General features: G+C 72.9%; 56 protein-coding genes, 2 tRNA genes and 1 riboswitch (2 of these 59 cut by a window edge). Of the genes, 41 read left to right on the top strand and 17 right to left on the bottom strand.

Features of this window, described 5'->3' with window-relative positions:
• Positions 1-1136, top strand: the 3' portion of a protein-coding gene (locus BMW67_RS04845) for a ComEC/Rec2 family competence protein (protein WP_083581052.1). It extends 955 nt beyond the left edge of the window; the window shows 1136 of its 2091 coding nt (coding positions 956-2091); its start codon lies beyond the left edge, outside the window; its stop codon occupies positions 1134-1136.
• 208 nt (positions 1137-1344) lie between these two features.
• On the opposite strand, the gene lexA is transcribed toward BMW67_RS04845, so the two are convergent.
• Both lexA and BMW67_RS04835 read right to left on the bottom strand, forming a co-directional pair.
• Positions 1345-2052: a transcriptional repressor LexA gene (lexA, locus tag BMW67_RS04840; protein WP_072745697.1), complete on the bottom strand. Its 708-nt coding sequence runs from the start codon at positions 2050-2052 to the stop codon at positions 1345-1347.
• An 83-nt stretch (positions 2053-2135) separates the two neighbouring features.
• Entirely contained in the window at positions 2136-3326 is a 1191-nt protein-coding gene (locus BMW67_RS04835) for a molybdopterin molybdotransferase MoeA (RefSeq protein ID WP_072745698.1), read from the bottom strand.
• A 479-nt stretch (positions 3327-3805) separates the two neighbouring features.
• Positions 3806-3908, top strand: a riboswitch (TPP riboswitch).
• A 63-nt stretch (positions 3909-3971) separates the two neighbouring features.
• Here BMW67_RS04835 and thiD point away from each other — a divergent pair.
• Genes thiD through BMW67_RS04795 form a run of 8 tightly spaced genes read left to right on the top strand, consistent with a single transcriptional unit; the run spans position 3972 to position 9976 of the window.
• Positions 3972-4838 (top strand): bifunctional hydroxymethylpyrimidine kinase/phosphomethylpyrimidine kinase, encoded by an 867-nt coding sequence (thiD, locus tag BMW67_RS04830; protein WP_072745699.1) that lies wholly within the window; start codon positions 3972-3974, stop codon positions 4836-4838.
• A complete protein-coding gene (locus tag BMW67_RS04825; protein ID WP_072745700.1) occupies positions 4835-5827 on the top strand; it encodes an FAD-dependent oxidoreductase in 993 nt (330 codons plus the stop codon). Before thiD ends, BMW67_RS04825 begins: the two co-directional genes overlap by 4 nt.
• Positions 5811-6008, top strand: coding sequence for a sulfur carrier protein ThiS (gene thiS, locus BMW67_RS04820; protein WP_072745701.1), 198 nt, complete (start codon positions 5811-5813; stop codon positions 6006-6008). The genes BMW67_RS04825 and thiS overlap by 17 nt, the downstream gene beginning before the upstream one ends.
• A gap of 3 nt (positions 6009-6011) precedes the next feature.
• A complete protein-coding gene (locus BMW67_RS04815; protein WP_083581053.1) occupies positions 6012-6842 on the top strand; it encodes a thiazole synthase in 831 nt (276 codons plus the stop codon).
• Complete coding sequence (locus BMW67_RS04810) at positions 6839-7498, top strand: thiamine phosphate synthase (RefSeq protein WP_072745702.1); 660 nt, start codon at positions 6839-6841, stop codon at positions 7496-7498. Before BMW67_RS04815 ends, BMW67_RS04810 begins: the two co-directional genes overlap by 4 nt.
• Complete coding sequence (locus BMW67_RS04805; RefSeq protein WP_083581054.1) at positions 7495-8493, top strand: ABC transporter substrate-binding protein; 999 nt, start codon at positions 7495-7497, stop codon at positions 8491-8493. The genes BMW67_RS04810 and BMW67_RS04805 overlap by 4 nt, the downstream gene beginning before the upstream one ends.
• Entirely contained in the window at positions 8490-9215 is a 726-nt protein-coding gene (locus BMW67_RS04800; protein WP_072745703.1) for an ABC transporter ATP-binding protein, read from the top strand. Before BMW67_RS04805 ends, BMW67_RS04800 begins: the two co-directional genes overlap by 4 nt.
• Complete coding sequence (locus BMW67_RS04795; protein ID WP_072745704.1) at positions 9212-9976, top strand: ABC transporter permease; 765 nt, start codon at positions 9212-9214, stop codon at positions 9974-9976. Before BMW67_RS04800 ends, BMW67_RS04795 begins: the two co-directional genes overlap by 4 nt.
• Before the next feature lie 19 nt (positions 9977-9995).
• Here the strand turns inward: BMW67_RS04795 and BMW67_RS04790 are convergent, their stop codons facing one another.
• From BMW67_RS04790 to ilvC, 4 genes are all read right to left on the bottom strand, one after another.
• On the bottom strand, positions 9996-10673 hold the full coding sequence (locus tag BMW67_RS04790; RefSeq protein WP_125458967.1) for a hypothetical protein: 678 nt from the start codon (positions 10671-10673) through the stop codon (positions 9996-9998).
• An 81-nt stretch (positions 10674-10754) separates the two neighbouring features.
• A complete protein-coding gene (locus BMW67_RS04785) occupies positions 10755-11195 on the bottom strand; it encodes a DUF6691 family protein (RefSeq protein WP_072745706.1) in 441 nt (146 codons plus the stop codon).
• Positions 11196-11205: 10 nt separating this feature from the next.
• Complete coding sequence (locus tag BMW67_RS04780; RefSeq protein WP_072745707.1) at positions 11206-11619, bottom strand: YeeE/YedE family protein; 414 nt, start codon at positions 11617-11619, stop codon at positions 11206-11208.
• Positions 11620-11921: 302 nt separating this feature from the next.
• Positions 11922-13076, bottom strand: coding sequence for a ketol-acid reductoisomerase (ilvC, locus tag BMW67_RS04775; protein WP_083581055.1), 1155 nt, complete (start codon positions 13074-13076; stop codon positions 11922-11924).
• Between ilvC and BMW67_RS04770 the strand changes: the two genes are divergently transcribed.
• The 4 genes from BMW67_RS04770 to BMW67_RS04755 all read left to right on the top strand — a co-directional run bounded on the left by BMW67_RS04770 (position 13075) and on the right by BMW67_RS04755 (position 14833).
• A complete protein-coding gene (locus tag BMW67_RS04770; RefSeq protein WP_072745708.1) occupies positions 13075-13536 on the top strand; it encodes an Lrp/AsnC family transcriptional regulator in 462 nt (153 codons plus the stop codon). The genes ilvC and BMW67_RS04770 overlap by 2 nt on opposite strands.
• The gene (locus BMW67_RS04765; protein ID WP_072745709.1) at positions 13533-14000 is read left to right on the top strand and encodes an Lrp/AsnC family transcriptional regulator; all 468 of its coding nucleotides are present in this window, start codon (positions 13533-13535) and stop codon (positions 13998-14000) included. The genes BMW67_RS04770 and BMW67_RS04765 overlap by 4 nt, the downstream gene beginning before the upstream one ends.
• Positions 14001-14159: 159 nt before the next feature.
• Positions 14160-14564, top strand: coding sequence for a methylmalonyl-CoA epimerase (gene mce / locus BMW67_RS04760; protein WP_072745710.1), 405 nt, complete (start codon positions 14160-14162; stop codon positions 14562-14564).
• Positions 14561-14833, top strand: coding sequence for a DUF1467 family protein (locus BMW67_RS04755; RefSeq protein WP_072745711.1), 273 nt, complete (start codon positions 14561-14563; stop codon positions 14831-14833). The genes mce and BMW67_RS04755 overlap by 4 nt, the downstream gene beginning before the upstream one ends.
• Positions 14834-14887: 54 nt before the next feature.
• Here the strand turns inward: BMW67_RS04755 and BMW67_RS04750 are convergent, their stop codons facing one another.
• From BMW67_RS04750 to BMW67_RS04735, 4 genes are all read right to left on the bottom strand, one after another.
• The gene (locus BMW67_RS04750) at positions 14888-15601 is read right to left on the bottom strand and encodes an EI24 domain-containing protein (RefSeq protein ID WP_072745712.1); all 714 of its coding nucleotides are present in this window, start codon (positions 15599-15601) and stop codon (positions 14888-14890) included.
• Complete coding sequence (locus BMW67_RS04745) at positions 15598-16176, bottom strand: nitroreductase family protein (RefSeq protein WP_072745713.1); 579 nt, start codon at positions 16174-16176, stop codon at positions 15598-15600. The genes BMW67_RS04750 and BMW67_RS04745 overlap by 4 nt, the downstream gene beginning before the upstream one ends.
• Before the next feature lie 342 nt (positions 16177-16518).
• Positions 16519-17715 (bottom strand): DUF1501 domain-containing protein, encoded by a 1197-nt coding sequence (locus BMW67_RS04740; RefSeq protein WP_072745714.1) that lies wholly within the window; start codon positions 17713-17715, stop codon positions 16519-16521.
• A 19-nt stretch (positions 17716-17734) separates the two neighbouring features.
• Positions 17735-19105: a DUF1800 domain-containing protein gene (locus BMW67_RS04735; protein WP_072745715.1), complete on the bottom strand. Its 1371-nt coding sequence runs from the start codon at positions 19103-19105 to the stop codon at positions 17735-17737.
• A 355-nt stretch (positions 19106-19460) separates the two neighbouring features.
• On the opposite strand from BMW67_RS04735, the gene BMW67_RS04730 reads away from it, so the two are divergent.
• The 6 genes from BMW67_RS04730 to rnd all read left to right on the top strand — a co-directional run bounded on the left by BMW67_RS04730 (position 19461) and on the right by rnd (position 25494).
• Positions 19461-20105: a YiaD family glycine zipper/OmpA-like lipoprotein gene (locus BMW67_RS04730; RefSeq protein WP_072745716.1), complete on the top strand. Its 645-nt coding sequence runs from the start codon at positions 19461-19463 to the stop codon at positions 20103-20105.
• Positions 20106-20206: 101 nt separating this feature from the next.
• The gene (locus BMW67_RS04725) at positions 20207-20944 is read left to right on the top strand and encodes a CPBP family glutamic-type intramembrane protease (protein WP_245728451.1); all 738 of its coding nucleotides are present in this window, start codon (positions 20207-20209) and stop codon (positions 20942-20944) included.
• 72 nt (positions 20945-21016) lie between these two features.
• Positions 21017-21352, top strand: coding sequence for a hypothetical protein (locus BMW67_RS04720; protein WP_072745717.1), 336 nt, complete (start codon positions 21017-21019; stop codon positions 21350-21352).
• A gap of 275 nt (positions 21353-21627) precedes the next feature.
• Positions 21628-23409, top strand: coding sequence for an aspartate--tRNA ligase (gene aspS, locus BMW67_RS04715; RefSeq protein WP_072745718.1), 1782 nt, complete (start codon positions 21628-21630; stop codon positions 23407-23409).
• A 7-nt stretch (positions 23410-23416) separates the two neighbouring features.
• Positions 23417-24250: a sulfotransferase family 2 domain-containing protein gene (locus BMW67_RS04710; RefSeq protein WP_072745719.1), complete on the top strand. Its 834-nt coding sequence runs from the start codon at positions 23417-23419 to the stop codon at positions 24248-24250.
• 77 nt (positions 24251-24327) lie between these two features.
• On the top strand, positions 24328-25494 hold the full coding sequence (gene rnd / locus BMW67_RS04705) for a ribonuclease D (RefSeq protein ID WP_072745720.1): 1167 nt from the start codon (positions 24328-24330) through the stop codon (positions 25492-25494).
• Positions 25495-25513: 19 nt separating this feature from the next.
• Here rnd and BMW67_RS04700 read toward each other — a convergent pair whose 3' ends face one another.
• Complete coding sequence (locus tag BMW67_RS04700; protein ID WP_072745721.1) at positions 25514-26011, bottom strand: hypothetical protein; 498 nt, start codon at positions 26009-26011, stop codon at positions 25514-25516.
• Positions 26012-26238: 227 nt separating this feature from the next.
• Between BMW67_RS04700 and BMW67_RS04695 the strand changes: the two genes are divergently transcribed.
• From BMW67_RS04695 to BMW67_RS04675, 5 genes are all read left to right on the top strand, one after another.
• Positions 26239-26979, top strand: a complete 741-nt coding sequence (locus BMW67_RS04695) for a PEP-CTERM sorting domain-containing protein (protein ID WP_072745722.1) — start codon at positions 26239-26241, stop codon at positions 26977-26979.
• A 56-nt stretch (positions 26980-27035) separates the two neighbouring features.
• Positions 27036-27689 (top strand): precorrin-6A/cobalt-precorrin-6A reductase, encoded by a 654-nt coding sequence (locus tag BMW67_RS04690; RefSeq protein ID WP_072745723.1) that lies wholly within the window; start codon positions 27036-27038, stop codon positions 27687-27689.
• 82 nt (positions 27690-27771) lie between these two features.
• The gene (locus BMW67_RS04685) at positions 27772-28200 is read left to right on the top strand and encodes a SufE family protein (protein WP_072745724.1); all 429 of its coding nucleotides are present in this window, start codon (positions 27772-27774) and stop codon (positions 28198-28200) included.
• A gap of 168 nt (positions 28201-28368) precedes the next feature.
• Positions 28369-29073, top strand: a complete 705-nt coding sequence (locus BMW67_RS04680) for a corrinoid protein (RefSeq protein WP_072745725.1) — start codon at positions 28369-28371, stop codon at positions 29071-29073.
• Positions 29074-29099: 26 nt separating this feature from the next.
• The gene (locus tag BMW67_RS04675; RefSeq protein ID WP_072745726.1) at positions 29100-29735 is read left to right on the top strand and encodes a DUF1638 domain-containing protein; all 636 of its coding nucleotides are present in this window, start codon (positions 29100-29102) and stop codon (positions 29733-29735) included.
• On the opposite strand, the gene BMW67_RS04670 is transcribed toward BMW67_RS04675, so the two are convergent.
• Positions 29725-30432, bottom strand: a complete 708-nt coding sequence (locus tag BMW67_RS04670; protein ID WP_177174480.1) for a PAS domain-containing protein — start codon at positions 30430-30432, stop codon at positions 29725-29727. The two genes, BMW67_RS04675 and BMW67_RS04670, sit on opposite strands and share 11 nt — an antisense overlap.
• 307 nt (positions 30433-30739) lie before the next feature.
• On the opposite strand from BMW67_RS04670, the gene BMW67_RS04665 reads away from it, so the two are divergent.
• Genes BMW67_RS04665 through BMW67_RS04655 form a run of 3 tightly spaced genes read left to right on the top strand, consistent with a single transcriptional unit; the run spans position 30740 to position 32912 of the window.
• Positions 30740-31654, top strand: a complete 915-nt coding sequence (locus tag BMW67_RS04665) for a YicC/YloC family endoribonuclease (protein WP_072745728.1) — start codon at positions 30740-30742, stop codon at positions 31652-31654.
• Between the two features lie 2 nt (positions 31655-31656).
• Positions 31657-32382: a guanylate kinase gene (gene gmk / locus BMW67_RS04660; protein ID WP_083581058.1), complete on the top strand. Its 726-nt coding sequence runs from the start codon at positions 31657-31659 to the stop codon at positions 32380-32382.
• Positions 32379-32912, top strand: coding sequence for a gamma carbonic anhydrase family protein (locus BMW67_RS04655; RefSeq protein ID WP_072745729.1), 534 nt, complete (start codon positions 32379-32381; stop codon positions 32910-32912). The genes gmk and BMW67_RS04655 overlap by 4 nt, the downstream gene beginning before the upstream one ends.
• A 5-nt stretch (positions 32913-32917) precedes the next feature.
• Here the strand turns inward: BMW67_RS04655 and BMW67_RS04650 are convergent, their stop codons facing one another.
• Entirely contained in the window at positions 32918-33640 is a 723-nt protein-coding gene (locus BMW67_RS04650; RefSeq protein ID WP_072745730.1) for a histidine phosphotransferase family protein, read from the bottom strand.
• Between the two features lie 47 nt (positions 33641-33687).
• On the opposite strand from BMW67_RS04650, the gene BMW67_RS04645 reads away from it, so the two are divergent.
• The 3 genes from BMW67_RS04645 to BMW67_RS04635 all read left to right on the top strand — a co-directional run bounded on the left by BMW67_RS04645 (position 33688) and on the right by BMW67_RS04635 (position 35738).
• Entirely contained in the window at positions 33688-33876 is a 189-nt protein-coding gene (locus BMW67_RS04645) for a DUF3553 domain-containing protein (protein WP_072745731.1), read from the top strand.
• A 207-nt stretch (positions 33877-34083) separates the two neighbouring features.
• Positions 34084-34872, top strand: coding sequence for an L-ornithine N(alpha)-acyltransferase (gene olsB, locus BMW67_RS04640; protein WP_072746074.1), 789 nt, complete (start codon positions 34084-34086; stop codon positions 34870-34872).
• A complete protein-coding gene (locus BMW67_RS04635; RefSeq protein ID WP_072745732.1) occupies positions 34869-35738 on the top strand; it encodes a lysophospholipid acyltransferase family protein in 870 nt (289 codons plus the stop codon). The genes olsB and BMW67_RS04635 overlap by 4 nt, the downstream gene beginning before the upstream one ends.
• 99 nt (positions 35739-35837) lie before the next feature.
• On the opposite strand, the gene BMW67_RS04630 is transcribed toward BMW67_RS04635, so the two are convergent.
• The gene (locus tag BMW67_RS04630) at positions 35838-36500 is read right to left on the bottom strand and encodes a thiamine phosphate synthase (RefSeq protein WP_072745733.1); all 663 of its coding nucleotides are present in this window, start codon (positions 36498-36500) and stop codon (positions 35838-35840) included.
• 130 nt (positions 36501-36630) lie between these two features.
• Between BMW67_RS04630 and BMW67_RS04625 the strand changes: the two genes are divergently transcribed.
• Positions 36631-37023 carry a DUF3775 domain-containing protein gene (locus tag BMW67_RS04625; RefSeq protein ID WP_072745734.1) on the top strand — a complete coding sequence of 131 codons (393 nt, stop codon included), beginning with the start codon at positions 36631-36633 and terminating at the stop codon, positions 37021-37023.
• A 201-nt stretch (positions 37024-37224) separates the two neighbouring features.
• On the opposite strand, the gene glnA is transcribed toward BMW67_RS04625, so the two are convergent.
• Both glnA and BMW67_RS04615 read right to left on the bottom strand, forming a co-directional pair.
• Complete coding sequence (gene glnA, locus BMW67_RS04620; RefSeq protein WP_072745735.1) at positions 37225-38634, bottom strand: type I glutamate--ammonia ligase; 1410 nt, start codon at positions 38632-38634, stop codon at positions 37225-37227.
• A 112-nt stretch (positions 38635-38746) separates the two neighbouring features.
• Entirely contained in the window at positions 38747-39085 is a 339-nt protein-coding gene (locus BMW67_RS04615; RefSeq protein ID WP_072745736.1) for a P-II family nitrogen regulator, read from the bottom strand.
• A gap of 226 nt (positions 39086-39311) precedes the next feature.
• Here BMW67_RS04615 and BMW67_RS04610 point away from each other — a divergent pair, with 226 nt between their 5' ends.
• The 9 genes from BMW67_RS04610 to BMW67_RS04570 all read left to right on the top strand — a co-directional run bounded on the left by BMW67_RS04610 (position 39312) and on the right by BMW67_RS04570 (position 50496).
• Positions 39312-40952 (top strand): NAD(P)H-hydrate dehydratase, encoded by a 1641-nt coding sequence (locus BMW67_RS04610; RefSeq protein ID WP_342707594.1) that lies wholly within the window; start codon positions 39312-39314, stop codon positions 40950-40952.
• A gap of 96 nt (positions 40953-41048) precedes the next feature.
• A tRNA-Leu gene (locus BMW67_RS04605) sits at positions 41049-41133 on the top strand.
• Between the two features lie 42 nt (positions 41134-41175).
• Positions 41176-42507, top strand: coding sequence for a trigger factor (gene tig / locus BMW67_RS04600; protein WP_072745737.1), 1332 nt, complete (start codon positions 41176-41178; stop codon positions 42505-42507).
• Positions 42508-42701: 194 nt separating this feature from the next.
• On the top strand, positions 42702-43328 hold the full coding sequence (locus tag BMW67_RS04595; protein ID WP_072746076.1) for an ATP-dependent Clp protease proteolytic subunit: 627 nt from the start codon (positions 42702-42704) through the stop codon (positions 43326-43328).
• Between the two features lie 177 nt (positions 43329-43505).
• Complete coding sequence (gene clpX, locus BMW67_RS04590; protein WP_072745738.1) at positions 43506-44774, top strand: ATP-dependent Clp protease ATP-binding subunit ClpX; 1269 nt, start codon at positions 43506-43508, stop codon at positions 44772-44774.
• A 284-nt stretch (positions 44775-45058) separates the two neighbouring features.
• Complete coding sequence (lon, locus tag BMW67_RS04585; RefSeq protein ID WP_072745739.1) at positions 45059-47470, top strand: endopeptidase La; 2412 nt, start codon at positions 45059-45061, stop codon at positions 47468-47470.
• Between the two features lie 206 nt (positions 47471-47676).
• Positions 47677-48564 (top strand): hypothetical protein, encoded by an 888-nt coding sequence (locus BMW67_RS04580; RefSeq protein ID WP_072745740.1) that lies wholly within the window; start codon positions 47677-47679, stop codon positions 48562-48564.
• Positions 48565-48598: 34 nt separating this feature from the next.
• Positions 48599-48674: transfer RNA gene (locus BMW67_RS04575), tRNA-Val, on the top strand.
• Between the two features lie 178 nt (positions 48675-48852).
• Positions 48853-50496, top strand: coding sequence for a CTP synthase (locus tag BMW67_RS04570; protein ID WP_072745741.1), 1644 nt, complete (start codon positions 48853-48855; stop codon positions 50494-50496).
• A gap of 324 nt (positions 50497-50820) precedes the next feature.
• On the opposite strand, the gene BMW67_RS04565 is transcribed toward BMW67_RS04570, so the two are convergent.
• Entirely contained in the window at positions 50821-52620 is a 1800-nt protein-coding gene (locus tag BMW67_RS04565; RefSeq protein WP_072745742.1) for a tetratricopeptide repeat protein, read from the bottom strand.
• 189 nt (positions 52621-52809) lie between these two features.
• On the opposite strand from BMW67_RS04565, the gene xrtD reads away from it, so the two are divergent.
• Positions 52810-54111, top strand: partial view of a VPLPA-CTERM-specific exosortase XrtD gene (gene xrtD, locus BMW67_RS04560; protein ID WP_072745743.1) — the 5' portion only. Its footprint extends 324 nt past the window's final position; the window shows 1302 of its 1626 coding nt (coding positions 1-1302); its start codon is at positions 52810-52812; its stop codon lies off the right edge, out of view.

The following is a 54111-nucleotide window of genomic DNA, read 5'->3' as shown; positions in this document are numbered from 1 at the left end:
TGTCGGGCGCGTCGGTGGCCACGCAGCGCGCCTTCCTGATGGCGGCGGTCGCGCTGACGGCGCTGATGATCGACCGCGCGGCCATCTCGTTGCGGGCGCTGGCGGCGGCGGCGCTGGTCATCCTGCTGCTCAGGCCCGAAAGCCTGTTCGATGCGGGCTTTCAGATGTCGTTCGCCGCCACCGGGGCGCTGATCGCCTTCTACGAGTGGGTGCGCGAGCGCGGCCTGACCCAGTCGCCCGAGCAGCGCCCGGGCCTGCCTTGGCGCATCGGCCGGATCGCGGCCGGGGTGGCGCTGACCTCGCTCATCGCCGGGATGGCGACGGCGCCCTTCGCCGCGGCCGCCTTCAACCGGCTGCCCCTTTACGGGCTGCCGGCGAACATGATCGCGGTGCCGGTGATGTCGTTCTGGGTGATGCCGGCGGCGGTGCTGGCGGCGGCGCTGGCGCCGTTGGGCGCGGCCGGGCCGGCGCTGTGGGCCATGGGCGAGGGGATCGGCGTCATCCTGCATGTCGCGCGTCTGGCGGCGCAGATGCCCGACGCGGTGCGCCCGGTGGTCGCCCCGCCCGAGGGCGCGCTGGCGCTGATCGCGCTTGGCGGCCTGTGGCTGTGCCTGTGGCGCACGCGCATGCGGCTGGGCGGGGCGGCGGCGCTGGCGGCGGGGCTGGCGATGTGGGCGCAGGGCGGCGACCGGCCCGAGCTCTTGATCGCGCCCGAGGGGCAGGCGATCGGGCTGATGGGGCCCGAGGGGAGGGCGGTGGATCGCGCGCGCGGCGCGGGCTATGCGATCGAGACCTGGCTTGCGCGCGACGGCGACGGCGCCGACCAGAAGACGGCCGCCGCGCGCCCGGGGCTCGAGCGCGACAAGACCGGCGCCCGGGGCGAGATGTCGAATGGCTGGCGCGTGGCGCTGGCCGGTCGGCGCGCGCCCGATCCGGCGGCGCTGTGCGCGCCGCGCACGCTGCTCATCCTGCCGCGGCGGCCCGGCCCCGCGCCCGAGGGCGGGTGCCTGGCGCTGACCGACGCCGAGCTGGCGCGGCTGGGCGCGGCGGCGGTGCGGCCCGACGGCGACGCGCTGCGGATCGAGGGCGCGTTGCCGGCGGCGCGGGGGCGGCTGTGGGGCGGGGGCGGCGGCTGAGACCGCCCGCCCGGGGCAATGAAGTCGGCGGGAGGGCCTGGGGCGGGAGGGCCTGGGGCGCCCCGGCGGCGGACCGGCCTTGGAACGTGCGGGAACCGGACCGGCGCTCGGCGCGGTCGGATCGCGCCCGCGCGCTCGCCCCCGGCCGCCGGGCGCCGTCAGGGCGCGCGCCCCCGAAGGCGGGGCGCAGGCGGGGGCGGGCGGCGGCTCAGTAAGAGCGGATCAGCCCCACCAGCTTGCCCTGGATGCGGACCTTGTCGGCCGGATAGACGCGGGTCTCGTAAGCCGGGTTCGCGGCCTCGAGCGCGATCGTGTCGCCGCGCCGGCGCAGCCGCTTGAGCGTGGCTTCCTCCTCCTCGACCAGGGCGACGACGATGTCGCCGTTCTGCGCCACCTCCTGCCGCTGGATGACGACGATGTCGCCGTCATGGATGCCGGCCTCGATCATCGAGTCGCCCCGCACCTCGAGCGCGTAATGCTCGGCCCCGGGGCGCAGCATGGTGCTGGGCGCCTGCACGCGGCCGTGCTCGGTCTGGATGGCCTCGATCGGCACGCCCGCGGCGATGCGGCCCATGATGGGGATCGAGGTCGCCCCCTCGGGCATGGCGGCGGCGAAGGCGCCGGTCGGGCGCGGGTCGGGCTCGGCCGCGCCGCCCTCGATCACGCGGGGCGCGAAGCCGCCGCGCCGCTCGGCGCTCAGCGCCTCGGGCAGGCGCAGGATCTCGATGGCGCGCGCGCGATGGGGCAGGCGGCGGATGAAGCCGCGCTCCTCGAGCGCGGTGATCAGCCGGTGGATGCCCGATTTCGAGCGCAGCTTGAGCGCGTCCTTCATCTCGTCGAATGAGGGCGAGACGCCTTCGGCCTCGATCCTCTCGTGCAGGAAGGCGAGCAGCTCGCGTTGTTTCTTGGTCAGCATGGCGTCCCCGGCTCCGTCGTTCCCATTGTCACGTTCTACTTAGGTTCCTGTTTTGTGTCAACGCATTGACAATTGAGATCAACTTAGAGGGGAATATATTTCAAATTCGTTCCCGTCTCCATCGCCGGCGCGTTCGCGGGGATTTCGGCCAGGCAGTCGGCCGCGGCCAGGAGCGACAGAACGGCGCTGTCCTGATTGGCGAAAATCTCGAGCGCGGGGCCGTCGGGGCCGTCGATCAGCCGCGCGCGCGCGTAATGGGCGCGCGGGCCGTTGGCCGGCAGCGGATGCGCCAGGCGCGCCGTCAGCCGCCGCGGGGCGGGGGCCGGGTCGCCGGCCAGGGCGCGCGCGGCCGGCACGGCGAAGAGCGCGCCGCACACCATGGCCGAGACCGGATTGCCCGGCAGCCCCAGCGCCGTCGCGCGTCCAAGCCGCCCGGCCATGAGCGGCTTGCCCGGGCGCATGGCGATCTTGTGGAACGACAGCTCGGCCCCCGCCGCGAGCAGGGCCGCGCGCACAAGGTCGTGCTCGCCCACCGAGGCGCCCCCCAGCGTGACGATCATGTCGGCCTCGGCCGCCGCCTCGAGCGCGGCGCGCAGGCTGGCCGGATCGTCGCGCGCGATGGGTGTCAGGAACGGGTCGGCGCCCGCCTCGCGCAGCATGGCGTGCAGCCCGTAGCCGTTCGAGCTGACGATCTGGTCGGGGCCGGGGGTCTGGCCGGGCTCGACCAGCTCGTCGCCCGTGGGGATCAGCGCCACGCGCGGGCGCGCGCGGACGGGCGCGCGCTCGACGTTCATGGCCGCCAGCAGCGCCACGTCGCGCGCGCTCAGCCGGCGAGGCGCGAAGACGTCGCCCTCGGCGAAGTCGGCGCCGGCGGGGCGCACATGGCGCGCCGCGTCGGGATTCTCGCGCACGCGGATGAAGGCGCCGTCGTCTTCGGTCGCGGCGTCCTCCTGGATCAGCACGCGGTCGGCGCCTTCGGGCATGGGCGCGCCGGTGAAGATGCGCACCGCCTCGCCCGGCCCCACGCGCCCGTCAAAGCGCTGGCCCGCGCGCGCCGCGCCGATCACGCGGAACCGCGCGCCGGGGCGCAGCTCGTCGCCGCGCAGGGCGTAGCCGTCCATGGCCGAGGCGGCGAAGGGCGGCTGGGTGCGGCGCGCGCGCAGGGGGCGGGCCAGCACGCGGCCGGCGGCCTCGGTCAGCGGAACCTCTTCGATCCGGGGCAGGGGGGCGGCCAGGGCGAGCACGCGGCTCAGGGCGTCTTCGACGGTGATCATGCGCGGGCGGTCTCCGTTCTGTCGTTCGCGCCCCCGTGCGGGGCGATTGATTCGCCGCCGCGGCGCGGCGACGCCTCGGTTCTAGCACGGGCCGGGCGGGCGGCGCGCCGGGCGCCGCGTCGCGGTGGGCGAGCGGCCGATTGCGCGGGCCGGCGGGCGTGGCCGATGGCGCGGGAGGGCGGGCGCGGGCGGGCTGCGAATCGAGGGGCGCGGCGGCCTTGCGGCGCGGCGCCGGATGCAGCGCGCCATGCATGACGTTCGGCGCGCCTGACGCGGCGCGAAGGCGCGCCGCCGCGACGACCTGCGACGCAGGCGGCGCAAGGCGGCGTCGGGCGAGGCGGCGTCGGGCGAGGCGGCGTTGGGCGAGGCGGCGTCTGGCGAGGCGGCGTCGGGCGAGGCGGCGTCGGGCCAGGCGGGGCGCGCGCGCAGCGGCCGCGCGCGGGCCCTTGCGCGCGGCGCGGCGCGGCGCTAGCCTCGGGCGCAATCCGTTGGGGCGCCCCGCAAGGGGGCTGAGAGGTCTTGGACCGACCCATCGAACCTGATCCGGGTCATGCCGGCGTAGGGAACGGAGCGAAGCGCGGCCTGTCAGGGGCTTGGCGCGTCCTTTCGTCCTCCTTGCGCGCGGCGCAAGGTGGAGGACGACAGATGACCCCCGTCGCATTGACCATCGCCGGCTCCGACAGCGGAGGCGGCGCCGGCGTCCAGGCCGACCTCAAGACCTTCGCGGCCCTTGGCGTGCACGGCGCCTGCGCGCTGACGGCGGTGACGGCGCAGAACACCTGCGCGGTGACCGCGGCGCAGGCGCTGGAGCCGGCGCTGGTGCGCGCGCAGATCGCGGCGGTGGCGGCCGACATGCCCCCCGCCGCCGTCAAGATCGGGATGCTGGCCAATGCCGAGATCGTCGAGGCGGTCGCCGAGTCGCTCGACCTTCTGGCCGCGCCGGCGGTGCTTGACCCGGTGATGACGGCCAAGTCGGGCGACGCCCTGCTCGGCCCCGATGCCGAGGACGCCCTGCGCGCGCGCCTGCTGCCCCGCGCGACGCTGGTGACGCCGAACCTGCCCGAGGCGGCGCGGCTCCTGGGCCGGCCGCCGGCGCGCGACGCGGCCGAGGCGCTCTCGCAGGCGCGCGCGCTGGTGGCGCTGGGCGCACGCGCGGCGCTGGTCAAGGGCGGGCATGCCGAGGGCGAGATCTGCCGCGACGTGCTGGTCTGGCCCGGCGGCGAGGTCGCCTTCGCCGCGCCGCGCATCGACACGCGGCGCACGCATGGCACGGGCTGCACCCTGTCGGCGGCGATCGCGGCGCTGCTGGCGCGCGGCTGGGCGCTGCCGGACGCCGTCGGGCGCGCGCATGCCTGGCTGCACGCGGCCATCCGCGCGGCCGATGAGCTGGCGGTGGGGCGCGGGCGCGGCCCGGTGCACCACTTCCACGCGCTCTGGCCCCCCGCCATTCCCGAACCCACGCCCATGGGCCCGGCGGCCGAACCCGGCGCCGGGGCGGAAGCGGAAGCATGACGCGGTTCCTCGTCCTTGGCGCGGGCGTGGCGGGGCTGTGCGCGGCGGCCGAGCTGGCCGCGCGCGGCGCGCCGGTGCGAATCGTCGATCCCGCCGGCGGGCCGGGGCCGCAGGGCTGCTCGTGGTGGGCGGGCGGCATGCTGGCCCCCGACTGCGAGGCCGAGAGCGCCGACCCCCTGATCGCCCGCCTCGGCCGCGAGGCCGCCGACTGGTGGGCGGCGCGCGGCGCGCAGGTGACGCGGGCGGGCTCGCTGGTGGTGGCGCTGCCCGGCGACGGCGCGGCGCTTGACGCCTTCGCCGCGCGCAGCTCGGGCTGGCGGATGCTGGACGCCGAGGCGCTGGCGGCGCTCGAGCCCGACCTTGGCGGGCGCTTCTCGCGCGCGCTGTTCTTTCCCGACGAGGCGCATCTGGACCCGCGCGCCGCGCTGGCCGCGCTGCGCGACGGGCTGGCTGCGCGCGGCGTCGAGGTGGCGCGCGCCCTCGACCCGGCGGCGCCGCGCCCGGCGGCCACGCTCGACTGCCGCGGGCTTGGCGCGCGCGACCTCTTGCCCGATTTGCGCGGCGTGCGCGGCGAGATGATGATCCTGCGCGGCGCCGAGCTTCGCCTCGGCCGGCCGGTGCGCGTGCTGCATCCGCGCCACCCGATCTACGTCACCCCCCGCGCGGGCGGCGCGCTGATGCTGGGGGCCACGCAGATCGAAAGCGACTGGCGCGGCCCGGCGCGCGCGCGCTCGGCGCACGAGCTGCTGAGCGTCGCGCTGGCCCTTCACCCGGCCCTGGCCGAGGCCGAGATCCTCGAGCTGGGCGCCGATGCGCGCCCCGCCTTTCCCGACAACATCCCGCGCCTGCGCCGACAGGGCGACAGGATTCACCTCAACGGCCTGTTCCGGCACGGCTTTCTCATGGCGCCCGTTCTGGCGCGCATGGCCGCCGAACACCTGCTGGACGGGCGCATGCCGGAGCTGATGGACCATGCTGCTGAGAATTAACGGAGAGCCCGCGCGCGCCGGCGCGCGCAACCTGGCCGAGCTCATCGAGGCGCTGGGGCACGATCCGCGCGCCGTCGCCACCGCCCGGAACGGGCGCTTCGTGCCCGCCTCGGCGCGCGCGCAAGAGCCGCTGGCCGAGGGCGACGAGATCGAGATCGTCTCGCCCCGGCAGGGGGGCTGAGCCATGACCCGCGCGCCCCATGCCGGACCCGAACCCGCGCCCGAGCCGCAGGACGACGCCGGCGGACCCGTCTTCTACGGGCGGCGCATGCGCTCGGCCCTCATGCTGGGAACGGCGGGCTACCCGTCGCCGGCGGCGCTGGCCGAGGCGGCGCGCGCGGCCCGGCCCGCGGCGGTGACGGTTTCCTTGCGCCGCGAGGACGCCGGCGCGCGCGCCGGCGCCGCCTTCTGGGAGCTGGTGCGCGGCCTGGGCGCGCCGTTGCTGCCCAACACCGCCGGGTGCTTCACCGCGCGCGAGGCCGTGACCACCGCCCAGATGGCGCGCGAGCTGTTCGGCACGGACTGGATCAAGCTCGAGGTCATCGGCCGGGCCGACACGCTGGCGCCCGACCCCTTCGGCCTGGTCGAGGCGGCGCGCATCCTGTGCGCCGAGGGCTTTCGCGTCTTTCCCTACGCCACCGAGGACGCGGTCCTGGCCGAGCGCCTGCTCGAGGCCGGCTGCCAGGTGCTGATGCCCTGGGGCGCGCCGATCGGGGCCGGGCTGGGGCTGGCCAACCCGCATGGGCTGCGCGCCCTGCGCCGCTGCTTTCCCGATGTGCCCATGGTCATCGACGCCGGGCTCGGGCTGCCCAGCCACGCGGCGGCGGCGCTCGAGATGGGCTTCGACGCGGTGCTGGTCAACACCGCCGTCGCGCGCGCGGCCGATCCGGCGCGCATGGCCCGCGCCTTCGCCCGCGCGGTCGAGGCCGGCGCGCTTGGCCGCGCGGCCGGGCCCATTCCGGCGCGCGAGACGGCGACCCCCTCGACGCCCCTGGCCGGGAGGCCCTTCTCATGACCCTGCCGGCGCGCTTCTACCCGATCTTCGATCACCCCGAATGGTTCGCCCGCATGCTGCCGCTGGGCGTGCGCATGGCGCAGCTGCGCGTGAAGGGCGCCAGCACGCGGACGCTGCGCGCCATGATCGCCGAGGCGCGCGATCTGTGCGCCCGCCACGGCGCGCTGCTGGTGGTCAACGATCACTGGCGCCTGGCGCTGGACGAGGGCTGCGCTGCCGTCCATCTGGGGCAGGAGGACCTTGACGGCGCCGATCTGGGCGCCATCCGCGCCGCCGGCCTGCGCCTTGGGCTGAGCACGCATGACGAGGCCGAGCTGGCCCGCGCGCTGGCGGCGCGGCCCGATCACGTGGCGCTGGGGCCGATCCACGCCACCACGCTCAAGCCCATGAAGCACCGCCCCCAGGGGCTGGCGCGGCTGCGGCGCTGGCGGGCGCTGTGCGGCCCGCTGCCGCTGGTGGCCATCGGCGGCATGACGCCCGCGCGCGGCGCGGCGGCGCTGGCCGCCGGGGCCGACTGCGTCGCCGCCGTCACCGACGTGACCATGGCGCGCGACCCCGAGGCGCGCGTGCGCGAATGGCTGGCGGCGCTGGAGGACGTTCCGCGCTCCGCCGCGGATCCCGCCCCCTCGGGGGCAATGGAAAGGAGAACGACATGACCCGCCCGACCTTCCTGCGCCGCGCCTGCGCGCGCGCCGCGCGCCCCCTGGCCGCCGCCGCCCTGGCCCTTGGCCTGAGCGCGGCGCCCGCCGCCGCCGCGGCCCAGCGGCTGACCCTGGCGCTCGACTGGTTCGTCAACCCCGACCACGCCCCGATCATCGTCGCGCAGCAGCGCGGCATCTTCGCGCGCCACGGGCTCGAGCTGCGCATCGTCGCTCCCGCCGACCCGTCCGATCCGCCGCGCATGGCCGCGGCGGGGGCGGCCGACATCGCGGTCTCCTACCAGCCGCAGCTGCACCTTCAGCGCGCCCAGGACATGCCGCTGCGCCGGCTCGGCACGCTGGTGGCCACGCCGCTCAACTGCCTGCTCGTGCGCGCCGACGGGCCGGTGCGCGCCATCGCGGACCTGCGCGGGCGGCGCATCGGCTACTCGGTGGCGGGGATGGAGCGCGCGGTGCTGGGCGCGATGCTGCGCTCGGCGGGGCTGAGCGAGGCGGATGTCGAGCTGGTCAACGTCAACTGGTCGCTCTCGCCCTCGGTCATGTCGGGGCAGGTGGATGCGGTCATCGGCGCCTTCCGCAATTTCGAGCTGGCGCAGATGCGCCTCGAGGGCGTCGAGGGGCGCTGCTTCCACCCCGAAGAGCATGGCGTTCCCGTCTATGACGAGCTGATCTACGTCGCCAACCCCGCGCGGCTCGACCCCGAGGCCGGGCGCCGCTTCCTGGCCGCGGTCGAGGAAGCGACGCTGTTCATCCTCAACCACCCCGAAGAGGCGTGGCGCGATTTCGTCTCCTACGCGCCCGAGCTGGACGACGCGCTCAACCGCCAGGCCTGGGCGGCGACCCTGCCGCGCCTGGCGCTGCGTCCGGCCGCGCGCGACGAGGGGCGCTACGCCCGCTTCGAGGCCTTCCTGCACGCCGCCGGGCTGATCGCGCAGCCGCGCCCGGCCGACGAGCTGCTGATGGCGCCGCCGGCCGCGCCGCCCGCGCGATGAGCGCGCCGCCCGGGCTGACGCTGCGCGGGGCGTTGCGCGCGGGCGGGCGGGCGTTGACGCCGCCGCTCGAGATCGCCTTTCCCGCCGGCGCCTGGAGCTGCCTCCTCGGCCCTTCGGGAGTGGGGAAGTCGACCCTGCTGCGCGTGATCGCGGGGCTGGACGACCAGCCGGGGCAGGCGCGGATCGCGGCGTCGGACGGCGCGCCGGCGGCGCCGCGCGCGGCGCTGATGGCGCAGGAGGCGGCGCTTCTGCCCTGGCTCGACCTGCGCGGCAATGTCGAGCTGGGGCCGCGCCTGCGCGGCGTTCCGCCGCCGCCCGGGCGGGCCGATTCGCTGCTGGCGGCGGTGGGCATGGCGGGCATGGCGCGCCGCCGCCCCCGGGGGCTGTCGGGCGGGCAGCGCCAGCGCGTGGCGCTGGCGCGGCTGCTGATGGAGGAACGCCCCATCGCGCTGCTGGACGAGCCCTTCTCGGCGCTGGACGCGGGTCTGCGCGCGCGCATGCAGGAGCTGGCGGCGCGGCTTCTGGCAGGTCGCACGGTGATCATGGTGACCCATGACGCGGCCGAGGCGGCGCGCATGGCCGACCGGATCATCCTGCTGGGCGCCGAAGGCGCGCGCACGCTCGCGCCGCCGCCCGGCCGGCCGCCGCGGCCGCTGGACGATCCGGGCGCGCTGCGGGCGCAGGCGGCGCTGCTGCACGCGATGCGGGCCATGGCGGCATGAGGGCGGGTCTGGCGCGCGCGCTGCCCGCCTGCGCGGGGCTTGGCCTGTGGGAGGCGGCCGCGCGCCTGGGCGCGGCGCCGCCCTACATCCTGCCCGCGCCCTCGCGCGTGGTGCAGACGGCGTGGCGCGCGCGCGCGCTGCTGGCCGAACACGCCGCCGCGACGGCGGCCGAGATCCTGGCCGGCCTGGCGATCGGCGCGGCGCTGGGGATCGGGGCGGCGCTGGCCATGGCCGCGAGCCGCCCGCTCGAGCGCGCGCTGCGGCCCGCGCTGACGGTCAGCCAGGCGCTGCCCGTCTTTGCGCTGGCGCCCATGCTGACGCTGTGGATGGGCTACGGCATGGCGCCCAAGATCGCGATGGCGGTGCTGATCATCTTCTTCCCCGTCGCCTCGGCCTTTCACGACGGGCTGCGCGGCGCCGATCCCGCATGGATCGAGCTGGCGCGCAACCTGGGCGCGCGGCCCGGCGCGATCCTGCTGCGCATCCGCGCGCCGGCGGCGGCGCCGCATCTGGCGGCGGGGCTGCGAATCGCGGCGACGACGGCGCCCATCGGCGCGGTGGTGGGCGAGTGGGTCGGCTCGGGGCGCGGCCTGGGCTATCTGATGCTGCTGGCCAACGGGCGCGCGCAGACCGACCTGATGTTCGCCGCCCTCGCCGTTCTGGCGGCGCTGGCGCTGGCGCTGCGGGCCGGAGTGGAGGCGGCCTGCGCCGCGGCGCTGGCGCGGCTTGGCTTCGCGCCGGGCGAGACGACCGGGGACTGAACCGCGCCGGGAGGCCGGCTCAGAACCTGCGCCAGATGCCGATGCGCAGATGCGCGCCGCCGGGGCCGCCGGCGCTCCAGTCCTCGGCGCCCATGGTGAAGGAGAGGCTGGCGCGCGGAGAAATCTCGCGCACGAGGCTGGCTTCGGCGTTGAGGCGGCGCGAGTCGCCGGTCTCGATCGCGCCGCGCGCCATGGCCAGCCAGCCCGCCGCCGGGCGCGCGCCCAGCGTCGCGCCCATCTGCGCGCGCCCGTCGCCGCCGCCAAGGGCCGAGACGTAGCCGAGCTCGGCCTCGGCGAAGCCGCCGCCCGAACCCAGCGCGAAGCCGCGCCCGAGGCGCAGGCGCATGGCGCTTTCAAGACCCGATCCGGCGTCGCCGGCGGCCTCGAACTCGACCGAGGCGACCTCGCCCGACGCGCCCTGCCAGACGCGCTGGCGCACGAAGGCCGCCGCGCGCGTCACCTCGGCGCCGCCGACGCCCTCGCGCCGGGACATGCCGCCGCCGACGGTCACGCCCTCGCGCCAGCCATGCTCGAGATAGCTGTCGAGGCGCGCGCGCGGCTCGCCCCATGTGTCGAAGCTGCGGGACTGGCTGAAGAAGGTCGCGCCGGGCTCGGCCGTCCAGGCGCCGGCCTGCGCGGAAAGGGGAAGCGCCGCGGCCAGCGCGGCCGCGAGGGGAAGGGGAGTGGGAACGCGCATCTTGGCCTCCATTTCCGGCGGCCGGGGGGCGCCGCCGCAGAAGGCAGGATGCGCGTTCTTGGTAAACCGGCGGTTAAGCGGTCAGGCCGCGGCCCGCCGCGCAAGCGCCGCGTCGAACAGGCGGTAGACGATCATTCCCGCGATCATGGCGGCGACGAACAGCATCGAGGGCGCGCCGCCCACGGCCATGCCGACGATGGCCGGCCCGGGGCAGATCCCCACCAGCCCCCAGCCGACGCCGAAGATGGCCGACCCGGTCAGAAGCCGCCAGTCGATGCCCTGGCGCGGCGCGGGAATCGGCCCGCCTAGCGCCGCCTCGCGCCGGCGCGCGGCCACGGCCCAGGCGGCGGCGCTGACGATCATAGCGCCGCCCATGACGAAGATCAGCGTCGGATCCCAGGCCCCCGCCGGGATCGCGGCCAGGTCCAGAAAGGCCAGCACCCGCGCGGGGTTGACCATGTCCGAGATCATCAGCCCGAGGCCGAAGATCAGGCCCGACAGAAAGGAGACCAGCTTGCGCATGTTTCGCTCCTCAGAAATGACGGACCAGCCAGACCGTGATCACGGCCGTGGTCATGAAGGTGCACAGCGCCGCGATCGAGCGCGCCGAAAGCCGCGCCGCGCCGCACACGCCGTGCCCCGAGGTGCAGCCCGAGCCCAGCCGCGAGCCGAAGCCCACCAGCAGCCCGCCCGCCGCCAGCAGCGCCGGATCGCGCGCGATCTCGATGCTCTTGGGGCCGAACAGGGTCATGTAGACCAGCGGCGCGGCCGCCAGTCCGAGGACGAAGAGCGCGCGCTCGACCCACACGTCGCGGGGCGAGGGTTCGAGCAGGCCGCCCAGAATGCCGCTGATGCCGGCGATTCGCCCGTTGGCGAGCAGCAGCAGGGCCGCCGCGGCGCCGATCAGCGCGCCGCCGACAAGGCCGTTGATCCAGTCGGGGTTCATGTTCCCTCCTTCCGATCGCCGCGCGTGGCGGCGGTTGCATTCGTGATATTGAATGTATAGGCGCGAAACGGGCCCGGCGCCAGAGGCGCAGACGAAAAAGGGCGCCAGAGGCGCAAACGAAAAAGCGCGCCAGAGGCGCCAATGAAAGGGGCCGCCAGAGGCGCGAACGAAAATGCGCCGGAGGCGCGAATGGAAAGGCTTGCCCGAGGCGGACCCAGGTGCGGGGACGAAAAAGCGCCCCGGCGCGCAGGGCGTCCGGGGCGCAGTCGCGGTCGGCCGCCTGGCCGTCCGACGGGAAGGGTTCAGTTCTTCTGCTTGTCCACCAGCTGGTTCGACTTGATCCAGGGCATCATGGCGCGCAGCTTGGCGCCGACCTCCTCGATCTGGTGGGCGTCGTTGTTGCGGCGGATGGCCTTGAAGCTGGGCTGGCCGGCCTTGCACTCGAGCATCCAGTCGCGCACGAAGCGGCCCTGCTGGATGTCGTCCAGCACCGCCTTCATGCGGGCCTTGGTCTCGGCATGGGGCACGACGCGCGGACCCGACACGTATTCGCCATACTCGGCGGTGTTCGAGATCGAGTAGTTCATCGTGGCGATGCCGCCCTCGTAGATCAGGTCCACGATCAGCTTCACCTCGTGCAGGCACTCGAAATACGCCATCTCGGGGGCGTAGCCGGCCTCGACCAGGGTCTCGAAGCCGCAGCGGATCAGCTCGACCAGACCGCCGCAGAGAACGGCCTGCTCGCCGAACAGGTCGGTCTCGCACTCTTCCTTGAAGTTGGTCTCGATGATGCCCGAGCGCCCGCCGCCGATGGCCGCGCAGTAGGAGAGCGCGATCTCCATCGCCTTGCCCGAGGCGTTCTGGTGCACCGCCACCAGGCAGGGCACGCCGCCGCCCTTGACGAACTCGCCGCGCACGGTGTGGCCGGGGCCCTTGGGCGCCATCATGATGACGTCCACGGTCTGCTTGGGCTCGATCAGGCCGAAATGCACGTTCAGCCCGTGGGCGAAGGCGATGGCCGCGCCGTCGCGCAGGTTGTCGTGGATGTATTTGTAGTAGGTGTCGGCCTGCAGCTCGTCGGGCATGGCCATCATGATCACGTCGGCCCAGGCGGCGGCCTCGTCGATGGCCATCACGGTCAGCCCCTCGGCCTCGGCCTTGGCCGCCGAGGCCGAGCCGGGCCGCAGCGCCACGGCGAGGTTGCGCGCGCCCGAGTCGCGCAGGTTGAGGATGTGCGCGTGGCCCTGGCTGCCGTAGCCGACCACCGCCACCTTCTTGTCCTTGATCAGATTGATGTCGCAGTCGCGATCGTAATAGACGCGCATGGCGCTCTCCCTTTGCGTTTGGCTGGGGGCAGCATAGCGGCGGCGCGCGGCGAAATGCTTTCTTTGATTTTGCGGTTGCGCCGGGTTGCGCGAAAACCTATTCGCAAAGCAGACGAACGGAGAAAGGATCATGCGCGAGCTTGACGAGACCGACCGCCGCATCCTGCGCGTGATGCTGCGCGAGGGCGACCTGACCGCCGCCCAGATCGCCGAGCGCGCGGGCCTGTCCGCCGCGCCCTGCTGGCGGCGCATCGACCGCATGACGCGCGAGGGAATCATCCTGGGCCGCTCGGCGCGCATCGACTGGGCGCGGCTGGGCTATGCGGTGCGCGTGTTCCTGCGCGTGACGCTGGACAAGACCGCGCCGCGCGCCTTCGACGAGTTCGTCGCCGCCGCGCGCGAGCTGCCCGAGGTGGTCACTCTGCAGACCCTGCTGGGGCGGGTGGATGTGCGCATGGACGTGATCGCCCGCGACCTCGATCACTACCGCCGCATCTATCGCGAGAAGATCCTGCCGCTGCCGCACATCGCCGACCTGGAAAGCCTGCTGCTGGTCTCGGAGCTCAAGAACGACGACTGGGCCCCGGTATGAGCGCGCGCGCCGAATTCGACGAAGTGGACATGGCGATCCTGCGCGCCCTGCAGGAGGATGGCGGCCGCTCGGCCAAGGCGGTGGCGCAGCTGGTGGGGCTGAGCCAGCCGGCGTGCTGGCGGCGCATCCGGCGGCTCGAGGAAGAGGGCGTGATCCGGGGGCGGCGCGTGCGGCTCGACCTGCGGCGGCTGGGCTACGAGGTGACGGTGTTCCTGGGCGTCAAGCTGGCCGCGCGCGGACGCGCCAGCCTCGAGGATTTCGAGCGCGCGGTGACCGCGATTCCCGAGGTGCAGCTGGTGCAGCATGTGCTGGGGGTCTACGACTACCGGCTGAAGGTGGTGGCGCGCGACCTTGCCGATTTCGAGCGCATCCTGCGCCGGCGCATCCTGACCCTGCCGGGGGTGGGCGAGGTGGAATCGAACGTGCTTCTGTCGGAAGAGAAATCCACCCCCGGCCTGTCCTGACGGCAGACCCGGCGCGGCGCATGGGCCCGGCGCCTGCGCCCCGCCATGCTCGCGCGCGATCCGCGCCGCGCGCGCGGGCCGCATTGTCAGGCGCGCGCCGACGCGCTACCTGCTCGGACCAGGCCCACAAGCCCAGGCACACAAGCAAGGAGCCCGCCCATGATCGGACGCCTCAACCACGTCGCCATCGCCGTGCCCGACCTCGAGGCCGCCGCCGCCAGCTATCGCGACACGCTGGGCGCGAAGGTCAACCCGCCCCAGGACGAGCCCGAGCATGGCGTGACCGTGGTCTTCATCGAGCTGCCCAACACCAAGATCGAGCTGCTGCACCCGCTGGGCGAGAACTCGCCCATCAAGGGCTTTCTCGAGAAGAACCCCGCCGGAGGCATCCACCACATCTGCTACGAGGTCGACGACATCATCGCCGCCCGCGACCGGCTGCGCGCGGCCGGCGCGCGCGTTCTGGGCGACGGCGAGCCGAAGATCGGCGCCCATGGCAAGCCCGTGCTGTTCCTGCATCCCAAGGATTTCCAGGGAACGCTGGTCGAGCTGGAGCAGGCATGACCATCACCGCCGCCATCGTCCTTTACGCGGTCAGCTGGTTCATGACGCTGTTCGTGATCCTGCCGCTGGGGATGCGCTCGCAGCAGGATGAGGGCGACGTGGCGCCGGGCACGCCGGCCTCGGCGCCCGCCGATCCGCAGATGCGGCGCAAGTTCCGCAACACCACCATCGTCGCGACGCTGATCTGGATCGTGCTGATGGTCGTGATCACCACGCGGATGGTGACGCTGGACGACATCTTCGTCTACGGGCCGACGGGCGCCTACTGAGCCCGCCGCGCCGCTTGCGCCGGGCGTCCGCGCGCTCGCCCGGCGGCGCGGCGCTCAGGCGTCCGGCGGGGCCGAGGCGTCGCCGTTCAGGCGGTGGAACTGGTGCGTGAAGGCGGCCACGCCCAGCACCGGAACGGCCAGCGAGACGATCGGAACCGTCAGCGGCACGGCCAGCATCGCGCCCCCGGCCCAGACGCGGGCCAGATGACGTCGGCGCAGGCGGCGGGCGGCGCGAAAGCCGATGCGCCGGGCGGCGGCCAGCTCGAAATACTGGCGGCCCAGCAGATAGCCGTTGACGGCCAGGAACACGAAGGGCGCCAGCGGCCCGCTGATCAGATAGACCAGCAGCGCCGCCGCGTTCGCGCCCAGAAGCGTCAGCGTGAACAGCACGCCGTCCCAGATCGTTTCCAGAAGGCCCAGCGGCTTGGCCGGCGGCAGGTGCGGGTAGTGGCGCGCCTCGACCGCGGCGGCGATCTCTTCCAGAAAGAAGCCGATGAACAGCGAAGCGGCCGGGAACATCAGAAACGCCAGCCCCACCAGCCCCGCCGCCCAGGCCAGCCAGCGCGCGGCCTCGTCCAGAAAGCCGATCTCGGCGCCGAACAGCGTGAAGCGCATGTCCGGGATCGCGGCCACGGCCATGCTCCACAGCAGGTAGAGGGCGGCCAGAAGCGCCGCCGTCAGCAGGATCGACAGGACGAAGACGCGCCGGAAACGCGGGTCGGACAGCTGCGCGGCGGCGCGGATGAAATCGGCGACAAGCGCGCTCATGCGTCGGCCCAGGTCACGATGCGGTCAAGGTCGGGGCGCGGGCGCTCGGGCGGGGCGGCGCGCTCGGTCCCGATATGGATGAAGCCGGCGACGCCCTCATGCGGCGCAAGGTCGAGGCCGCGGGTGAGGAACTCGCGATCATGGGCCATCCAGCCGGTCAGCCAGTTCGCGCCCCAGCCCGCCGCCAGCGCGGCGTTGAGCAGCCCAAGGCACACCGCCCCGGCCGAAAGCAGCTGCTCGACCTCGGGCGCCTTCTCGGAGGGCCTGGGCGAGAAGATCACCGCCACCGCCAGCGGCGAGCCGTCGAAGGCCGAGGCGTCCTTTTCCACCTTGTCGGGATCGAGGCCGCGGGCGCCGCCCAGCTCGCGCGTCAGCGCCGCCAGGCGCGCCAGCGCCGCGCCGCGCAGCACGATGAAGCGCCAGGGTTCGAGCTTGCCATGATCGGGCGCGCGCGCGGCCGCCGTCAGAAGCGTGCGCAGCTCGGCGTCGTCGGGGGCGGGGGGCTGAAGCAGCTTGGCGGGGCGCGAACGCCGGGTCAGCAGGAACTCGAGCGCGGCGGGGTTCGGAGCGGGCAAGGGGGCCTCCTGATCTGTTGGACGAGCATTGGCGGGCGCGGCCGCCGCCCAGATGTCGGCCCGCGGGCGCGTGGCGTCAAGTCGCCGCCCGCGCCGCAAGCGGGCGCGAGGGGCGGGCCTGAAGGGATCGCCGGGTTCCGGGCCGGGGCTTCGGCGGGGCGCCGAGCGCCTGCCTGCGGGCTGGCCTTGCGGCGGATGGCGGCCGGCGGCCGGGCCGGTCGGCCATCGCGCCCCGCCGGCTGGCGAAGCCGCGGCGGGCCGGCTTCGGGCGGCGCAGGGCGGGCGCGGGGCAGGCGGGCGGGCCGACGCCCGCGGCTCGCCATGACGGGCGGGTCCGCCGTCTCAGGCCAGAAGCCGCGGGTCCTCGCCCATGTCCAGCCCCGGGAACACCGTGCGTTCGAGCGCGTCGCGCGGCAGTCCGAACGCGCCGCGCAGCGCCCAGGCGGCGTAGCGGCGCAGATCGTCGGTCGGCATCAGGTCGCGCCCCTGGTAGAGGTCGCCCTCGGCCAGCCCCGGCCAGCGTCCATGCGCGCGCGCCCCCGACAGCGCGCCGCCGGCGAACAGCATCACCCCGCCGGTGCCATGATCGGTGCCGCGGGTGCCGTTCTCGTGCGCGGTGCGGCCGAACTCGGTCATGCACAGCACGGTCGTGCGCGCCCAGTTGGGCCCAAGCCCCTGGCGCAGGGCCTCGATGGCCTCGGCCAGCTGCTCGAGCGGGCGGCGGATGGCGCCGGCCTGTCCCTTGTGGGTGTCGAACCCGCCCAGCGAGAAGGCGGCGATGCGGCTTTCGGCCGACAGCATCCGCGCCGCCAGCGCCGCAAGGGCGCGGGCGTCCACGCGGCGGGCGCGCTCCATGCCGCCCGCGTCCAGCTCGCGGTCGATCATGATCGCCTCGCGCCCGGCCTCGGCGAAGAGCGGATCCTGCGCCAGCACCCGCTCGAGCAGGTGCAGCGCCGGTTCGGACAGGCGCAGATCGCCGTCCGGCGCCCAGCCCAGCGCCGGCGCGTCGCCCTCGAGCAGCAGCATCCGCTCGCGCCCGACCGCGACGGCGGTGCGCGCCTCGGCGCCGGGCATGAGCGAGAGCGCGCGGTTGAGCCAGCCGTCGCGGCGCGCGCTCGCGGGGCCGTCGGCGGCGCCCGAGCCGGTTTCAAGCGCGTCCTGCCCGTCGAAATGGCTGCGCTTGTCGCGATAGGGGGTGCTGACGGCATGGGCGAAGGCCAGCTCGCCCCGCCGCCACAGCGGCGCGAGCGGCGCCAGCGCCGGGTGCAGCGCGAAGCGGCCGTCCAGGTCGATCGCGCCGTTCTCGGGCAGCACCGCCAGGGTGGGGCGCAGCGCGCGGTAATGCGGGTCGCCGTATGGCGCGACGGCCGCCAGCCCGTCGAGCGCGCCGCGCAGCACGATGGCCACCAGCCGGTTCTCTCCGGGCGCCGAGGCGAAGGTGACGCGCGACATCAGCGGAAACGCGGCCGCCGAGCACCCCAGCGCAAGGCCGGCGCGCAGCAGCGCGCGGCGCGAGGGCGAGCGAAGATCTTCGGTCATGTCTGCCTCCCGGGCATGGTCATCGGCGGTTGAAGTCGGGCGAGACGAGCAGCAGCGCCACCGCCTCCCAGCGCTCGCCGGCGGCCGAGACGGCGAAGGCCGTCTCGCGCCCCAGCGCGTCGCGCAGCGCGACGCGGGCGAAGTCGCGCGGATCGGTCCGCGCCGCGATCACGCGCCCGATGCGGCCGGCCCAGTCGAGCCGCGCGGCCAGCCCGCCGGGGGTGATCCAGGCCTCGGCGTCCTCCTTCCAGCCGTCGGGGCCGGGCACGCGGTCGATCGGCTGGCCCATGGCCTCGAGCGCGCGGATGGTCAGCGGCGGGCCGAAGGGGCCCCCGGGCGCCAGCTCGGCCTTGCGCGCGCCCGCCGCGCGCAGGGTCGAGACGACCAGGTCCCAGGGCTTCTTGACCTTGGCGGCGGGGCCCAGCCGGGCGCGGTCGGTCCAGGCCAGTTCATGCGCGATCATCGCCCGCGTCATGGCGCCCAGATCGCCCCCCGGCGCGCCGGCATAGGCGCGGGCCATGGCGTCGACCAGCGGGGCGGGCGGCGCGTCCGAGACGAAGTGGCGCGCCATCTTGAACGCCAGCCGCCGGGCCGTGGCCGGGTGATCGGCCAGCATGCGCAGCGCCTCCTCCGCGCCCTCGGGGCCCAGGCCGCGCCAGCGCCGGCCAAGCACGGTCTTCTCGCCCGGCTCGGCCATGTTCTCGCGAAAGCGGAAGCCGCCCGCGTCATGGGACCATCCGGCCAGCAGGCGCGCGAATTCGCGCACGTCGCGCTGATCGTAGGGGCCGTGAACGCCCAGCGTGTGCAGCTCGAGGATCTCGCGCGCGAGGTTCTCGTTCAGCCCGCGCCGGGGATTGCGCCGCGCCATGCGCGAGTTGGGGCCCGCCGACACCGACTGGTCGAGGTAGAAGAGCATGGCCGGGCTTTTCGTCGCCGCGATCAGCATGTCGGCGAAGCGGCCCGTCAGGTGCGGGCGGATGGCCAGCTCCTGCATCGGCAGGATGAAGGCGCCGTGGCGCGGATTGCGCCGCGCGACGGCGAAGTGCCCGCACCAGAAGCGGTGCAGGCGCTCGACGAAGCCGTCGGGCGTGGTCGCCGCGCGGGCGAGGCGGGCCAGCGCGTCATCGCGCGTCATGCGCCGGCCCTCGGCCAGCGTCTGTTCGAAGCGGCGCGCGGCGTCGGCGTCGCCCTGTTTGGCGCGTCGGCGCAGGGCGATGAAGCCATCCTGGATCGCGTAGCGGCGCCGGGCCTCGGCCTCGTCCACCAGCGCGCCGCGCGGGGGCGCGGCGATCTGGCGCAGCAGATCCTCGGGGCCGGCCGGGGCCGGGCGGTCGGGGCGGAAGCCGCATCCGAAGCGCAGCTCGGCAAGCGTCTGGCGGCTGACGGCCATGAAAGGCGCTCTCCTTCCTTCGTGCTCGTGCCCATGCGCGTGCGCCGCGCCTGGGCGGGGGCGGGCGCTTCTTGCACGCAGGGCGCGCGCGTTTCCGTCGCGCAGGCCGGTGCGCCGACCCGCGACGGCGCAGCGTGGCGCACGATCATGGCGGCGCGATGGCGACCGCGCAGCGACGGGCGCGATCACGGGCGCAAGACGGCGGGCGCGATGGGGCGCGCGGACAGAAGCTTGCCGCAATTGCGTGCTTGGCTAAAGATGCTTGCGCCGGATTCGGCGCCTCGCAGCGGGCGGAGGGTTCGCGCCCCCGCCGCGGACAAGGCTTGCGGACACGAAATTCGAAAAGGAGCGGCTCATGATCCGCAATTCCGTCATCGCCATCACGACCGTCGCATTCCTGGGGGCCTGCGCGGGTCCGAACGGGCAGGGCGGCATCTCGCAGCGGCAGGGCGTGGGCGCGCTGGCCGGCGCGGCCACGGGCGCGGCGCTGGGCACGCTGGTGGGCGGCGACGACCGGCGCAACGCCCTGGTGGGCGCGGGCATCGGCCTGTTGGCCGGCGCGGCGATCGGCACTTATCTGGACGAGCAGGAGCGCCAGCTTCAGGCCGATCTGGCCGGGACCGGCGCCGAGGTCAAGCAGGTGAACGGTAAGCTCATGGTGCGCCTGCCCGAGCGGGTGAGCTTCGACGTCGACAGCGCCGAGGTCAAGCCGGGCATGCGCAAGCGCCTGCGCCGGGCGGCGCGCAGCCTGGCCGAGAATCCGTCCAGCTACATCGACATCGTCGGCCACACCGATTCGACCGGCCCGGCCGACTACAACCAGCGCCTGTCCGAGCGGCGCGCCCGCGCGGTGGCCAACATCCTGCTGCGCAACGGCGTGCAGCCCCAGCGCGTGCGCGCCTATGGCCGCGGCGAGAGCGAGCCCATCGCCTCGAACGCCACGCCCGATGGGCGGGCGCGCAACCGGCGGGTTGAAATCATCATCACGCCGGCCACCTGATCAGGGGCGGGGGCGGCGCCGGGGCGCCGCCTCTTGCGCCGGCCCCGCCGTCGACCCGATCTCCGGGCCCCGGCCGCGGGGCGCCAAGCAGGGAGCCGCCCTTGACCGACGCCGTTCAGCGCCCCGCGCCCGGGCCCGCGCGCCACGTCTCGCGCCCGGCCAGGCGCATCGCCCGCCTTGTGCTGTGGGCCGAGTTTCTGACCTTGTATCTGGCGGCGCCGCTGTTCATGGCGCTGGCCGCGCCGCCGCAATGGATCTGGCCGTTGCTGGCGGGGGCCACGGCGCTGGGGGTGGCGCTGTTGTTCCGCACGCCCGGCTTCTCGTGGCGCGAGCTTGCGCGCGCCCCCGATCAGGGCGACTGGGCGTGGGCGGCGGCGTTCGCGCTGGGCACGCTGGCGCTGGCGGCGGGGCTGTGCGCCTGGATCAACCCGGACGCCCTGTTCGGCCTGGCGCGCGAGCGGCCGCAGCTGATGGTCATGATCCTGCTGTTCTATCCCTTCCTGTCCGCGCTGCCGCAGGAGCTGTTCTTCCGCGCGCTGTTCTTCCGTCGCTACGGGGCGTTGCTGGGCGCGCCCACGCGCCCGGCGGCGATGCTGGCCAATGCGGCGCTGTTCGCGCTGGCGCATCTGTTCTACTGGAACTGGGTGGCGGTGGGCTTCACCTTCGTCGGGGGGCTTGTCTTCGCATGGGCCTATGCGCACCGGCGCAGCTTCCTGCTGGCCTGGGCGCTGCACGCGGCGGCGGGGGGCATGGTGTTTCTGTCGGGGCTGGGCGTCTATTTCTACCATGGCGCGATCGGCGCCCCGGCCGTGGCGGCGCAATCCGTTCATCTGCGGTAAAGGGACGCATCCTTAAGGTTAGCGCAGCCGGTTCTTCCCCGCCGGTCATGTTGCTTGCCGAAGGATGCCGCCATGCAGGGATCGCTCCCCCACCGTTCCTCCGATCCGCTCTGGTTGCGCGCACTCCCCCGCTCGGCGCGGCTGGAGAGGCGGCTCGCCGGCGCAGCGTCGCGTCTTGCGCGCGGCTGGCTTGGGCTGTCGGCGCTGGGCGGGCTCAGCTTCTGGGGCGCGCTGGCGCTGGTGCTGGCGCTTGACGCGCCGGCGGCGCTGATGACCGCGCCTCTGGTGACGCTGGCGCCGCTGCTGGGCGCGGCGGCGCTCGGGGCGCTGCTGGCGGCGCTGCCGGACGGGCCCTTCGCGCCGGGCCCCGCCCCGGTTCCGGCGCCGTGGGGCGCGCGCCCGCGCTGAGGCCGCGCCGCCGATCGGCTGCCTTTCCATCACCGTTCCACGCCCGGCGCCGGCGCCCGGGGCGGGGTCCGGCCCCGCCGCGGTTCGGGCGCCGGGGCCCGTCTTCCATGGCCCCGCCGCCGCCCGCCATCCGCCGCGCCCAGGCGTCGCTTCGCGCCCCCGCCGGGCCGCGCCGGACGCGCCGGGCCTTGACATCCGGGCCTCGAAAGGGTGTTTCCGGGCCAAAGACGGCCCCGGCGTCCGCGCGGGGCGGGAATCTTGTCCAGAGGAACGCCATGCACCCCTACCGCACCCACACCTGCGCCGAGCTGCGCAAGGAGCACGTCGGCCACACCGTTCGCCTCTCGGGATGGGTGCACCGGATCCGCGACCATGGCGGGATCCTCTTCATCGACCTGCGCGACCACTACGGCATCACCCAGGTGCTGGCCGACCCCGACAGCCCCGCCTTCGCCGAGGTCGAGAAGGTGCGCGCCGAGTGGGTCATCCGCGTGGACGGCGTGGTCAAGGCCCGCGACCCCGAGCTGGTCAACCCCAAGATCCCCACCGGCGAGGTCGAGGTCTTCATCAAGGACATCGAGGTTCTGGGCCCGGCCGAGGAGCTGCCCCTGCCGGTGTTCGGCGACCTTGAATACCCCGAGGAGACGCGCCTCAAATACCGCTTCCTCGACCTGCGCCGCGAGAAGCTGCACCGCAACATCGTGCTGCGCTCGAACGTGATCGCCAGCCTGCGCCGGCGCATGACCGAGCAGGGCTTCATGGAATACCAGACCCCGATCCTGACCGCCTCCAGCCCCGAGGGCGCGCGCGACTTCCTCGTGCCCTCGCGCCTGCACCGGGGCAAGTTCTACGCGCTGCCCCAGGCCCCGCAGCAGTTCAAGCAGCTGATCATGGTCGCGGGCTTCGACCGCTACTTCCAGATCGCGCCCTGCTTTCGCGACGAGGACCCGCGCGCCGACCGCAGCCCGGGCGAGTTCTACCAGCTTGACGTCGAGATGAGCTTCGTCACGCAGGAGGACGTGTTCCAGACCATCGAGCCCGTCATGCGCGGCGTGTTCGAGGAGTTCGGCGGCGGCCGCCCGGTCACGCAGGAATTCCCGCGCATTCCCTATCGCGAGGCGATGCTCAAATACGGCTCGGACAAGCCCGATCTGCGCAACCCGATCGAGATGCAGGTCGTGTCCGAGCATTTCCGCGGCTCGGGCTTCCAGATCTTCGCCCGCCTGCTCGAGCAGGAGGGGAACGAGGTGCGCGCCATTCCCGCGCCGACGGGCGGCTCGCGCGCCTTCTGCGACCGCATGAACGCCTGGGCGCAGAAGCAGGGCCTGCCGGGCATGGGCTACATCTTCTGGCGCGAGGAGGGCGGCCGCCCCGTCGGCGCCGGCCCGCTGGCCAAGAACATCGGCCCCGAGCGCGTCGAGGCGCTGCGCGTGCAGCTGGGCCTCGACGCGGGCGACGCGGCCTTCTTCCTGGCGGGCAAGCCCGCGGCCTTCGTTGACGTGGCCGGGCGCGCGCGCAACGTCATCGGCGAGGAGCTGGGTCTGACGCGCAAGGACAGCTTCGAGTTCTGCTGGATCGTCGATTTCCCGATGTACGAGCTGGACGAGGAGACGGGCCAGCTCGACTTCTCGCACAACCCCTTCTCGATGCCGCAGGGCGGGCTCGAGGCGCTGAACGAGCTGCCGCCGCTCGACGTGCTGGGCTACCAGTATGACATCGTGTGCAACGGCGTCGAGCTTTCCTCGGGCGCGATCCGCAACCATCGCCCCGAGATCATGTATCGCGCCTTCGAGATCGTGGGCAAGGACCGCGCCTTCGTCGACAGCCATTTCGGCGGCATGATCAACGCCTTCCGCTACGGGGCGCCGCCGCATGGCGGCATCGCGCCGGGCATCGACCGCATGGTGATGCTGCTGGCCGACGCCGAGAACATCCGCGAGGTCATCATGTTCCCCATGAACCAGCGGGCCGAGGATCTGATGATGGGCGCGCCCTCCGAGCCGACCAACGAGCAGCTGCGCGAGCTGGGCCTGCGCATCGTCCCGCGCGAAGACTGATCGGGCGATGATCTACGAGCGGACCGACTACGACCCAGCGCGGCACCTGGTCCTGTTCATCCACATCCGCAAGACGGGCGGCTCGTCTCTGGGCGCGCAGCTGGCCGACGCGCTGGCCGCGCGCGGCGCGGCGGGGGGCTACCGGCGGCTGCGCATGCAGGGCGTCGAGACCTACAACCAGGGCTGGCGGCGCGCGCACGAGCATCTGCGCCGCCGCCTTCAGCACCTGCGCGACGAGGCGCGCGAGCGCGGCCGCGCCCTTCTCGGCCTGCCGAACCTGGCGCTGGATTCGGTCGCCGTCGCCAGCGGCCATGTGCGCGTCGACAGCATCGGCCTGGGCCGCCGCGAGCCGCTGATGATCACGCTGGTGCGCGAGCCCGTCGATCGCCTCGTGTCCGAGTATTTCTTCACCCGCGACCGCGTGGCCGTCGCCCGCCGCCTGCCCGGCTCCGAGAAGAAGAAGCAGGCCTGGGCGCGCAGCTTCGAGGATTACGCGCAGATGCTGCTCGAGCGCCGCGACGCGCTGCCGCTCAACGGCCAGTGCCTGTATTTCTCGCGCGAGGGCTCGTTCGAAGCCGCGCGCCGCGTCATCGACGAGCGCTTCCTCCTGGCCGGGCGCACGCAGGACATGGCGCGATTCACGCAGCTTCTGGGCGCCAAGCTGGGCATCCCCATGGGGCCGCCGCGCCGGGTGAACAAGGGCCGCTCGCGCCCCGAGGGCTACGCCCCGCCCGCATGGCTGCGCGCCCGCCTCGAAGAGGCGATGGCCGAGGACATGGCGCTTTACGAGCATGTCGGGCGCGAATTCGCGGCGCTTGACGCGCGCACAACGCATTCATAGACAATTCAGGATTGTGGCGCGTCTTCCGGCGCGCCGGTCAACCCGCAAGGGCAGCAAGGGAGCGGCGCGACGCAAGCATGAACATCATCACCGACACCCAGGCGCTCGAGGCCTTTTGCGACGCTTGCCGCGCGCATCCCTACGTCACCGTGGACACCGAGTTCCTGCGCGAGCGCACCTACTGGCCGCAGCTGTGCCTGGTGCAGATGGCCCATCCGGGCGAGGGCGAGGATTCGGCCGCCATCATCGACCCGCTGGCCGAGGGCATCTCGCTCGAGCCGCTCTTCGCCCTCATGCGCGACGAGCGCGTGGTCAAGGTCTTCCACGCCGCGCGCCAGGATCTGGAAATCTTCTGGAACCTCGGCGGGCTGATCCCGGCGCCGCTGTTCGACACGCAGGTGGCGGCGATGGTCTGCGGCTATGGCGACCAGGTGGGCTACGAGACGCTGGTGCGCAAGATCGTCGGGGCCAAGCTGGACAAGTCGTCGCGCTTCACCGACTGGGCGCAGCGCCCGCTTTCCGACAAGCAGCTGGCCTATGCGCTGGCCGACGTGACGCATCTGCGCGGGATCTACGAGAAGCTGGCGCGCGAGCTGCGCGAAAGCGGCCGCGCCGAATGGGTGGCCGAAGAGATGGCCACGCTGCTCAGCCCCGACACCTATCGCAACGACCCGGACGAGGCGTGGCGGCGGCTCAAGACGCGCTCGAGCTCGGACAAGTTCCTGGCCGTGGCCAAGGCCCTCGCCGCCTGGCGCGAGCGCCGCGCGCAAGAGCGCAACATCCCGCGCAACCGTCTGCTCAAGGACGACGCCCTGCTCGAGATCGCCTCGAACCGGCCCAAGACCCTCGAGGAGCTGGGCCGCTCGCGCCTGTTGCTGCGCGAGGCGCGCAAGGGCGACGTGGCGCAGGAGATCCTGGCCGCCGTGGCCGAGGGCGAGGCCACGCCCCCCGAAAAGCGCCCCCGCCCGCCCGAGCCGGCGCAGAACCGGCCCGGCACGGGTGCGCTGGTCGATCTGCTCAAGGTGCTGCTCAAGGCGCGCGCCGAGGAAATGGGCGTGGCGCCCAAGCTGCTGGCCTCGACCGAGGATCTGACGCGCCTCGCGAATGACGACGAACCCGACGTGCCGGCGCTGCGCGGCTGGCGCCGCAAGGCGTTCGGCGAGCTGGCGCTGCAGCTACGCCGCGGCGAGATCGCGCTGTCGGCCTCGCGCAAGGGCATCGAGATCGTCGAGCTGGACGATTGAGCCCGCCGCGCGGCGGCGCTCAGAACCGCGCCGCCGCCGCCCCCTGCGCGGCGAACACGCGCACGCCCGCCGCGCCGCGCACGGTCTGTTCGTTCAGCGGCAGGGCGACCTGCAGGCGGCGCAGCCTGGGCGCGCCCGCCTCGCCCGGCGCGCCGCCGTTCAGCTCGGGCGGGGCGGCGACGAAATCGAACTCCAGAAATCCGTCCGGCGCCGGCGCGCCGCCCCGCCGCGGGCGCAGCGTCGGGGCGAACCAGCGCGTCGTCGGGGCGAGGCCCACCGCATGAACCAGCGCGCCGTCGCGCGTCACGCCAAGCTCGACCGATTCGACCCTTTCGACGGGCTTGAAGGTCAGCTCCTCGCGCGGGGCGGGCTTGGGGGCGGGCTCGGGCTCGACCGATGGCGAGAGGCCCTCGAAGCGCACGTAATCGTTGCCGCAGCCCGCCAGCCCGGCGGCAAGAACCGCAAGGGCCGCGACGATCGGGCGGGCGCGGGGGCGGCGATAAGGTCGTGCGGGCATGGGGCGACTCCGTCTGTGAACAGGCGCGTGAACGCATTCTGCACCCGACTGCTTAGCCGCGGGCGCGCAGGAATGAAAGACGCGGCGTGGCCGACCGGCGTTGCGGCGCAATGGGCCCTTGGTTAACCTGAACGCGTCGGGGCGAATTGTCCGGTGCGCACCCGGCGGCCATTTCGCCTGACCGGACCAAGAGGGATTTTCAGATGTTCAGGAAATTTGCCAGCGTTTTGACGATTGCGTTCATTCCCGCCGCGTCATGGGCGGCGCCTGCGCCGGTCAACCTCAACGACTGGGTGGCGGCCGGCGGCGGCGCCGAGGGCGGGGGGAACTGGAACATCGCGCCGGATGGCAATTCGGTGCTCCAGACCCTGAACGGCGCGCCGACGGTCTTCCACAACAACGCCGACAGCCAGGGCGCGGCGCTGAGCGGCACGATCACGGTCGAGACCGCCAGCGACGACGACTTCATCGGCTTCGTGCTGGGCTACAAGGCGGGCGATCTGACCAATCCGTCGGCCGACTACCTGCTGATCGACTGGAAGCAGGGCGACCAGAGCTTCTTCGGCTTCGCCCCCGCGGGTCTCGCGATCTCGCGGGTGACGGGGGCGCTTGGCGACGATTCCGGCGCCTGGAGCCACGACCCGGCCAACAACGTCACCGAGCTGCAGCGCGGCGCCACGCTGGGCTCGACCGGCTGGGCGGACAACACGACCTACAGCTTCGATCTGATCTTCACCTCGACCGCGGTGCAGGTGTTCGTCAACGGCGTCAAGGAGCTGGACGTCGCCGGAACCTTCGCGAACGGCGGCTTCGGCTTCTACAACTACTCGCAGCAGGCCGTGCGCTACGCCGGGCTTGCAGAGCGCGCCGCGCCGCCCATCGGCGCGGTCCCGCTGCCCGGCGCGCTGCCGCTGATGGCGCTGGGGCTTGGCGCGCTCGGCCTGCTGGGGCGGCGGCGCTGCGCCTGACGGCGCCGATAACATGGGAACGCCGCGCCTGGCCGGCCGGGCGCGGCGTCGTCGTCATGGGCGACTCGTCCGAGGCGCGCGCCCTGATCGCCGCCCTGACCCGGCTGGGCTGCGCCGCGGGGCCCGAGGCGTGCGACGCGCCGCTGGCGGTGGTGGACGCCGCTCATCCCTTCGACCGCGAGGGCGCGCGGCTTGCGGCGGCGACGGCGCGGCGGCTGGGCGCGCCGCTGGTCACGTTGCGGCGCGCGCCCTGGCTGCCGGGGCCGGGCGACCGCTGGCGGCGCGTGCGCTCGGCGCGCGCGGCGGCGCTGGCGCTGCCGGCCGGGGCGCGGCGGGTGTTCGTGGCGCTGGGGCGCGACCAGCTGGCGCCCTTCGCGGGGCGGCCAGACCTGACGCTTCTGGTGCGCGCGCGCGGCGCGTCGGGGCCGGCGCAGGCGCCGCGCCCCCGCCTTGCGCGCGCGCGCTTCCTGACCGCGCCCGGGCCCTACACGCCCGCCGGCGAGGCGCGCCTGTTCCGCGCCCTGGGCGTGCAGGCGCTGGTGGCGCGCAACGCCGGCGGCCCCGACGCCTGGCCCAAGATGGCGGCGGCGCGCCGGCTTGGCCTGCCGGTGATCCTGCTCGAGCCGCCGCCCGCGCCGCCCGGCGCCGTGCGCGACGTGCCCGCGGCGCTGGCCGCGCTCGATCGCCTGGCGGGCGCCGCCGAGAGCTGAGAAGGCGGGCCGGCGAAGCGCGCTCGGCGCTTGCTCCGGCCGCCCGCGCGGCCTAAGTCTTGCCCCGACGCAGGAGGCCCAGATGACCGACGCCACGCCCGATTTCGAAGAGATCGCCGAAACCTTCGCCTTCCTCGACGATTGGGAGGATCGCTACGGCTACGTGATCGAGCTGGGCAAGGCCATGGAGCCCATGCCCGATTCGCTCAAGGGCCCCGAGACCAGGGTCGAGGGCTGCGCCAGCCAGGTCTGGATCGCGCCGAGGATCGAAGAGGGGCCGCCGCGCCGGCTGCATTTTCAGGGCGACAGCGACGCGATGATCGTGCGCGGGCTGATCGCCATCTTGCGCGCCCTCTATTCGGGCCGCACGCTGGACGAGATCCGCGCGCTCGACGCGCAGGCCGCGCTCGACCGGCTGGGCCTGGCCGAGCACCTGTCGGCGCAGCGCTCGAACGGGCTGCGCGCCATGGTCGGACGCATCCGCGCGCTGGCCGGCGCCGAGACGGTCTGAGCGCATGGCCCGAGAACCGGCCCGAAAACCGGCCGAAAAACCGCGCCGAGGTCGCGATCGCGCCTGCGCTGCGTCGCGTTTTTGACGCGCCGGCGCTGATGTCGGCGTAATGTCGCACCCGACAGCCAAACCCGGCCGCCCGCCGCGGCCCGCCCCGGAGACGACGCCATGTCCGAAGAAGAAGACGATCTGGTCCTGAGCGAGCTCGACGACGACGAGCTGGTGCAGCAGATGCATGACGATCTGTATGACGGCCTGAAGGATGAAATCGAGGAGGGCGTGCGCATCCTGCTCGAGCGCGGCTGGACGCCCTACGACATCCTCACCAAGGCCCTGGTCGAGGGCATGCGGATCGTCGGCATCGACTTTCGCGACGGCATCCTCTTCGTGCCCGAGGTGCTTCTTGCGGCCAACGCGATGAAGGCGGGCATGAACATCCTGCGCCCGCTGCTGGTCGAGACCGGCGCGCCCAAGATGGGCTCGATGGTCATCGGCACCGTCAAGGGCGACATCCACGACATCGGCAAGAACCTGGTGGCGATGATGATGGAGGGCGCCGGCTTCGAGGTCACCGATCTGGGCATCAACAACCCGGTCGAGAACTACCTTCAGGCGCTGGAAGAGAAAAAGCCCGACATCCTGGGCATGTCGGCCCTGCTGACCACCACCATGCCCTACATGAAGGTGGTGATCGACACGATGGTCGAGCAGGGCATCCGCGACGACTACATCGTGCTGGTGGGCGGCGCGCCGCTGAACGAAGAGTTCGGCAAGGCCATCGGCGCCGACGCCTATTGCCGCGACGCGGCGGTGGCGGTCGAGACGGCCAAGGCGCTCATCGCCCAGCGCAAGCACAACCAGGTGGCCGGCTGATCGCCGGCCCCCGCGCCGAGGCGGCCATGACCCCGACGCCCGAGCATTCGCCGGCCGGCCCGCCCCGCACGCTGCTGATCGCGTGCGGGGCGCTGGCGCGCGAGATCCTGGCGCTGATCCGCCTCAACGGCTGGCGGCACATGGAGCTGCTGTGCCTGCCGGCCAAGCTGCATCTGACGCCCGAGCGCATTCCCGCCGCCGTCGCCCGCGCGGTCGAGGAAAACCGCGCGCGCTTCGATCGCATCGCCGTCGTCTTCGCCGATTGCGGGACCGGCGGGCTGCTCGACGCCGAATGCGCCCGCCTCGGGGTCGAGCGCATCCCCGGCCCGCATTGCTACAGCTTCTTCGACGGCAACGAGGCCTTCGCCGCCCGGGCCGAGGCCGAGATGCGGGCCTTTTACCTGACCGATTTCCTGGTGCGCCAGTTCGACGCCTTCGTCTGGCGGCCCATGGGGCTGGACCGCCATCCCGAGCTGCGCGACATGATCTTCGGCGGCTATGAAAAGCTGGTGCATCTGGCCCAGACCGAGGATCCCGAGCTGGACGCCCAGGCGCGAGAATGCGCCCGCCGGCTGGGCCTGGCGCATGAGCGCCGCTTCACCGGCTATGGCGATCTGGACGTCTTCCTGCGCGGGCTGGACGCGGCGCCGCTCAATCCTTGACCACGCGCAGGGCCGGGCGCGGGCGCCCTTCGCCGCGCGGCGCCTCGGGGTTGCCCTCGATGGGGGTCAGCACCGCAGTGGGCCGACGACGGGCGAAGGGGGCCGGCGCCTCGGCCAGGAAGCGGCCCGCATCCTTGTCGCGCCGGTCCTGCGGCGGCGCCGGCGCGCGCCGGCCGCAGCGGGCCGGGTCAAACTCGATCGGCAGCATCTTTGCGCCCATCAGGCGCATGCGCAGGGGCGGGCTGTCGGGGGCGGGCGGCTCGAGCATGTTGATCGCGCCGAGGATGCGGTCGCGCCCGCCCAGCTCGCTGCGCATGGGCAGCAGGATCATCTCGCCGCGCGGCTCGAAGGGCGCGGGGCGCGCGGCGCCGAAGGCCGAAACGCCCTTGACGCGCATGACGGCGATGGCGGGCTCGGCGGTCACCTGGCGGGCCAGCTGCAGGATCTGCCCGGCGCTGGCCTCGTCCATCACCGCGTCCGCGATCATGCCGCGCGGCTCGATCCCCAGCAGCGCCACAAGCCCCGTGCCCGCAAGGCGAAAGCGCACGTCGTCCGGGTCGAGCTGTTCGAGGATGAACATGCTCTCGAGCGCCGCGCTGATGCGCCGCGGGTCGATCTCGGAGCGGAAAGGCGCGTCGCGCTCCGCCCTGAGCGATTCCCAGTGCTCGTAGATCGCGCGCGTGCTTTGGTGATCCATGAGACGGCCCATCAATGTGAATTTGCGTATCATTTTGATTCAAGCCTCATTAGTCCAGCGCGAAATTGCGCAGCGCCCCATCCTTCCCGGACGCCGAAAGCTGCGGCGCCTCCGCCGCGTCGTCTTCTTTCAATTGACCCAAAATCCGCGCAACAAAGAAGCTAATTCAACGTTAACGCCTGAACCGCCCGGCGTCGGCCTGCGCGAGCGCCCCTCGGGGGCGCGCGAGATTGCGGCGCGGGCGGCGCGCGGATAGGATCGCGCCGCGCCGGCCGCGGCGCAAGAGGGTTGAAGATCGGGAGGGCGCATGACCCTTGCCAGCATGACCGGTTTCGCCGCCGTCGAGGGGGCGCTGGGCGCGACCGCCTGGCGCTGGGAGCTGCGTTCGGTCAACGCGCGCGGGCTGGATCTGCGCATCCGCGCGCCCGAGGGGCGCGAGCGCGTCGAAGCGGCCATGCGCGAGGCGCTCAAGAGCCGCTTCGCCCGCGGCGCCGTCACCGCCACCTTGCGCGTCGCGCGCGCCCAGGGCGCGGCGGCGAGCGCGGCGCGCCTCGATCCCGCGGCGCTGGCGGCGGCGGCCGAAAGGCTGCGCGCGGCGGCCGACGCGCTGGCCGCGGCGGGGCTCGAGGTCGCGCCGACGCCGCCCGAGGCGCTGCTGTCCATGCCCGGCGTGCTGGTTCAGAACGGCGCGCCCGAGGCCGACGAGGCCGAGGCGCTGGACGCGGCGATGATCCGCGACGGGCGCGCCGCCGTCGAGGCCCTGGCCGCGGCCCGCGCCGAGGAGGGCGCGCGCCTGTCCGCCCTCATCGGCGACATGATCGACCGCATCGCGGCGCTTTCGGACCGGGCCGAGGCGGCCGCCGCCCTGCGCGCCGAGGCCGCCGGCCCCATGCTGCGGCGCAAGCTGTCGGCGGTGCTCGACTCGCTCGACCCGGGCGCCGCGCCCGACCCGCAGCGCCTGGCGGCCGAGCTGGCCATGCTGGCGGTCAAGGGCGACGTGCGCGAAGAGCTGGACCGCCTGCGCGCCCATGTCGCCGCCGCGCGCGCGCTTCTGGGCGCCGACGGCCCGGCGGGGCGGCGCTTCGACTTCCTCGCGCAGGAGTTCAACCGCGAGGCCAACACCCTGTGCGCGAAAGCCGATTTTCACGAGCTCACCGCCGCGGGGCTCGAGCTCAAGACCGTCATCGACCAGCTGCGCGAGCAGGTCCAGAACGTGGAGTGACCATGAGCGACCCCGATCAGGAGAGCGCCCGCGGCGCGGCCAAAGCCCGGGCCGAGGCCCGCAGCGGCGAGGCGCGCGCCGCGCTCGAGCGCCGGCGCGGGCTGCTGTTCATCCTCTCCTCGCCCTCGGGGGCGGGGAAATCGACCCTGTCGCGCCGCCTGCTGGCCAGCGACGACGCGTTCGTGTTCTCGGTCTCGGCGACCACGCGCGCGCCGCGTCCGGGCGAGGTGAACGGGCGCGATTACCATTTCCTTTCGCGCGAGGAATTCCTGCGCATGGTCGAGGCGGGGCAGATGCTCGAGCACGCCGAGGTCTTCGGCAACCTCTACGGCACGCCGCGCGCGCCGGTCGAGGCCGCGCTCGAGGCCGGGCGCGACGTGCTGTTCGACGTGGACTGGCAGGGCGGGCAGCAGCTGCGCAACTCGCCGCTCAAGGACGCGGTGGTATCGGTCTTCATCCTGCCGCCCTCGATCGCCGAGCTCGAGCGGCGCCTGCGCGCCCGCGGCCAGGACAGCCCCGAGGTCATCGCCGGGCGCATGGCCAAGGCGCGCGACGAGATCAGCCACTGGGCCGAATACGATTACGTTCTGGTCAACGACGATCTCGACCGTTGCGAGGCCGAGATCCGCGCCATCCTGGCCGCCGAGCGCCTGCGCCGCGAGCGCCGCCCCGGGCTGGTCGGCTTCGTGCAGGCGCTCAACCGCGAATTCGAGGAGAGAATCGCATGAACGGACTCTACGAGCTGGACGGGATCGCGCCCGTCGTGCCCGAGGATGGCGACTTCTGGATCGCGCCCGGCGCGGCGGTGATCGGCAAGGTGATTCTCGAGCCCGGCGTCTCGGTCTGGTTCAACGCCGTGCTGCGCGGCGACAACGAGCCCATCCGCATCGGCGCGGGCAGCAACATCCAGGAAGGCGCCGTGCTGCACACCGATCCCGGGCGGCCGCTGACGGTGGGGCCGAACGTGACGGTCGGTCACAAGGCCATGCTGCATGGCTGCGAGATCGGCGAGGGGTCGCTGATCGGCATCAACGCGGTGATCCTGAACGGCGCGCGCATCGGCAAGGGTTGCCTGATCGGCGCCGGCGCGCTGGTGACCGAGGACAAGGAGATCCCCGACGGCGCGCTGGTGATGGGCGCGCCGGGCAAGGTGGTGCGCCAGCTGGACGAGGGCCAGCGCGCCGCCCTCATGGCCAGCGCCGAGAAGTATCGGGCCAACATGCGCCGCTTCAAGGCCGGGATGCGGCTGCTGGGCTGAGGCGCTCAGCCCGCGGGCGAAGACTCGGCCGGAACCTCGGCGCGCAGCGCCAGCGACTCGGCGCTCGCCTCGTGCGACAGGCGCGCGCCGCAGGCCAGCGCGTTGATCCGCGTCAGGGGGTAGTGCACCTCGGCCGGGGCCGGGCGCGGCGCGGGCGCGCCGTCGAGCCATGCGCGGGCGTTCTCGGGCAGGCGCGTCGGGCCGCCCTCGGCCGTGACCGCAAGGCTGGCGGCGCCGCCCGGCGCGAACTCGGCCGTCACCGTGATGCGTCCGCCGCGGGGCAGGGCGCCCACGGCCACCAGCAGCATGTCGAACAGCAGGCGCGCGGCGGCGCGGCCGGCCTCGGTCTCGGATTGGCCGGCGCGCCACTCGATGCGGGCGCGGTCGCGGGCGAAACGCTCCTCGACGATCCGGCGCAGGCGCTGCACGGCGATGCGCTCGCCCGGCGCGGCGGCGCCGAAGGCGATGCGGTGGAACTCGAGCGCGGCGGCGGCTGCGCGGGCGCTGTCGCCGATCAGGCCCAGCTCCTCGGTCATCTCGGGCGCGATCTCCTGCATCAGCTCGACGCCGTTGCCCACCGCCCCCACGGGCGATATCAGATCATGGCAGATGCGCGAGCACATGAGCGCGCTCAGTTCGGCCTCGCTCATCGGGGCGGGCGCCGGTTCGGCCGCTTCATCGCCCAGGGACGCGATGGCGGGGGCGCAGGCTGCGGCGTCAAGGCTCATCGGCTGGTCCTCCTGCGGGTGCGGCCAGGGCCGCGAAAGGAAACGCTATGAACGACTTTCTCGAGCCGGGCATGTTCGTGCGGCACCCAGGCGCGCCCGATTGGGGGCTGGGGCAGATCCAGTCGGTGATCGGCCATCGGGTGACGGTGAATTTCGAACATGCGGGCAAACGGCTCATCGACGTTGAACATGTGCGCCTCGAGGTTGTTCAGCTCGATCGGGGCGAACGATTCTGAACCAAGGCTTAACGACGATACACCCAGAAGGCGAGTCGTCAACCATTTCACAATCTTGGGGCGGCAGCGCGCCCGGGGCGTCGCATTTGCGCCACAATTGCGGCCGCTCCGAAGCATCGCCGCAGGCCATTGCCTCGGCCGCGCGGTGAACATATGGTCCGCGCGACGCGCGGCGCGGCCGCGCAGGGCAGCGAAAGGTGCGCGCAGATGCAGATCGACGCGGGGCGTTTCACGGTGCGCCTGGCGCAGAGCGAAGAGGACATCGCCGCCGCTCAGCGGCTGCGCTACAAGGTCTTCGTCGAGGAGATGGGCGCCAAGCCGACCCCCGAGGACGCCGCGCTGCGGCGCGAGCGCGATCGCTTCGACCCGTATTTCGAGCATCTGATCCTGATCGACAACGAGGCGCCGACGGACGATCCGCTCGAGCGGGTGGCGGGGGTCTATCGCCTCATGACCGGCGAGCGCGCGCGCGAGGGCATCGGCTTTTACGGCGCGACGGAATACGACCTGACCAAGCTCGAGCAGCTGGACCGCAAGGTGGTCGAGCTGGGGCGCTCCTGCGTCGGGGCGCCCTATCGGGGCGGGGCGGCGATGCATCTTCTGTGGACGGGGCTGGGCGAGTTTGTAACCTCGCGCGGGATCGAGATCATGTTCGGCACGGCCAGCTTCCACGGCGCCGATCCGGCGCCGCTGGCGCATGCGCTGAGCCATCTGCACCACAACCACCTGGCGCCCGAGGATCTGCGCGTGCGCGCGCGCCCCGAGCATTTCGTGCCCATGGACGCCCTGCCGCCCGAGCAGGTGGACCGCAAGCTGGCGGCGCGCCAGATCCCGGCGCTGATCAAGGCCTATCTGCGCCTCGGCGGCTTCGTGGGCGAGGGCGCCTATGTGGATCGCGAGTTCAACACCGTGGACGTATGCGTGCTGATGGACACGGCGCGCATGGTGGCGCGCTATCGCGACTTCTACGGGCGCGAGAGTTCCTCGGCGCGATGAGCGACGCGCCCGCATCGCCCGCCTGGAACGGCCGCGCGCCCGAGCCGGCGCCGCGCGCGCCGCTCTGGCGCCAGGCCTGGGGGTGGGCGCGGATCGCGGCGCTGGCGCTGGCGACGGCGGCGGCGCTGGGGCTTTACGCGTCGTGCAAGGCCGTCGAGCGGGTCTTTCCGCGATTCGACGGGCGCTGGCGGGTGCAGACGGGCTGGGCGCGGCTGGCGGCGCGGATGCTGGGGCTGCGGGTGCGGCGCGTCGGGCGGCCCATGCGCGAGGGCGGGGCGCTGGTGTCGAATCACGTCTCGTGGACCGACATCATCGTTCTGCGCGCCGCCGCGCGCGTGACCTTCGTGGCCAAGGCCGAGGTCGCCTCGTGGCCCGGGGTGGGTCTGATCGCGCGCATCACCGACACCGTCTTCGTCGAGCGCCGCCGCGCCGCCGCCCGCCGTCAGGAGGCCGAGCTGCGCGCGCGCATGCGCCGCGGCGAAAGGCTGGTCTTCTTTCCCGAGGGGACCTCGACCGACGGGCTGCGGGTGCTGCCGTTCAAGAGCACCCTGTTCGCCGCCTTCCTGTCGGACGAGCTGCGCGCGCATGTGCGCGTCCAGCCCGTCACCCTGGCCTACCGGCCCGATCCGGCCAGCGGGCTGCCGGCGCATTTCTTCGGCTGGTGGGGCGACATGGACATGCTGTCCCATCTCAAGGCGCTGTGCATGTTGCGCCATGGCGGACAGGTGACAGTGATGTTCCATCAGCCCGTGCGCGCGGCCGATTTCGACGACCGCAAGCGTCTGGCGCGCATCTGCCATGAAGAGGTGCTGGCGGGCCTGCGCCAGGCGCTGCCCGACGCCCCCGAGCCCATCGCCGACCGCTGAGCCCCCGCCAGGGCGCCTGAGCCCCCGCCAGCGCGCCGCCGCGCGCGAGGATGCGGGGCCGGCCGCGCCGCGCCGGGGGCGTCAGTCCGGGGCGGGGCGTCAGTCCGAGGCCGCCGCGCGTCCGGCGCCCAGCGCGGCGTGCAGCTCGGCCAGGCGGGCGGGCAGGTCCTCGGTCCAGAAGGCCGGATCGGGAACGACGAAATCCACGCTCGGACCCAGGCGCCGCGCCAGCGCGACGTCGACGCCGCCCTCGGCGACGACGGGCGTCTCGATCATCTCGGCCCACCATTCGAACAGCTCGGGCGTGGCGGCGGCGCCGTCGCCAAGCGCCGGATCGGGCGCGACGGGCGCGAACAGGACGTAGTCCGCGCCCGCCTCGGCGGCGACCATGCCCGCATGGCGCGTGGGGGCGCAGCGCGCGCCCAGGATCAGGTCGGGGCCCAGCGCCTCGCGCGCGTCGCGCAGACGCACCCGCGCCGCGTCCACCTGCGCGCCGTCCAGCCCGAGGGCGCGCGCCAGGCGGAAGTGATCCGACAGGATCAGCGCCACGTCGCGCGCATGGCACAGCTCGCGCAACAGGCCCGCGGCGGCGCGCAGCGCGGGCTCTTCGGCGCCGGGCATGTCGATGCGCACGCAGGCGACCAGCCCCGAGTCGAGCGCGGGTTCGAGCAGCCGCGCCGCCCGCTCGGGCTCCATGCGCGGCGGCGTGGCCAGGGTGATGCGCGGTTCGGCGGCGGGCGCGCCATGCTTGGCTTGGGTCATGGCGGTGCAATATCCAGTCCGGCGCCGCGCGTAAAGCCCGCCCCTTGCGCTCGATCAAGGCGAGGCGCAAGAATCGACGCGACAAAGGGCCCGGACGCAAAGGGCCGAGACGGGGCGCAAGGGGGCCGAAATGCTGAACATACCGCGCGACACGCTGGCCTGGATCATCGCCAAGGCGCGCGAGGTCGAGGTCAAGGACGTGGACACATCCGACGGCGAGAGCGACGGCGACGACCCGCTCGGCGTGCTCGAGGACCGGGGCGACGACGCCTCGGCGCAGGAGCTGCGCAGCTGGATCGAGGATCTGGACGACGAGGGCCGCGCCGAGCTGGTGGCGCTGTTCTGGCTTGGCCGCGGCGACGGCGGCCCCGAGGACTTTCCCCAGCTCAAGCGCCAGGCGCTGGCCTCGGCCACGCGCTCGACGGCCGACTACCTGCTGGGCGAGCCGATGATGGCCGACCTGCTGGAAGAGGGGCTCGAGGCGCTGGGGATTTCCGCTTCCGAGGTCGAGGACGAGATCTGACGCCCGCAAGCCGCGCCGCCGCCGGCCGCCGCCTTGCGCGCAGGACGCGCCGCGGCCGATCGCGCCCCCGGCCGGCGAGCGGGCGCGACGGGGCCGGCCGCGGCCGGGCGCGCGAAAAACCCGCGCGCGGGGATCGCCGCGCGCGGGTCGGGTCGGCCCGTCGGGCCGCCGCGGCGCGCCCGGGCGCCGCGGCGAGGCGGATCAGCAGGAGTAGTAGAGCTGATACTCGACCGGGTGCGGGGTGTGCTCGAAGGCATAGACCTCCTGCCACTTGAGCGCCATGTAGCCCTCGATCTGGTCGCGGGTGAACACGTCGCCGGCCAGCAGGAACTCGTGATCGGCCTCGAGCGACTGCAGCGCCTCGCGCAGCGAGCCGCAGACGGTCGGGATCTCGGCCAGCTCCTCGGGGGGCAGGTCGTAGAGATCCTTGTCCGCCGCCTCGCCGGGGTCGATCTTGTTGCGGATGCCGTCGAGGCCGGCCATCAGCAGCGCCGAGAAGGCCAGATACGGGTTGCAGGTCGGATCGGGGAAGCGGGTCTCGACGCGCTTGGCCTTGGGCGACTCGGTCCACGGGATGCGGATCGAGGCCGAGCGGTTGCGCGCCGAGTAGGCCAGCAACACCGGCGCCTCGAAGCCCGGGATCAGGCGCTTGTAGGAATTGGTCGAGGGGTTGGTGAAGGCGTTGAGCGCCTTGGCGTGCTTGAGGATGCCGCCGATATACCACAGCGCCTCGTCCGACAGGTCGGCGTATTTGTCGCCGGCGAAGAGCGGCTTGCCATCCTTCCAGATCGACTGGTTCACATGCATGCCCGAGCCGTTGTCGCCGGCGATGGGCTTGGGCATGAAGGTGGCCGTCTTGCCGTAGGCATGCGCCACGTTGTGGATGACGTACTTGTATTTCTGCATGTTGTCGGCCTGCTCGACCAGGCCGCCGAACACCAGGCCCAGCTCATGCTGGCACGAGGCGACCTCGTGGTGGTGCTTGTCGACCTTCATGCCCATGCGCTTCATGGTCGAGAGCATCTCGCCGCGCAGGTCCTGCGCCGCGTCCACGGGGTTGACCGGGAAATAGCCGCCCTTGACGCCGGGGCGATGGCCCATGTTGCCCATCTCGAACTCGGCGTCCGAGTTCCAGGCGGCGTCGGCGGCGTCGACCTCGAAGGCCACCTTGTTCATCGTGTTCGAGAAGCGGACGTTGTCGAACAGGAAGAACTCGGCCTCGGGGCCCCAATACGAGGCGTCGCCGATGCCCGACGACTTCAGATAGGCCTCGGCCTTGCGCGCGGTGCCGCGCGGGTCGCGCTGGTAACGCTCGCCGGTGTCGGGCTCGACCACGTCGCAGTGCAGGCACAGCGTCTTCTCGGCGTAGAACGGGTCCATGTAGGCCGAGGAGGGATCGGGCAGCAGCTTCATGTCCGACTGGTCGATCGACTTCCAGCCCGCGATGGACGAGCCGTCGAACATGAAGCCCTCTTCCATGAAGTCCTCGTCCACCAGGTCGGCGACCACGGTGACGTGCTGCAGCTTGCCGCGCGGGTCGGTGAAGCGGATGTCAACGTAATCGACGTCCTCGTCGCGGATCGTCTTGAGAACGGCGTTCGCGTCGCTCATGGGTGTTCCTTTCGGTTTCTGCTCGGGCCGGGGCGAAGGGGCTCCGGCCGCCTGGGGCGCGGCCGCGGCCCGGGGGCGCGCGGCGCGGCGTGGGTTGCGGCGGGGGCGGGCGTCAGAGCGCCTCGACGCCCTCTTCGCCGGTGCGGATGCGGATGGCCTGCTCGACCGGGGTGACGAAGATCTTGCCGTCGCCGATCTTGCCCGTGCGCGCGGCCGAGATGATGGCGTCGATCGCCTTCTCGACCATGTCGTCGTCCAGCACGACCTCGATCTTCATCTTGGGCAGGAAGTCCACGACGTATTCGGCGCCGCGGTAAAGCTCGGTATGGCCCTTCTGGCGTCCGAAGCCCTTGGCCTCGATGACCGAAAGGCCCTGCACGCCGACCTCCTGGAGCGCTTCCTTCACCTCGTCCAGCTTGAAGGGCTTGATGATGGCTTCGATCTTCTTCATCGGCGTCGGTTCCCTTTCGCTGCGGCGGCGCCGCGGGCGGCTTGCGGCCGCGCGCGCGTCCGCGTTCAATGCGCAGCACATGCGAAGCATTTCGCGCGGCCCGATTCAACGCTCGGGCCGCGGCGCGCCGCGAGAAGCGGGCGGAAATCGCGACGGGCGCCCATGGATCGGGCAAAGTGCACAATATTTGGGCGCCGCGTGAACGCGCGGCCGGAGGCGAAGCGGGATGACGAACGAGGCGGGCGCGGAATCGGCCATGGGCGGCGGCGCATGGGGCGCCTTCGACGGCCCCACGGTCGAGCTGCTGGACGGCGCGCGCATGCGCGCGCTCGAGCAGGCGCAGATGGCGGCGGGCCGCATCTCGGGGCTCGAGCTGATGGAGGCGGCGGGCGCGGCCATCGTCGCGGCGCTGTCGTCGGCGCGGCCCGAGCTGGCGCGGCGCGGCGGGCGCGCGGCGGTTCTGTGCGGGCCGGGCGCCAATGGCGGCGACGGATTCGTGGCGGCGCGGCGCCTGGCCGGGCGCGGCTGGGCCGTCGAGGTCTTCATGCTGGGCGACCCCGCGCGCCAGCCGCCCGACGCCGCGGCCAACCGGCGCCGGTGGGAGGGGCTGGGCCCCGTGCGCGACATCGCGCGGGCGGCCGATGCGGCGCCGGGGGCGTTCGACGCGGTGATCGACGCGGGCTTCGGCACGGGGCTGTCGCGGCCGATCCCGCGGACGCTGCGCGCGGCGCTGGACGCGGCCTCGCGCGGGGCGTTCGTCGTGGCGGCGGACATGCCCTCGGGCTGGTGCGCCGACAGCGGCCGCCATCTGGGCGAGGGGCCGGCGCCTGCGCGCGGGGCGGATCTGACGGTCACCTTCCACCGCCCGCGCCTGGGGCATGCGCTCGGGGACGGGCCGCGCGCGGTCGGGCGGCTGGTCGTGGCCGACATCGGGCTGCCGCAGGACCCGATCGCGGACGCGCCGCTTCTGTTCCTCGGACCGCCGCGGGGGCTGGACAAGGCCGCCGCGGGCCCGCGCGCGCACAAATACGTCCATGGCCATGCGCTGGTGCTGGCCGGCGGCTGCGGCAAGGGCGGCGCGGCGCGGCTGGCGGCGCGCGCGGCGCTGCGGGTGGGGGCGGGGCTGGTCACCGTCGCGCCGCCGCCCGAGGCGCTGGCCGAGAACGCGGCCCGGCTCGACGCGGTGATGCTGCGTCCCGTGGCCGACGCCGAAGCCTTGCGCCGGGCGCTGGCCGATCGGCGCATCAACGCGCTGGCGCTGGGGATGGGGCTGGGCGCGGATGCGCGCGCGCGGGCGCTGACGCTGGCCGCGCTCGAAAGCGGGCGCGCGGCGACGCTGGACGCCGACGCGCTTGGCGCCTTCGCCGCCGATCCCGCGCCGCTCTTCGCCGCGCTGCGGCCCGATTGCGTCCTGACCCCGCATGAGGGCGAGTTCGCGCGCCTGTTCCCGGACCTGGCCGAGCGGCTGCGCGCGCCGGCGCTTGCCGGCCCCGCCTTCTCGCGCCTCGACGCGGCGCGCGAGGCGGCGCGGCGCGCGGGCGCGACGGTTCTCCTCAAGGGGCCCGACACGGTGATCGCATCGCCCGACGGCGCGGCGCTGGTCCATCTGGCCGCCGGCCCGCGCGCGGCGCCCTGGCTGGCGACGGCGGGGGCGGGGGACGTGTTGGCGGGGCTGATCGCCGGTCTGGCGGCGCGCGGCTTCGCGCCGCTCGAGGCGGCCGCCGCGGCGGCCTGGCTGCATGTCGAGGCGGCGCTGCGCGTCGGCCCGGGCCTGATCGCCGAGGACCTGCCCGAGGCGCTGCCCGCCGTCCTGCGCGCGCTGCCGCCCGCCGGCGCGGCCCGCGCGCCCTGGCCCTGGGGCGGCTGATTTTCGACTCGCGCGCGACGGGCAAGCCTGTTAGGAAGCGCCGGACTCCGGCCGCGACGGGACCGGCGGCGGTTCGGTCCGGCGGACGGAAGGGCTGCGGGCGTGGCGGAACTGGCAGACGCACTTGGTTTAGGTCCAAGCGCCGCAAGGCGTGGGGGTTCGAGTCCCTCCGCCCGCACCATGCGCGCCGCAGGCCGCGAAACGACGAGGAATGAGGACGAGAATGCAGGACACCGAAACGCAGTCGAATGGTCTCAAGCGCGAGCACGCGATGACCGTGCCCGCCGCGGACCTGGCGGCGAAGATGAACGAGAAGCTCGAGGCGGCGCGCGAGACCGTCCAGCTCAAGGGCTTCCGCAAGGGCAAGACGCCGCTGCCGCTGCTCAAGAAGATGTTCGGCAAGTCCCTGATGGGCGAGGTCGTCCAGGAGGCGGTGGACGCCGCCGTGCGCGCGCATTTCGAGAAGACCGGCGACCGCCCGGCCATCCAGCCCGACATCCGCATCACCAACGAGAACTTCGACGAGGGCGACGATCTGAACCTGTCGCTGACCTATGAGGTTCTGCCCGAGATCCCCGAGACCGACTTCTCGGTCATCAAGCTCGAGCGCCTCGTGGTCGAGGTCGAGGATTCGGCGGTGGACGAGGCGCTGGCCAACCTGGCCGAGAACGTCAAGGACTTCGCCCCGCGCGAAGAGGGCGAGGCGGCGCAGAACGGCGACCAGGTGGTGATCGACTTCGTCGGCAAGCTGGACGGCGAGCCCTTCGAGGGCGGCGCGGCCGAGGACTACCCGCTGGTGCTGGGCTCTGGCGCGTTCATCCCCGGCTTCGAGGAGCAGATCGTCGGCGCCAAGGCGGGCGACGAGATCGAGGTGAAGGTCGCCTTCCCCGAGAATTACGGCGCCGAGAACCTGGCCGGCAAGGACGCGGTGTTCGAGGTCAAGGTCAAGGAGGTGCGCGCGCCCCAGGCCGCCGCGATCGACGACGAGCTGGCCAAGAAGTTCGGCGTCGAGGATCTCGAGACCCTCAAGTCCCAGCTGCGCGAGCGCCTGGGCGAAGAGTTCAAGGGCGCCGCGCGCGCGCTGCTCAAGCGCAAGCTGCTCGACGCGCTGGACGAGATGGTGAAGTTCGACCTGCCCCCGACCCTGGTCGAGCAGGAGGCGCAGCAGATCGCCCACCAGCTGTGGCACGAGGAGCACCCCGAGGTGCAGGGCCACGACCACCCCGAGATCGAGGTGACCGACGAGCACCGCAAGCTGGCCGAGCGCCGCGTGCGGCTGGGGCTGCTTCTGGCCGAGCTGGGCCGGCGCAACGAGATCGAGGTGACCGAGCAGGAGCTCAACCAGGCGATCTTCAACCAGGCGCGCCAGTATCCGGGGCAGGAGAAGGCCTTCTTCGACTTCGTGCGCCAGAACCCGCAGGCGCTGCAGCAGATCCGCGCCCCCCTCTTCGAGGACAAGGTGGTGGATTACGTGCTCGAGCTGACGCAGATCGAGGACAAGACCGTCACCAAGGACGAGCTGCAGAAGGCCCTCGAGGCGCTCGAGCAGGACTGACGCGGCCCCGCGCGCCCCGGCGCGCGCCCGGCCCCGACGACGACGGCGACGACCACGGCCCGCGGCCTCCGCCGCGGGCCGTTCGCGTCGCGCCCCTTGAAGCCCTTCGCGCCACGGACTACACCGGAGGCGGAGCGATGACGAAACGCCGGCCGGATCCGCCGTCCGGCCCGCTGAAAGAGGCCAAAGAGCACATGAATGACCCCGTCGAGCACTACATGAACACCCTCGTCCCGATGGTGGTCGAACAGACCGCGCGCGGCGAACGCGCCTACGACATCTTCTCGCGCCTGCTCAAGGAGCGCATCATCTTCGTCTCGGGCCCGGTCCATGACGGCATGGCGACGCTGATCGTCGCGCAGCTGCTGTTCCTCGAGGCCGAGAACCCGAAGAAGGAAATCGCCATGTACATCAACAGCCCCGGCGGCGTCGTCACGGCCGGGCTGTCGATCTACGACACCATGCAGTACATCCGCCCCAAGATCTCGACGCTGTGCGTGGGGCAGGCGGCGTCGATGGGCTCGCTGCTGCTGGCGGCGGGCGACAAGGGGATGCGCTTCGCGCTGCCCAACAGCTCGATCATGGTGCATCAGCCCTCGGGCGGCTTCCAGGGGCAGGCGACCGACATCGCGATTCACGCCCGCTACACCCTTGATCTGAAGGAGCGGCTGAACAAGATCTACGTCAAGCACTGCGGGCAGGAATACAAGGCGGTCGAGGACGCGCTCGAGCGCGACAACTTCATGACCCCCGAGCAGGCGCGCGACTGGGGCCTGATCGACGAGATCGTGACCAGCCGCGAGGCGCCCAAGGACGCCTGACCGCAGCCGCCGCGCCGTCCGCGGCGCGGCGCATTCGCCTTGCACCCGGCGGCGCATCATGCACCAATGGAGGGCAGGACGGATTCGAACCGGACGACGCGCTCACCAACTGTTCACCTTGTTCGTGGATAGAGAGACGTCGAAGACACCCAGCGCCCCGCGGGGCGGGAGAAGTTGATGACGAAGACAACCGGCCAGGACTCCAAGAACACCCTCTACTGCTCCTTCTGCGGGAAGAGCCAGCACGAGGTTCGCAAGCTCATCGCGGGGCCCACGGTCTTCATCTGCGACGAGTGCGTCGAGCTGTGCATGGACATCATCCGCGAGGAGGCGAAATCCTCGCTGGTGAAGTCCTCGGACGGCGTGCCCACCCCGCAGGAGATCTGCAAGGTCCTCGACGACTACGTGATCGGCCAGGAGACCGCCAAGAAGGTGCTCTCGGTGGCCGTCCACAACCACTACAAGCGGCTGCACCACGCCCAGACCAAGGGCGACGTCGAGCTGTCGAAATCGAACATCCTGCTGATCGGCCCGACGGGCTGCGGCAAGACGCTGCTGGCGCAGACGCTGGCGCGCATCCTCGACGTGCCCTTCACCATGGCCGACGCCACGACGCTGACCGAGGCGGGCTATGTCGGCGAGGATGTCGAGAACATCATCCTCAAGCTGCTCCAGGCCGCCGACTACAACGTCGAGCGCGCCCAGCGCGGCATCGTCTACATCGACGAGGTCGACAAGATCAGCCGCAAGTCGGACAACCCCTCGATCACCCGCGACGTGTCGGGCGAGGGCGTGCAGCAGGCGCTGCTCAAGATCATGGAGGGAACGGTCGCCTCGGTGCCGCCCCAGGGCGGGCGCAAGCATCCCCAGCAGGAGTTCCTGCAGGTGGACACGACCAACATCCTCTTCATCTGCGGCGGCGCCTTCGCCGGGCTGGACAAGATCATCGCCCAGCGCGGCAAGGGTTCGGCCATCGGCTTCGGCGCCGAGGTGCGCGCGGAAGACGACCGCGGCGTGGGCGACATCCTGCAGGATCTCGAGCCCGAGGATCTGCTCAAGTTCGGCCTCATCCCCGAATTCGTCGGCCGCCTGCCCGTGATCGCCACGCTGCGCGACCTTGACGAGGACGCGCTGGTCACCATCCTCACCCGGCCCAAGAACGCGCTGGTCAAGCAGTATCAGCGCCTGTTCGAGATGGAGAACGTGAAGCTCAGCTTCACCGAGGACGCGCTGCGCGCCGTCGCCCGCAAGGCGATCGAGCGCAAGACCGGCGCGCGCGGCCTGCGCTCGATCCTCGAGAACGTGCTGCTCGACACCATGTTCGAGCTGCCGGGCTCGGAGGGCATCGAAGAGGTGGTGGTCAACGCCGACGTGGTCGAGGGGCGCGCCAAGCCGCTGCTGATCTACGCCGACAAGGCGACCGAGAAGGCCGGCGCCGGCGCCTGAGCTCGGGCGGATCCGGGAATGCCGGCGCCGAGGCCCCGAGCCGGGCGAGGAAGCCGGGGCGCGGGGTCCGGCGGGTTCGGGAAAGCCCGAGCGCCGGCGGCGCCGCGCAACATCTTGGGGCGTCGCGCGGCCCGAACGCCGGATCTGGCGGCGGCGCGCAGCCGCGCCGCGCGTCCGCGCCTTGAAACGCCGCGCCGCGGCCACCACATATCACGGCAACGCATCCATGGGAGCGCGCCGGTCGCCGTCGAACGGGGCCGCGCGCTCTGCAAGAAGGAAACGCCATGACCGAACATTCCACCCAAACCCATGTCACGCTGCCGGTCCTGCCGCTGCGCGACATCGTGGTCTTTCCGCACATGGTCGTGCCCCTGTTCGTCGGCCGCGAGAAATCCGTGCGGGCGCTCGAGGCGGTCATGCGGGACGACAAGCAGATCATCCTGGCCAGCCAGATCGACGCGGCCGAGGACGATCCCGGCCCCGACGGCATCTACAAGACCGGCGTCGTGGCCAATGTGCTGCAGCTGCTCAAGCTGCCCGACGGCACCGTCAAGGTGCTGGTCGAGGGCCAGAGCCGCGCGCGCATCGAGAAGTTCCTCGAGGTTGACGGGCATTTCGAGGCCGAGGCCGAGCTCGTCCCCGACGAGCTGGGCGACCCCGCCACGGTCGAGGCGCTGGTGCGCTCGATCGGCGAGGAGTTCGAGAAATACGCCAAGCTCAACAAGAACATCTCGGACGAGGCCGTCGCCGCCATCGAAGAGACCGAGGACCCCGCGCGCCTGGCCGACGTGATCGCCAGCCATCTGGGCATCAAGATCGCCGAGAAGCAGAAGCTGCTCGAGGAGCCCACCGTCGAGAAGCGGCTCGAGGCCATCTACGGGCTGATGCAGGCCGAGATCTCGGTGCTCAAGGTCGAGCGCCGGATCAAGTCGCGCGTCAAGACCCAGATGGAGAAGACCCAGCGCGAGTATTACCTCAACGAGCAGATGAAGGCGATCCAGCGCGAGCTGGGCGAGGGCGAGGACGGCCGCGACGAGGCCGCCGAATACGAAGAGCGCATCAAGAAGACCCGCCTGTCGAAGGAGGCGCGCGAAAAGGCGCTGGCCGAGGTCAAGAAGCTGCGCCAGATGGCGCCGATGTCGGCCGAGGCCACGGTGGTGCGCAACTATCTCGACTGGCTCCTGTCCATTCCGTGGGGCAAGCGCAGCCGCATCAAGACCGATCTCGAGAACGCCCGCCGGATCCTGGACGAGGATCACTACGGCCTCGAGAAGGTCAAGGAGCGCATGATCGAGTATCTGGCCGTGCAGGCGCGCAGCCGCAAGCTCAAGGCGCCGATCATCTGCCTCGTGGGGCCGCCGGGCGTGGGCAAGACCAGCCTCGGCAAGTCGGTGGCGCGCGCCACCGGGCGCGAGTTCATCCGCATCAGCCTGGGCGGCGTGCGCGACGAGGCCGAGATCCGCGGCCACCGGCGCACCTATATCGGCGCCATGCCGGGCAAGATCATCCAGGCCATGAAGAAGGCCAAGACGATCAACCCTCTCATCCTGCTCGACGAGATCGACAAGATGGGGCAGGACTTCCGCGGCGATCCGGCCAGCGCGATGCTCGAGGTGCTCGACCCCGAGCAGAACGCCACCTTCATGGATCATTATCTCGAGGTCGAATACGACCTGTCGAACGTGCTGTTCTTCACCACGGCCAACACCTACAACATGCCCCGGCCGCTGCTGGATCGCATGGAGATCATTCCCATCTCGGGCTACACCGAGGATGAGAAGATGCAGATCGCGCGCCGTCACCTCCTGCCCAAGCAGGAGAAGGCACATGGCCTGAAGAAGGGCGAGTTCGCGCTCACGGACGAGGCGCTGACCTTCATCGTGCGCCGCTACACCCGCGAGGCGGGCGTGCGCAACCTCGAGCGCGAGCTGGCCAAGCTGTGCCGCAAGGCGGTGACCGAGATCGTCAAGGGGCAGGCCGAGAAGATCGTCGTCACCCCCGAGAAGGTCGAGGAGTATCTGGGCGCGCCGCGCTTCAAATACGGCCTGGCCGAGGAGACGGACCAGGTCGGCGTGACCACCGGCCTGGCCTGGACCGAGGTCGGCGGCGACCTTCTGTCGATCGAGGCGCTCAAGCTGCCCGGCAAGGGCCGGATGAAGACCACCGGCAAGCTGGGCGACGTGATGAAGGAATCGATCGACGCGGCCTCGTCCTATGTGCGCTCGAAGGCGGTCGAGCTGGGCGTCAAGCCCACCGTGTTCGAGAAGGTGGACATCCACGTCCACGTTCCCGACGGCGCCACGCCCAAGGACGGCCCCTCGGCCGGCATCGCCATGGTGACGTCGATCGTCTCGGTTCTGACCGACATCCCGGTGCGCAAGGACGTGGCCATGACGGGCGAGGTCTCGTTGCGCGGGCATGTCCTGCCCATCGGCGGGCTGAAGGAGAAGCTTCTTGCGGCGCTGCGCGGCGGCATCCGCACGGTGCTGATCCCGAAGGACAACGTGAAGGACCTGCGCGAGATCCCCGACAACGTGAAGGAGGGGCTCGAGATCATCCCGGTCGAGAACGTCAGCGAGGTGCTGGCCATCGCGCTGACGCGCAAGCCCGAGCCGATCGAGTGGTCCGAAGAGGACGAGCCCGCCGCGCCGGCCAAGGCCGAGCGCGCCGAGGAAAGAGAGATCCGGGCGCACTGAGCGCCCCGTCCCGAAACGGCGCGACGCGCCCTGGCCCCGCCGGCTTGTCCGGCGGGGCTTTTTCGCATCCGCGCCCTCGATTGCCGCAAACGCGCATCTCGCCGTCAGGCGCAGTTCATCCGCGGGCGTGAATCATGGAACCGGCCCGGGCCGCCCCGATCCGAGGCCCGATCCGAGGCCGGACCGATCCGAGGGAGAGCGATTTCATGACCAGAAGTTTCGCCATCTGCGCCGCCGCCGCGCTTGGCGCCGCCCTCGGGGCCGCGCCGGCGCAAGCCTATGAGGTCTTTTTCGGCGCCGACCCCGGGGCGGGCGGCGCCATGGTCGCGGGCGGGGCGAGCGCCGCGCGCGCGGCCTTCCTGGCGCGCCTCGACGATGCGGGGATCGAGGATTTCGAATCCTGGACCGAGGACGACGTGCTGCCGGCCGAGCTCCGCCCCGCCGTCTTCGCCGGACCGCCCGGCCCGACGACCGCGACTCTGACGCCGGGCGATGCGGGAACGCTGGCGCGATCGACCGCGCTTGTCACGAACATCGCCGACGACGGCGCCTTCCCCGCCTCGGGCGATCGTTACCTGTTCGTCAGCCAGGCCAGGAACCTCGAGGTCGTTCCCATCGGCGAAGAGCGGCCCGAAGATCCGCCGGCGCTGATCGTCGATTTCGGCGCGCCGGTTTCGGCCTTCGGCTTTTACGGCATGGGGATGAGCGACCATTTCTGGGGCGCGCAGGTCAACCTCATCCTCTCGAACGGCGACGAATTCGCGGTGAGCCCGACCGACCCCGCGCCCGAGGGCGACCTTCTGTTCTTCGGCATCGCGGCGCAGAGCGCGGCCGAGAGGTTCTCGCGCGTCGTCTTCGAGGTGCGGCCCTTGGCGGGCCTGGGCACGACGGGCGATACGACCGATCCCTTCGGCCTCGACGATCTGATCGTGGGCGCCCCGCGCGCGGCCTCGCCGCCGGCGGGCGTGCCGCTGCCCGCCGCGGGGCTGTTGCTGACGGCGGGCATCGGCGCGCTGGCGGGATTGGGGCGCGGGCGGGCGCGCGCGGCGCGTCGACCCGGGGGCCTCGCCGCGGCGGGAGGGCGGCCGGATTGACCCTGCGCGCCGCCTGGCCTAAGCACGGATGGCCGGGCGGTTAGCTCAGCTGGCAGAGCGCCTCGTTTACACCGAGGATGTCGGGAGTTCGAACCTCTCACCGCCCACCATATCTCGTCGCGCGCCTTGTGGCGGCCGACGAAATCCCGTATCTGCTGACTCCCGTGACGACGCGCCGGACGGCCCCGCGGCCCCGAGCGCGTCGCGGCGATTCATGGCCCCCCGCGGGGCGCAGGGCGGCGCTCGTTCCGCCCCGCGCGCGGGACGGCAAGCAACGGGACGACACGCATGGCGCGCTACATCTTCATCACCGGCGGGGTCGTATCGAGCCTGGGGAAGGGCCTGACCTCGGCCGCCCTGGGCGCGCTGCTTCAGGCGCGCGGATACTCGGTGCGGCTGCGCAAGCTGGACCCCTATCTGAACGTCGATCCGGGCACGATGAGCCCCTTCGAACATGGCGAGGTCTTCGTCACCGACGACGGCGCCGAGACGGATCTGGACCTTGGCCATTACGAGCGCTTCACCGGCGTGGCGGCGCGCCGCACCGACAGCGTCTCGTCCGGGCGCATCTACTCGAACGTGCTCGAGAAGGAGCGGCGCGGCGACTATCTGGGCAAGACCATCCAGGTCATTCCCCACGTCACCAACGAAATCAAGGACTTCCTGGCCATCGGCGATGACGAGGTCGATTTCCAGCTGTGCGAGATCGGCGGCACGGTGGGCGACATCGAGGGGCTGCCCTTCTTCGAGGCCATCCGCCAGTTCGCCCAGGACCGCCCGGCGGGCGAGTGCATCTTCATCCATCTGACGCTGCTGCCCTGGATCGCGGCGGCGGGCGAGCTCAAGACCAAGCCCACGCAGCACTCGGTCAAGGAGCTGCGCGCCATCGGCATCGCCCCCGACATCCTTGTGTGCCGCGCCGAGCACCCGATCCCGGCCAAGGAGCGCGCCAAGCTGGCGCTGTTCTGCAACGTTCGCCCCGAACGGGTCATCGCGGCGCTGGACCTGAAGTCGATCTACGAGGCGCCGCTGGCCTATCACGCCGAGGGGCTGGACCAGGCGGTGCTGGACGCCTTCCGCATCTCGCCCGCGCCGCGGCCCGATCTGCGCAAGTGGCAGGAGGTGGCCGAGCGCGTCAACAACCCCGACGGCGAGGTGCGCATCGCCATCGTCGGCAAATACACCCAGCTCGAGGACGCCTACAAGTCGATCAACGAGGCGCTGACCCATGGCGGCATCGCCAACCGCGTGCGCGTGCGCGTCGAGTGGATCGACGCCGAGATCTTCGAGAGAGGCGATCCCTCGCCGCATCTCGAGGGGTTCCACGGCATTCTCGTGCCCGGCGGCTTCGGCGAGCGCGGCACCGAGGGCAAGATCAACGCCGCCCGTTTCGCGCGCGAGCGCAAGATCCCCTATCTGGGCATCTGCCTGGGCATGCAGATGGCGGTGATCGAGGCGGCGCGCAATCTGGCCGGCGTGCGCGACGCGGGGTCCGAGGAGTTCGACCACGAGGCGGGCGCGCGCCGCTTCACCCCGGTCATCTACCACATGAAGGAGTGGCTCGAGGGCGACCGCAAGGTCACGCGCTCGGAGACCGACGACAAGGGCGGCACCATGCGCCTTGGCGCCTACGAGGCCGTCCTGGCCGAGGACAGCCGCGCCGCGCAGATCTACGGAACCACCCGCATCAGCGAACGGCACCGCCACCGCTACGAGGTGGACATCGCCTTCCGCGAGAAGCTCGAGAAGCACGGGGTCCGCTTCTCGGGGCTGTCGCCCGACGGCAAGCTGCCCGAGATCATGGAGATCCCGGACCATCCGTGGTTCATCGGCGTGCAGTTCCACCCCGAGCTCAAATCCAAGCCCTTCGATCCGCACCCGCTGTTCCGCAGCTTCGTCAAGGCGGCGGTCGAACAGTCGCGCCTGGTCTGACGGCGCGATCGCCCGCAGGCCCTGCGGCGGGGCGGCCCGAAGCCGGACGCGCCCGAGGGGGCGTCGGGGCCGCGGGCCTGCGCCGCGTCGCGCGCCCTCGGGGGCGGCGGGGTCCGGCTTGGCGGCTGCGCGCCGGACGCGCTTGACGGCGCGTGGGCGGCGGCCCCACCGTCGGGCGCGATGGCGTCAGAGCGCCTGAAACAGGGCCCGCAGCACGCGCCATGCGAGGCGGCGGGGTTCGGCGTCGGGCGCGGCGCAGTCGGCTTAGCGCCGCGTCGCGCGCGCAGGGCGCGCCAGAGGGCGCTTCGGGCGGGCGCGACGGCCTCAGAGCGTCTGCAACAGGGCCCGCGCGCGCGCGCCATGGGGGCCGTCGGGGTCCAGCTCGACGGCGCGGCGCAGGCGGCTGCGCGCCTCGTCGCGCGCGCCCAGCCGCGCCAGCACCGCGCCCAGATCGGCCAGGATCTCGGGCTGGTCGGGCGCCGAGCGGGCCGCGGCCTCGAGCCGCGCGCGCGCCTCGTCGAGGCGCCCGGCGCGCATCAGCGCCACCCCCAGCGTGTGCGCGACCGCGGGATGGGCGGGGTTGATGCGCGCGGCCTCCTCGGCGGTCTCGAGCGCCTCTTGCGCGCGGCCCATGCGCAGCAGCACCAGCGCCAGATTGTTGAGCGCCGGCCAGTGCCCGCGCACCTGCGCGATCAGGGCGCGGTATTGGGCGGCGGCTTCGTCGTCGCGGCGCGCGGCGTCCAGCAAGGTCGCAAGGTAGAAGCGCGCGGCGGCGTTCTCGGGATCGACCTCGACCGCGCGGCGGGCGAGCGCGATGGCGTCGTCCCGATCGCCCGCGGCGGCGGCGGTCCGCGCCGCTTCGTGCAGCGCGACCGGGTCCGAGGGCCCGCGGCGCAGGGCCTCGTCGGCGGCGGCGCGCGCGGCGGCCAGATCGCCCAGATCGCGTTCGAGCCGCGCGCGCGCCGCGGGGCCAAGGGGCAGGGCGGGCCATTCGCGCGTCAGCCGCTCGAGCGTGGCGCGCGCCCCGGCCGCGTCGCCGGCCTCGGCGCGGATCTCGGCCAGAAGGCGCAGCGCCTCGGGCGTCGCCGCCTCGCCCTGCGTCGCCTCGGCCAGGATCGCCGCGCCTTCGGCCGGGCGCCCGGCGCGGCGCAGAACCGTCGCCATGCGCAGCGCGACCGCCAGCGGATCGGCCGCCAGCGGCCGCGCCTTGCGCAGGGTCTCGACGGCCTCGTCGGCGCGACCCTCGCGCGCCAGCTGGTCGGCGATGTGGATCAGCGGCGCGGGGTCGGCGGGGTCCAGCCGCGCGGCTTCGCGCAGCGCCTCCATGCCCTCGGCCGCGCGCCCTTCGGCGATCAGCGCCAGGCCGCGGCCCATCTGCGCGCGCGCGTCCTCGGGCGCCAGGGCGGCGGCCAGCTCGAATTGCTTGAGGGCCAGCGCCGGGCGGCCCGAGCCCAGATAGGCGTCGCCAAGGGCCTTGTGCGCCTCGGGAAAGCGGCTGCGGTCGTTCTCCCACGGCGCCAGCAGGCCGATGGCGCGCGAATGGGCGCGCTTGAGGTTGTAGAGCGCGGCCAGGTTCACGCGCGCGCCCGGCTCGGCGCCGGCGCTGGGGGGCAGGGCGGCTTCGTATTCGCGGATGGCGGCGTCGATCTGGCCGCGCGCCTGCAGCAGCGCCGCCAGGCGCAGGCGCGCCGCGGTCAGCGAGCGGTCGCGGCGCAGGGCCTCTTCCAGCGCCTGCTGCCCCTCGTCCTCGCGCCCGAGCGCCAGCAGCGCAAGCGCGCGGCGGTGGTGCAGGTCGGCCGAGGCGGGGTCGCGCTCGAGCGCCCGGTCGAAGACCTGCAGCGCCTCTTCGGCGCGGCCGTCGCGCAGCAGCGCCTCGCCCAGAAGCGACATGGCCCGGGCGTCGTCGGGGCTTTGTTCGAGATGCGCGCGCAGCAGGCCCGCGGCCTCGGCGGCGCGGCCCTCGGCCAGCAGCCGGGCGGCGCGTTCGAGCGTGCGGGTCTGCTCGCGCTGTTGCGCGCCGCCGAGCGGGTCGATCACCGCCGCCGCGGCGCACAGGGGCGCGGCGGTCAGGGCCAGAGCGGCGAGCGCCCCAAGGGCGGGACGGCGGAAGAGGGGGTCGGTCATCGGGCGCCTTTCCTGCGGCTCCTGCGGCGCCGCCCGCCGGAGGGCGTGGGGCGCGCGCCTTCAGCCTAACCGCCGTTCGGCCTGCGTTCAACGCAGGCGCGCCGACGGTTTGATCGCCGGGGCCGATGGGTTATGTTGGCAGGCGGGCGCCCGGCGCCCCGGATTGCGTGACGAAGGAATTCCGTGCCCATGACCAGTTCCGCCGACGCCGCCGCGCAGGGCGCGCGCCCCTCGCCCGCCGGGCCCGTCTGGCTTGGCCTTTGCCTGCTCGCCTCGGCGCCGATCTTCTGGCCGGGGATCGAGTCGCTGCTCAAGGCCTGGAGCACGCCCGAATACAGCCACGGGCCGGTGATTCCGCTGCTCTCGGGCTACATGTATCTGCGCGAGATGCGCGACGTGCCGCCCGCGCAGGGCCCCATCCGCGACCGCGGCAAGGGGCTGGCGGTGCTGGCGCTGGGGCTGTTCCTGGCGGTGGCGGGCAATCTGGTGCGCATTCCCGACATCGTCACCTACGGCATGATCGTCTGGATCTTCGGCATGATCCTGACGGCCTACGGATTCCGTCGCGGGCTGACCTTCTGGCCCTCGGTGCTGCACCTGGTGTTCATGCTGCCCTTGCCGCAATTCCTCTACTGGCAGGTGACGGTGGGGCTGCAGCTGATCTCGTCGCAGATCGGGGTCGAGCTGATCCGCCTGGCGGGGGTGCCGGTGTTCCTGGACGGGAACGTGATCGACCTGGGCGTCTACAAGCTTCAGGTCGCCGAGGCGTGCTCGGGGCTGCGCTACCTGTTCCCGATCATGTCCTTCTCCTACGTGTTCTGCGTGCTCTACCGCGGGCCCTGGTGGCACAAGGCGGCGCTGCTGCTGTCGGCCATGCCGCTGGCGGTGCTGATGAACTCGATCCGCATCGGCGTCATCGGCGTGCTGGTGGACCGCTACGGCATCGGCATGGCCGAGGGCTTTCTGCACCTGTTCGAGGGGTGGGTGATCTTCGCCGCCTGCATCGCCCTTCTGTTCCTGCTGGCCTGGACGCTGCAGCGGCTGCAGCCGCGGCCCATGCCGCTGGCCGAGGCGCTGGACCTGGATTTCGACAACGTGCTGCCGCAGCTGCGCCGCGCCTTCGACATCGCCCCGGGGCGCGCGGCGCTGGCGGCGCTTGCGCTGACGGCGGGAACCTCGGCGGCCTGGGCGCTGGCCCCGGGCGCCGACCGCGCCGCGGTCCCGCGCGAGCCTTTCGCGCTGTTCCCGCGCCAGCTGGGCGAATGGCGCGGGGCAAGCGGCCTGCTCGACCGCGACATCGAGCGCGTGCTGGGCGCGGACGACTACTACACCGCGCTTTACGCGCGTCCGGGCGATGCGGACGGGGTGGATTTCTTCGTCGCCTATTACGACAAGCTGACCGAGGGCGGGGGCATTCACTCGCCCGAAGTGTGCATTCCCGTCGGCGGATGGGAGATGTCGCGCATCGCGCTGCAGGAGCTGACCTTCCCG

This window comes from Oceanicella actignis, assembly GCF_900111545.1.
Lineage (GTDB): Bacteria > Pseudomonadota > Alphaproteobacteria > Rhodobacterales > Rhodobacteraceae > Oceanicella > Oceanicella actignis.
Note: the sequence above shows the minus strand (reverse complement) of the source record. Positions and strands in the feature narration are given on the sequence as shown.

Coding starts and splice junctions, on each gene's coding strand:
- lexA (WP_072745697.1), bottom strand. CDS start 2,052: ATGCTGACCAAGAAACAACGCGAGCTGCTCGCCTTCCTGCACGAGAGG.
- BMW67_RS04835 (WP_072745698.1), bottom strand. CDS start 3,326: ATGATCACCGTCGAAGACGCCCTGAGCCGCGTGCTCGCCCTGGCCGCC.
- thiD (WP_072745699.1), top strand. CDS start 3,972: ATGACCCCCGTCGCATTGACCATCGCCGGCTCCGACAGCGGAGGCGGC.
- BMW67_RS04825 (WP_072745700.1), top strand. CDS start 4,835: ATGACGCGGTTCCTCGTCCTTGGCGCGGGCGTGGCGGGGCTGTGCGCG.
- thiS (WP_072745701.1), top strand. CDS start 5,811: ATGCTGCTGAGAATTAACGGAGAGCCCGCGCGCGCCGGCGCGCGCAAC.
- BMW67_RS04815 (WP_083581053.1), top strand. CDS start 6,012: ATGACCCGCGCGCCCCATGCCGGACCCGAACCCGCGCCCGAGCCGCAG.
- BMW67_RS04810 (WP_072745702.1), top strand. CDS start 6,839: ATGACCCTGCCGGCGCGCTTCTACCCGATCTTCGATCACCCCGAATGG.
- BMW67_RS04805 (WP_083581054.1), top strand. CDS start 7,495: ATGACCCGCCCGACCTTCCTGCGCCGCGCCTGCGCGCGCGCCGCGCGC.
- BMW67_RS04800 (WP_072745703.1), top strand. CDS start 8,490: ATGAGCGCGCCGCCCGGGCTGACGCTGCGCGGGGCGTTGCGCGCGGGC.
- BMW67_RS04795 (WP_072745704.1), top strand. CDS start 9,212: ATGAGGGCGGGTCTGGCGCGCGCGCTGCCCGCCTGCGCGGGGCTTGGC.
- BMW67_RS04790 (WP_125458967.1), bottom strand. CDS start 10,673: ATGCGCGTTCCCACTCCCCTTCCCCTCGCGGCCGCGCTGGCCGCGGCG.
- BMW67_RS04785 (WP_072745706.1), bottom strand. CDS start 11,195: ATGCGCAAGCTGGTCTCCTTTCTGTCGGGCCTGATCTTCGGCCTCGGG.
- BMW67_RS04780 (WP_072745707.1), bottom strand. CDS start 11,619: ATGAACCCCGACTGGATCAACGGCCTTGTCGGCGGCGCGCTGATCGGC.
- BMW67_RS04770 (WP_072745708.1), top strand. CDS start 13,075: ATGCGCGAGCTTGACGAGACCGACCGCCGCATCCTGCGCGTGATGCTG.
- ilvC (WP_083581055.1), bottom strand. CDS start 13,076: ATGATCCTTTCTCCGTTCGTCTGCTTTGCGAATAGGTTTTCGCGCAAC.
- BMW67_RS04765 (WP_072745709.1), top strand. CDS start 13,533: ATGAGCGCGCGCGCCGAATTCGACGAAGTGGACATGGCGATCCTGCGC.
- mce (WP_072745710.1), top strand. CDS start 14,160: ATGATCGGACGCCTCAACCACGTCGCCATCGCCGTGCCCGACCTCGAG.
- BMW67_RS04755 (WP_072745711.1), top strand. CDS start 14,561: ATGACCATCACCGCCGCCATCGTCCTTTACGCGGTCAGCTGGTTCATG.
- BMW67_RS04750 (WP_072745712.1), bottom strand. CDS start 15,601: ATGAGCGCGCTTGTCGCCGATTTCATCCGCGCCGCCGCGCAGCTGTCC.
- BMW67_RS04740 (WP_072745714.1), bottom strand. CDS start 17,715: ATGACCGAAGATCTTCGCTCGCCCTCGCGCCGCGCGCTGCTGCGCGCC.
- BMW67_RS04735 (WP_072745715.1), bottom strand. CDS start 19,105: ATGGCCGTCAGCCGCCAGACGCTTGCCGAGCTGCGCTTCGGATGCGGC.
- BMW67_RS04730 (WP_072745716.1), top strand. CDS start 19,461: ATGATCCGCAATTCCGTCATCGCCATCACGACCGTCGCATTCCTGGGG.
- BMW67_RS04720 (WP_072745717.1), top strand. CDS start 21,017: ATGCAGGGATCGCTCCCCCACCGTTCCTCCGATCCGCTCTGGTTGCGC.
- aspS (WP_072745718.1), top strand. CDS start 21,628: ATGCACCCCTACCGCACCCACACCTGCGCCGAGCTGCGCAAGGAGCAC.
- BMW67_RS04710 (WP_072745719.1), top strand. CDS start 23,417: ATGATCTACGAGCGGACCGACTACGACCCAGCGCGGCACCTGGTCCTG.
- rnd (WP_072745720.1), top strand. CDS start 24,328: ATGAACATCATCACCGACACCCAGGCGCTCGAGGCCTTTTGCGACGCT.
- BMW67_RS04700 (WP_072745721.1), bottom strand. CDS start 26,011: ATGCCCGCACGACCTTATCGCCGCCCCCGCGCCCGCCCGATCGTCGCG.
- BMW67_RS04690 (WP_072745723.1), top strand. CDS start 27,036: ATGGGCGACTCGTCCGAGGCGCGCGCCCTGATCGCCGCCCTGACCCGG.
- BMW67_RS04685 (WP_072745724.1), top strand. CDS start 27,772: ATGACCGACGCCACGCCCGATTTCGAAGAGATCGCCGAAACCTTCGCC.
- BMW67_RS04680 (WP_072745725.1), top strand. CDS start 28,369: ATGTCCGAAGAAGAAGACGATCTGGTCCTGAGCGAGCTCGACGACGAC.
- BMW67_RS04675 (WP_072745726.1), top strand. CDS start 29,100: ATGACCCCGACGCCCGAGCATTCGCCGGCCGGCCCGCCCCGCACGCTG.
- BMW67_RS04670 (WP_177174480.1), bottom strand. CDS start 30,432: ATGGATCACCAAAGCACGCGCGCGATCTACGAGCACTGGGAATCGCTC.
- BMW67_RS04665 (WP_072745728.1), top strand. CDS start 30,740: ATGACCCTTGCCAGCATGACCGGTTTCGCCGCCGTCGAGGGGGCGCTG.
- gmk (WP_083581058.1), top strand. CDS start 31,657: ATGAGCGACCCCGATCAGGAGAGCGCCCGCGGCGCGGCCAAAGCCCGG.
- BMW67_RS04655 (WP_072745729.1), top strand. CDS start 32,379: ATGAACGGACTCTACGAGCTGGACGGGATCGCGCCCGTCGTGCCCGAG.
- BMW67_RS04650 (WP_072745730.1), bottom strand. CDS start 33,640: ATGAGCCTTGACGCCGCAGCCTGCGCCCCCGCCATCGCGTCCCTGGGC.
- BMW67_RS04645 (WP_072745731.1), top strand. CDS start 33,688: ATGAACGACTTTCTCGAGCCGGGCATGTTCGTGCGGCACCCAGGCGCG.
- olsB (WP_072746074.1), top strand. CDS start 34,084: ATGCAGATCGACGCGGGGCGTTTCACGGTGCGCCTGGCGCAGAGCGAA.
- BMW67_RS04635 (WP_072745732.1), top strand. CDS start 34,869: ATGAGCGACGCGCCCGCATCGCCCGCCTGGAACGGCCGCGCGCCCGAG.
- BMW67_RS04630 (WP_072745733.1), bottom strand. CDS start 36,500: ATGACCCAAGCCAAGCATGGCGCGCCCGCCGCCGAACCGCGCATCACC.
- BMW67_RS04625 (WP_072745734.1), top strand. CDS start 36,631: ATGCTGAACATACCGCGCGACACGCTGGCCTGGATCATCGCCAAGGCG.
- glnA (WP_072745735.1), bottom strand. CDS start 38,634: ATGAGCGACGCGAACGCCGTTCTCAAGACGATCCGCGACGAGGACGTC.
- BMW67_RS04615 (WP_072745736.1), bottom strand. CDS start 39,085: ATGAAGAAGATCGAAGCCATCATCAAGCCCTTCAAGCTGGACGAGGTG.
- BMW67_RS04610 (WP_342707594.1), top strand. CDS start 39,312: ATGACGAACGAGGCGGGCGCGGAATCGGCCATGGGCGGCGGCGCATGG.
- tig (WP_072745737.1), top strand. CDS start 41,176: ATGCAGGACACCGAAACGCAGTCGAATGGTCTCAAGCGCGAGCACGCG.
- BMW67_RS04595 (WP_072746076.1), top strand. CDS start 42,702: ATGAATGACCCCGTCGAGCACTACATGAACACCCTCGTCCCGATGGTG.
- clpX (WP_072745738.1), top strand. CDS start 43,506: ATGACGAAGACAACCGGCCAGGACTCCAAGAACACCCTCTACTGCTCC.
- lon (WP_072745739.1), top strand. CDS start 45,059: ATGACCGAACATTCCACCCAAACCCATGTCACGCTGCCGGTCCTGCCG.
- BMW67_RS04580 (WP_072745740.1), top strand. CDS start 47,677: ATGACCAGAAGTTTCGCCATCTGCGCCGCCGCCGCGCTTGGCGCCGCC.
- BMW67_RS04570 (WP_072745741.1), top strand. CDS start 48,853: ATGGCGCGCTACATCTTCATCACCGGCGGGGTCGTATCGAGCCTGGGG.
- BMW67_RS04565 (WP_072745742.1), bottom strand. CDS start 52,620: ATGACCGACCCCCTCTTCCGCCGTCCCGCCCTTGGGGCGCTCGCCGCT.